Annotated in this window: 55 protein-coding genes, 1 tRNA gene, 1 pseudogene and 1 riboswitch; of the genes and pseudogenes, 29 read left to right on the forward strand and 28 right to left on the reverse strand. The window is 62.7% G+C overall.

Features of this window, described 5'->3' with window-relative positions; genetic code table 11:
• Positions 1-242, reverse strand: a pseudogene (locus ACFY9W_RS00005) (IS110 family transposase); the annotation flags it as partial.
• 260 nt (positions 243-502) lie between these two features.
• Between ACFY9W_RS00005 and ada the strand changes: the two are divergent.
• Both ada and ACFY9W_RS00015 read left to right on the forward strand, forming a co-directional pair.
• The gene (gene ada / locus ACFY9W_RS00010) at positions 503-1555 is read left to right on the forward strand and encodes a bifunctional DNA-binding transcriptional regulator/O6-methylguanine-DNA methyltransferase Ada (protein WP_391124066.1); all 1053 of its coding nucleotides are present in this window, start codon (positions 503-505) and stop codon (positions 1553-1555) included.
• Between the two features lie 56 nt (positions 1556-1611).
• Positions 1612-4014 carry a DUF3772 domain-containing protein gene (locus tag ACFY9W_RS00015; RefSeq protein ID WP_391124069.1) on the forward strand — a complete coding sequence of 801 codons (2403 nt, stop codon included), beginning with the start codon at positions 1612-1614 and terminating at the stop codon, positions 4012-4014.
• Positions 4015-4042: 28 nt separating this feature from the next.
• On the opposite strand, the gene ACFY9W_RS00020 is transcribed toward ACFY9W_RS00015, so the two are convergent.
• From ACFY9W_RS00020 to ACFY9W_RS00040, 5 genes are all read right to left on the reverse strand, one after another.
• A complete protein-coding gene (locus ACFY9W_RS00020) occupies positions 4043-5260 on the reverse strand; it encodes a DUF3422 family protein (protein WP_391124072.1) in 1218 nt (405 codons plus the stop codon).
• 177 nt (positions 5261-5437) lie between these two features.
• Positions 5438-5689: a DUF6429 family protein gene (locus tag ACFY9W_RS00025; protein WP_391124075.1), complete on the reverse strand. Its 252-nt coding sequence runs from the start codon at positions 5687-5689 to the stop codon at positions 5438-5440.
• 351 nt (positions 5690-6040) lie between these two features.
• Positions 6041-7471 (reverse strand): aldehyde dehydrogenase family protein, encoded by a 1431-nt coding sequence (locus ACFY9W_RS00030; protein ID WP_391124078.1) that lies wholly within the window; start codon positions 7469-7471, stop codon positions 6041-6043.
• A gap of 13 nt (positions 7472-7484) precedes the next feature.
• Positions 7485-8984, reverse strand: coding sequence for a cytosine permease (locus ACFY9W_RS00035; RefSeq protein WP_391124080.1), 1500 nt, complete (start codon positions 8982-8984; stop codon positions 7485-7487).
• A gap of 93 nt (positions 8985-9077) precedes the next feature.
• Positions 9078-9467: a nuclear transport factor 2 family protein gene (locus ACFY9W_RS00040; protein WP_391124083.1), complete on the reverse strand. Its 390-nt coding sequence runs from the start codon at positions 9465-9467 to the stop codon at positions 9078-9080.
• A gap of 179 nt (positions 9468-9646) precedes the next feature.
• Here ACFY9W_RS00040 and ACFY9W_RS00045 point away from each other — a divergent pair, with 179 nt between their 5' ends.
• From ACFY9W_RS00045 to ACFY9W_RS00075, 7 genes are all read left to right on the forward strand, one after another.
• On the forward strand, positions 9647-10648 hold the full coding sequence (locus tag ACFY9W_RS00045; protein ID WP_391124798.1) for a Fic family protein: 1002 nt from the start codon (positions 9647-9649) through the stop codon (positions 10646-10648).
• A 118-nt stretch (positions 10649-10766) separates the two neighbouring features.
• On the forward strand, positions 10767-11786 hold the full coding sequence (locus ACFY9W_RS00050) for a CorA family divalent cation transporter (protein WP_391124085.1): 1020 nt from the start codon (positions 10767-10769) through the stop codon (positions 11784-11786).
• A 216-nt stretch (positions 11787-12002) separates the two neighbouring features.
• Positions 12003-12623 carry an isochorismate family cysteine hydrolase YcaC gene (ycaC, locus tag ACFY9W_RS00055; protein ID WP_391124088.1) on the forward strand — a complete coding sequence of 207 codons (621 nt, stop codon included), beginning with the start codon at positions 12003-12005 and terminating at the stop codon, positions 12621-12623.
• A gap of 106 nt (positions 12624-12729) precedes the next feature.
• A complete protein-coding gene (gene ppk2, locus ACFY9W_RS00060; RefSeq protein ID WP_391124091.1) occupies positions 12730-13548 on the forward strand; it encodes a polyphosphate kinase 2 in 819 nt (272 codons plus the stop codon).
• Positions 13549-13701: 153 nt separating this feature from the next.
• Positions 13702-14208 carry a sigma-70 family RNA polymerase sigma factor gene (locus ACFY9W_RS00065; RefSeq protein WP_391124094.1) on the forward strand — a complete coding sequence of 169 codons (507 nt, stop codon included), beginning with the start codon at positions 13702-13704 and terminating at the stop codon, positions 14206-14208.
• Positions 14205-15152 carry a FecR domain-containing protein gene (locus ACFY9W_RS00070; RefSeq protein WP_391124097.1) on the forward strand — a complete coding sequence of 316 codons (948 nt, stop codon included), beginning with the start codon at positions 14205-14207 and terminating at the stop codon, positions 15150-15152. The genes ACFY9W_RS00065 and ACFY9W_RS00070 overlap by 4 nt, the downstream gene beginning before the upstream one ends.
• A gap of 218 nt (positions 15153-15370) precedes the next feature.
• Positions 15371-17773: a TonB-dependent siderophore receptor gene (locus tag ACFY9W_RS00075; RefSeq protein ID WP_391124100.1), complete on the forward strand. Its 2403-nt coding sequence runs from the start codon at positions 15371-15373 to the stop codon at positions 17771-17773.
• A gap of 377 nt (positions 17774-18150) precedes the next feature.
• On the opposite strand, the gene ychF is transcribed toward ACFY9W_RS00075, so the two are convergent.
• From ychF to ACFY9W_RS00115, 8 genes are all read right to left on the reverse strand, one after another.
• On the reverse strand, positions 18151-19251 hold the full coding sequence (ychF, locus tag ACFY9W_RS00080) for a redox-regulated ATPase YchF (protein WP_016484859.1): 1101 nt from the start codon (positions 19249-19251) through the stop codon (positions 18151-18153).
• Positions 19252-19273: 22 nt separating this feature from the next.
• Positions 19274-19858, reverse strand: coding sequence for an aminoacyl-tRNA hydrolase (gene pth, locus ACFY9W_RS00085; protein WP_012270476.1), 585 nt, complete (start codon positions 19856-19858; stop codon positions 19274-19276).
• A 79-nt stretch (positions 19859-19937) separates the two neighbouring features.
• Complete coding sequence (locus ACFY9W_RS00090; RefSeq protein ID WP_391124104.1) at positions 19938-20531, reverse strand: 50S ribosomal protein L25/general stress protein Ctc; 594 nt, start codon at positions 20529-20531, stop codon at positions 19938-19940.
• 120 nt (positions 20532-20651) lie between these two features.
• Complete coding sequence (locus ACFY9W_RS00095) at positions 20652-21593, reverse strand: ribose-phosphate pyrophosphokinase (protein ID WP_003247410.1); 942 nt, start codon at positions 21591-21593, stop codon at positions 20652-20654.
• A 48-nt stretch (positions 21594-21641) separates the two neighbouring features.
• A tRNA-Gln gene (locus ACFY9W_RS00100) sits at positions 21642-21716 on the reverse strand.
• 20 nt (positions 21717-21736) lie between these two features.
• On the reverse strand, positions 21737-22597 hold the full coding sequence (gene ispE, locus ACFY9W_RS00105) for a 4-(cytidine 5'-diphospho)-2-C-methyl-D-erythritol kinase (protein ID WP_391124109.1): 861 nt from the start codon (positions 22595-22597) through the stop codon (positions 21737-21739).
• A gap of 4 nt (positions 22598-22601) precedes the next feature.
• Positions 22602-23219: a lipoprotein insertase outer membrane protein LolB gene (gene lolB / locus ACFY9W_RS00110; protein ID WP_391124112.1), complete on the reverse strand. Its 618-nt coding sequence runs from the start codon at positions 23217-23219 to the stop codon at positions 22602-22604.
• Between the two features lie 4 nt (positions 23220-23223).
• Positions 23224-24945, reverse strand: coding sequence for a tetratricopeptide repeat protein (locus ACFY9W_RS00115; RefSeq protein ID WP_391124115.1), 1722 nt, complete (start codon positions 24943-24945; stop codon positions 23224-23226).
• Positions 24946-25394: 449 nt separating this feature from the next.
• On the opposite strand from ACFY9W_RS00115, the gene ACFY9W_RS00120 reads away from it, so the two are divergent.
• From ACFY9W_RS00120 to ACFY9W_RS00150, 7 genes are all read left to right on the forward strand, one after another.
• Positions 25395-25553 (forward strand): hypothetical protein, encoded by a 159-nt coding sequence (locus ACFY9W_RS00120; RefSeq protein WP_391124118.1) that lies wholly within the window; start codon positions 25395-25397, stop codon positions 25551-25553.
• A gap of 94 nt (positions 25554-25647) precedes the next feature.
• Positions 25648-26925, forward strand: coding sequence for a glutamyl-tRNA reductase (hemA, locus tag ACFY9W_RS00125; protein WP_391124120.1), 1278 nt, complete (start codon positions 25648-25650; stop codon positions 26923-26925).
• Positions 26922-28004, forward strand: coding sequence for a peptide chain release factor 1 (prfA, locus tag ACFY9W_RS00130; protein WP_391124122.1), 1083 nt, complete (start codon positions 26922-26924; stop codon positions 28002-28004). Before hemA ends, prfA begins: the two co-directional genes overlap by 4 nt.
• Positions 28004-28834 (forward strand): peptide chain release factor N(5)-glutamine methyltransferase, encoded by an 831-nt coding sequence (gene prmC / locus ACFY9W_RS00135; RefSeq protein ID WP_391124125.1) that lies wholly within the window; start codon positions 28004-28006, stop codon positions 28832-28834. The genes prfA and prmC overlap by 1 nt, the downstream gene beginning before the upstream one ends.
• Positions 28828-29583, forward strand: coding sequence for a molybdopterin-synthase adenylyltransferase MoeB (locus ACFY9W_RS00140; RefSeq protein ID WP_391124128.1), 756 nt, complete (start codon positions 28828-28830; stop codon positions 29581-29583). The genes prmC and ACFY9W_RS00140 overlap by 7 nt, the downstream gene beginning before the upstream one ends.
• Positions 29576-30373 carry a glutamate racemase gene (gene murI / locus ACFY9W_RS00145; RefSeq protein ID WP_391124131.1) on the forward strand — a complete coding sequence of 266 codons (798 nt, stop codon included), beginning with the start codon at positions 29576-29578 and terminating at the stop codon, positions 30371-30373. The genes ACFY9W_RS00140 and murI overlap by 8 nt, the downstream gene beginning before the upstream one ends.
• Before the next feature lie 105 nt (positions 30374-30478).
• Positions 30479-30997, forward strand: a complete 519-nt coding sequence (locus ACFY9W_RS00150) for an acyloxyacyl hydrolase (RefSeq protein ID WP_391124134.1) — start codon at positions 30479-30481, stop codon at positions 30995-30997.
• Positions 30998-31121: 124 nt separating this feature from the next.
• Here ACFY9W_RS00150 and ACFY9W_RS00155 read toward each other — a convergent pair whose 3' ends face one another.
• From ACFY9W_RS00155 to ACFY9W_RS00175, 5 genes are all read right to left on the reverse strand, one after another.
• Positions 31122-31820, reverse strand: a complete 699-nt coding sequence (locus ACFY9W_RS00155) for an SDR family NAD(P)-dependent oxidoreductase (protein ID WP_391124138.1) — start codon at positions 31818-31820, stop codon at positions 31122-31124.
• Positions 31821-31832: 12 nt separating this feature from the next.
• Positions 31833-33260, reverse strand: a complete 1428-nt coding sequence (gene phrB, locus ACFY9W_RS00160; RefSeq protein WP_391124141.1) for a deoxyribodipyrimidine photo-lyase — start codon at positions 33258-33260, stop codon at positions 31833-31835.
• Entirely contained in the window at positions 33251-34153 is a 903-nt protein-coding gene (locus ACFY9W_RS00165; protein WP_391124144.1) for a MerR family transcriptional regulator, read from the reverse strand. The genes phrB and ACFY9W_RS00165 overlap by 10 nt, the downstream gene beginning before the upstream one ends.
• A complete protein-coding gene (locus ACFY9W_RS00170; protein ID WP_391124147.1) occupies positions 34143-35111 on the reverse strand; it encodes a DUF1722 domain-containing protein in 969 nt (322 codons plus the stop codon). The genes ACFY9W_RS00165 and ACFY9W_RS00170 overlap by 11 nt, the downstream gene beginning before the upstream one ends.
• A gap of 100 nt (positions 35112-35211) precedes the next feature.
• Positions 35212-36198, reverse strand: a complete 987-nt coding sequence (locus ACFY9W_RS00175; protein ID WP_391124150.1) for an FAD-dependent oxidoreductase — start codon at positions 36196-36198, stop codon at positions 35212-35214.
• A 187-nt stretch (positions 36199-36385) separates the two neighbouring features.
• Between ACFY9W_RS00175 and ACFY9W_RS00180 the strand changes: the two genes are divergently transcribed.
• Both ACFY9W_RS00180 and hemH read left to right on the forward strand, forming a co-directional pair.
• The gene (locus ACFY9W_RS00180) at positions 36386-37291 is read left to right on the forward strand and encodes a TIGR01777 family oxidoreductase (RefSeq protein ID WP_391124153.1); all 906 of its coding nucleotides are present in this window, start codon (positions 36386-36388) and stop codon (positions 37289-37291) included.
• 13 nt (positions 37292-37304) lie between these two features.
• On the forward strand, positions 37305-38318 hold the full coding sequence (hemH, locus tag ACFY9W_RS00185) for a ferrochelatase (RefSeq protein ID WP_391124156.1): 1014 nt from the start codon (positions 37305-37307) through the stop codon (positions 38316-38318).
• 132 nt (positions 38319-38450) lie between these two features.
• Here the strand turns inward: hemH and ACFY9W_RS00190 are convergent, their stop codons facing one another.
• Both ACFY9W_RS00190 and upp read right to left on the reverse strand, forming a co-directional pair.
• The gene (locus tag ACFY9W_RS00190; protein WP_391124159.1) at positions 38451-39725 is read right to left on the reverse strand and encodes a solute carrier family 23 protein; all 1275 of its coding nucleotides are present in this window, start codon (positions 39723-39725) and stop codon (positions 38451-38453) included.
• 2 nt (positions 39726-39727) lie between these two features.
• On the reverse strand, positions 39728-40366 hold the full coding sequence (upp, locus tag ACFY9W_RS00195; RefSeq protein WP_110994785.1) for a uracil phosphoribosyltransferase: 639 nt from the start codon (positions 40364-40366) through the stop codon (positions 39728-39730).
• A gap of 160 nt (positions 40367-40526) precedes the next feature.
• On the opposite strand from upp, the gene ACFY9W_RS00200 reads away from it, so the two are divergent.
• From ACFY9W_RS00200 to ACFY9W_RS00215, 4 genes are all read left to right on the forward strand, one after another.
• Entirely contained in the window at positions 40527-41084 is a 558-nt protein-coding gene (locus tag ACFY9W_RS00200; protein WP_391124162.1) for a hypoxanthine-guanine phosphoribosyltransferase, read from the forward strand.
• Between the two features lie 2 nt (positions 41085-41086).
• Entirely contained in the window at positions 41087-41560 is a 474-nt protein-coding gene (locus tag ACFY9W_RS00205) for a WbuC family cupin fold metalloprotein (protein WP_391124165.1), read from the forward strand.
• Positions 41561-41702: 142 nt separating this feature from the next.
• Complete coding sequence (locus ACFY9W_RS00210) at positions 41703-42173, forward strand: hypothetical protein (RefSeq protein ID WP_391124168.1); 471 nt, start codon at positions 41703-41705, stop codon at positions 42171-42173.
• Positions 42174-42241: 68 nt separating this feature from the next.
• Entirely contained in the window at positions 42242-42532 is a 291-nt protein-coding gene (locus ACFY9W_RS00215; protein ID WP_391124171.1) for a PA4642 family protein, read from the forward strand.
• 177 nt (positions 42533-42709) lie between these two features.
• Here ACFY9W_RS00215 and mqo read toward each other — a convergent pair whose 3' ends face one another.
• Together mqo and ACFY9W_RS00225 are read right to left on the reverse strand one after the other, a co-directional pair.
• On the reverse strand, positions 42710-44218 hold the full coding sequence (gene mqo / locus ACFY9W_RS00220; protein ID WP_391124174.1) for a malate dehydrogenase (quinone): 1509 nt from the start codon (positions 44216-44218) through the stop codon (positions 42710-42712).
• Positions 44219-44819: 601 nt separating this feature from the next.
• Positions 44820-45053 carry a hypothetical protein gene (locus tag ACFY9W_RS00225; RefSeq protein ID WP_391124177.1) on the reverse strand — a complete coding sequence of 78 codons (234 nt, stop codon included), beginning with the start codon at positions 45051-45053 and terminating at the stop codon, positions 44820-44822.
• Between the two features lie 145 nt (positions 45054-45198).
• Here ACFY9W_RS00225 and ACFY9W_RS00230 point away from each other — a divergent pair, with 145 nt between their 5' ends.
• Positions 45199-45783: a YajG family lipoprotein gene (locus tag ACFY9W_RS00230; protein ID WP_284356255.1), complete on the forward strand. Its 585-nt coding sequence runs from the start codon at positions 45199-45201 to the stop codon at positions 45781-45783.
• A gap of 167 nt (positions 45784-45950) precedes the next feature.
• Here ACFY9W_RS00230 and ACFY9W_RS00235 read toward each other — a convergent pair whose 3' ends face one another.
• The gene (locus tag ACFY9W_RS00235) at positions 45951-46157 is read right to left on the reverse strand and encodes a hypothetical protein (RefSeq protein WP_391124181.1); all 207 of its coding nucleotides are present in this window, start codon (positions 46155-46157) and stop codon (positions 45951-45953) included.
• Positions 46158-46317: 160 nt separating this feature from the next.
• On the opposite strand from ACFY9W_RS00235, the gene ACFY9W_RS00240 reads away from it, so the two are divergent.
• The gene (locus ACFY9W_RS00240) at positions 46318-46578 is read left to right on the forward strand and encodes a hypothetical protein (RefSeq protein ID WP_391124184.1); all 261 of its coding nucleotides are present in this window, start codon (positions 46318-46320) and stop codon (positions 46576-46578) included.
• Between the two features lie 118 nt (positions 46579-46696).
• Here ACFY9W_RS00240 and ACFY9W_RS00245 read toward each other — a convergent pair whose 3' ends face one another.
• Entirely contained in the window at positions 46697-47863 is a 1167-nt protein-coding gene (locus tag ACFY9W_RS00245) for a 1-acyl-sn-glycerol-3-phosphate acyltransferase (RefSeq protein ID WP_391124186.1), read from the reverse strand.
• A gap of 126 nt (positions 47864-47989) precedes the next feature.
• On the opposite strand from ACFY9W_RS00245, the gene ACFY9W_RS00250 reads away from it, so the two are divergent.
• From ACFY9W_RS00250 to ACFY9W_RS00265, 4 genes are all read left to right on the forward strand, one after another.
• Positions 47990-48175 (forward strand): CPXCG motif-containing cysteine-rich protein, encoded by a 186-nt coding sequence (locus tag ACFY9W_RS00250; RefSeq protein ID WP_391124189.1) that lies wholly within the window; start codon positions 47990-47992, stop codon positions 48173-48175.
• A complete protein-coding gene (locus tag ACFY9W_RS00255; protein WP_391124192.1) occupies positions 48175-48435 on the forward strand; it encodes a putative signal transducing protein in 261 nt (86 codons plus the stop codon). Before ACFY9W_RS00250 ends, ACFY9W_RS00255 begins: the two co-directional genes overlap by 1 nt.
• A 15-nt stretch (positions 48436-48450) precedes the next feature.
• Positions 48451-49071 (forward strand): SOS response-associated peptidase family protein, encoded by a 621-nt coding sequence (locus ACFY9W_RS00260; RefSeq protein ID WP_391124195.1) that lies wholly within the window; start codon positions 48451-48453, stop codon positions 49069-49071.
• Positions 49072-49209: 138 nt separating this feature from the next.
• Entirely contained in the window at positions 49210-50028 is an 819-nt protein-coding gene (locus tag ACFY9W_RS00265) for a M48 family metallopeptidase (protein WP_019099796.1), read from the forward strand.
• A gap of 137 nt (positions 50029-50165) precedes the next feature.
• On the opposite strand, the gene ACFY9W_RS00270 is transcribed toward ACFY9W_RS00265, so the two are convergent.
• The 3 genes from ACFY9W_RS00270 to ACFY9W_RS00280 form a co-directional block, all read right to left on the reverse strand.
• Positions 50166-50750, reverse strand: coding sequence for a TMEM165/GDT1 family protein (locus tag ACFY9W_RS00270; protein WP_016501477.1), 585 nt, complete (start codon positions 50748-50750; stop codon positions 50166-50168).
• 88 nt (positions 50751-50838) lie between these two features.
• Positions 50839-50978: riboswitch (yybP-ykoY riboswitch) on the reverse strand.
• Between the two features lie 39 nt (positions 50979-51017).
• On the reverse strand, positions 51018-52016 hold the full coding sequence (locus ACFY9W_RS00275; protein WP_391124200.1) for a methyltransferase: 999 nt from the start codon (positions 52014-52016) through the stop codon (positions 51018-51020).
• A 53-nt stretch (positions 52017-52069) separates the two neighbouring features.
• The gene (locus ACFY9W_RS00280; protein WP_391124203.1) at positions 52070-53035 is read right to left on the reverse strand and encodes a 2-hydroxyacid dehydrogenase; all 966 of its coding nucleotides are present in this window, start codon (positions 53033-53035) and stop codon (positions 52070-52072) included.
• A gap of 293 nt (positions 53036-53328) precedes the next feature.
• Between ACFY9W_RS00280 and ACFY9W_RS00285 the strand changes: the two genes are divergently transcribed.
• Positions 53329-55011 (forward strand): long-chain-fatty-acid--CoA ligase, encoded by a 1683-nt coding sequence (locus ACFY9W_RS00285; RefSeq protein WP_391124205.1) that lies wholly within the window; start codon positions 53329-53331, stop codon positions 55009-55011.
• The last annotated feature ends 32 nt before the right edge of the window (positions 55012-55043 follow it).

Raw genomic sequence — 55043 nt, forward strand, 5'->3', positions numbered from 1 at the left:
AGTCCATCAATAACGTATACCGCGAAGCCCGCAGCATGGGCTTGCTCCGCCATTTCCATGTGATAGGTACTGGTCGCTTCGATGGCCAGCGCTGAGCCTTTGGGCAGCGTTTTGAGCCAGGCTTTGATTGCTTTAGAGGTGTTAGGGATGGCGAAGGGCTTGGTGTTCGGAGCAGCTTGAATCACCAATTCATCTTTGGCGGTGTCCACGCCAGCTTCGATTGGGGTTGCGGTCATTGCCATGAATAGCTGCTCCTTGTAGCGTAGTGTGACTTGAAGGGCACACCCTGGCGCAGGCTTGCATCTATCGTCGCTTGCAAACGAGGCATTCCTTATCGGCGCTTGGGTGTTGAAAGGAGGAGGGGTGATTTCTCCCACGGTCTGTACTGCGCGAACAGTCAGAAGCGAGTTATGACCCTCCTCCTCCCTTCAAGTCCTACCATACAAGCGGGTTTACCCGCGAAGAGGCCAGCACAGACGACAACTTATCTGGATGCTGACCCATGACTCTGTACACCACTCCCGACCAACGCTGGCAAGCCGTCGAGTCCCGCGACACCACCGCCACCGGCCACTTCGTCTACGCCGTCCGCACCACCGGCGTCTATTGCCACCCCGGCTGCAAATCCCGGATGGCCAAGCGCAGCAACGTCGAATTCTACGACACCCCTGTTGCCGCCGAAGCGGCCGGTTACCGCGCCTGCAAACGCTGTATCGCCAAGGCCAGCACCACCTGCCACAGCCAACTGGTCACCCGTGCTTGCCGCCTTATCGAAACCAGCGATCCTGCGCCCAGCCTCGACCAGCTCAGCGCGCAGCTGGCCGTCAGCCCCTTCCACCTGCACCGCTTGTTCAAGGCTGAAACCGGTGTTACCCCCAAGGCCTACGCCACCGCCTTTCGCGCCCGGCGCCTGCGTGAGCATCTGGAAGATGGCCAGCGCTCCGTCACCGACGCCATCTACGACGCTGGCTACAACTCCAACAGCCGCTTCTACGAAAGTGCCGACCAGCGATTGGGCATGCGGCCCCGGCAGTACCGCTCCGGTGGCACAGGGGCAACCATCCACTTTGCTGTTGGCCAGTGTTCGCTGGGCGCGATTCTGGTGGCCCAGAGCGAGAAGGGTATTTGCGCCATTTTGCTGGGCGACGACCCCGAAGCCCTGCTGCAAGAACTGCAAGACCAGTTTCCCAAAGCCCGCCTGATTGGCGGCGACAGCGGCTACGAGCAACGGGTTGCCGAAGTGGTGGGTTTCGTCGAGGCTCCGGCGCTGGGCCTGGCCTTGCCGCTGGATGTGCAGGGCACTGCGTTCCAGGAGCGGGTGTGGCAGGCCCTGCGCGAGGTGCCGGCAGGCACCCGGGTCAGTTACACCGACATCGCCGAGCGCATCGGCGCGCCCAAGGCAGTGCGTGCGGTGGCCATGGCCTGCGCGGCCAATCACATCGCCGTGGCCATCCCTTGTCATCGGGTAGTGCGCCGCGACGGCGACATCAGTGGCTATCGCTGGGGTGTCGAGCGCAAGCAGCAGTTGCTGAAGCGAGAAACGGCACTCTCCTGATTGCCTGAAGCCGCGTAGAATCCCCCGCCAAATCGAGTCGTAAAGAGGAAACTTCGATGAGGCGTGTCAGCCTTGCCCGCTATTGCGCAGGCCTTATGGTCCTGATGTTGGCGCTTGCCAGCCCGGCCTGGTCGGCCCCGACCACGGCATTGTCCAACCTGGCAGCTGCCGAAGCGCCAGCGCTGGATGAAAACGCCAGCATTGAACAACTGAGTGACCGGCTGGACCTGATCCGCCAGGGCGTCACCAGCGAAGCCAACGACGACCTCCTGTCGCAACTGCGCCTGGCCGCGATGCAGGTGCAACGCCAGGCGGATGCACTGAGTGCACAGCGCACCGCTGACGTAGGCAAGCTCGACGACAAGCTGAAGGTCATCGGCCCGGTCCAGCCGGACGAGGCGGCCACCCTGACCCAGCAGCGCAAAGCGCTGGAGGCCGAGAAAAAGGCCCTGGTAGCCCAGCAGGATCAGGCTACCAAGCTGACCCAGTCGGCCCGGGACCTGTCCACGCAAATCGTCAACCTGCGCCGCAGCCAGTTCAACTCGCAGATCACCAGCCGCGCGGCTTCGCCACTGAGCCCGGCGTTCTGGCAAAGCATCATCCGCCCCACCCAGGATGACGTGGCGCGCCTGCGTGACCTGCGCGGCGAGGCTGCCGATGCCATCGGCAGTGCCTTCAGCGCCGAGAACCGCTGGCTGTTCCTCGCCAGCCTGGTGGCGGCGATTCTGGTCTGGACCTTGGTGCGGCGCGTACTCGAGCGGTTGCTGGCCAGTGCCATGGTCGGCTGGTTGCCCGAGGGCCGACTGCGCCGCAGCGCCTTGGCCCTGGGCGTCAGCCTGGCAACCCTGGGCACCATTGCTGGCTCTGTGTCGCTGCTGCGCTGGGGGCTGGAGAGCAGCGCCGAGTTGGGCGCCGATATTGCCAGCCTCACCAACCACATTCTCACCCTGGTGGTGTTCAGCGCCTTCATCACCGGCCTTGGCCGCGCCATGCTGATGCTGCAGCGCCCGTCCTGGCGGCTGCCGGCGATCCATGACGAAGTCGCCAGTGCGCTGGGCTGGTTCCCCAAGGTGCTGGCATTGGCGCTGATGGTCATGATGACCATGGAGCGCATGAACAGTGTGATCGGCGCCAGCCTGGCGCTGACCGTGGCCGTCAACGGGCTGACCGCGCTGGTGGTGGCGTGCATTTTTGCCGGCGCGCTGCTGCGGTACCGTCACACCCTGCGCAAGCATGAACTGGAGCGCCCCACGGGCCTGGCCGGGCTGATCCCGTTCGTGATGGTCATCTGGTTGACGTTGATTGTGCTGGCGCTGCTCGCGGGCTACCTGACCCTTGCCTACTTCCTTACCGCGAAGCTGCTGTGGGTCAGCCTGGTGGTCACCTGTGCCTACTTGCTGACCACGTTCTTCGGCGACTTGTGCGAAACCCTGCTGTCGCCACGCCAGCCCGGCGGCCTGGCGCTGGCCGCCACCCTGGGCCTGGCACCGCGCCATCAGGCGCAGGCCAGTACCATACTGGCCGGCATCGGCCGCACCATCGTGCTGTTCCTGGCGTTGTTGCTGGTGTTGATGCCGTCGGGCACCAGCCCCAGCGAACTGCTGCTGAGCCTGGGTGACTGGGACGGCACTGGCGGCAAGCTGCTTGGCAACTTGAACATCGTGCCGCAGGACATCCTGCTGGCCCTGGCGATCTTCTTCGGTGGCTTGTTCGCCATTCGTGTGGTGAAGCGCTGGCTGAGCGATCGGCTGCTGCCGGAAACCGACATGGACGCCGGCATGCGCGCCTCGCTGGTGACCCTGGTGGGTTACCTGGGCTTCCTGTTCCTGGCCATGCTGGTGATGTCGACCTTGCGCATCAACCTCACCAGCCTGACCTGGGTGGTCAGTGCGCTTTCGGTAGGTATCGGTTTTGGCTTGCAGCAGATCGTGCAGAACTTCATCTCCGGCCTGATCCTGCTGACCGAGCGCCCGGTGAAGGTGGGCGACTGGGTCAGCCTGGCGGGCGTGGAGGGTGATATCCGCCGCATCAACGTGCGCGCCACCGAGATCCAGATGTCTGACCGTTCGACGGTGATCGTGCCCAACTCGCAGTTCATTTCGCAGAACGTGCGCAACGTGACCATGGGCAATGCGCTGGGCGTGGTCGGCATCACCCTGACACTGCCGCTGGAGACCGATGCCAACCGTGTACGTGAGCTGTTGCTGGCGGCGTACCACGAGCATGAGGCGATTCTGGATGCGCCGGCTACGTCGGTATCGTTCAAGGACCTGACCAGCAGCGGGATGGTGATTGGGGTCAGTGGTTATGTAGCGGGGCCGCGGCAGGTTTCGGGTACCCGTAGCGACTTGCTGTTCACCATTCTTGGGCGGTTGCGCGACGAGGGCATCCCGCTGTCGTCGCCGCAAAGCATGGTGCTGGTCCAGGGGGGCTCTCGCCCCGCTGACGAGTCGGTGTGAAGAGCGGGGGCGCAAAGCGCCCCCGAATTCAATGCTGCTTGGCCTGCCTGATCCGCAGCAGGATCACCAGCAACACCAACAGTACAGGCGGCGCCATGGCCAACAGCCCATCCCGCGCCGTCAACCCCAACCCCAACACATTCAGCCCGCCATACAGCAGCTTGAACAAGTTCAGCAGGTAGTAGGTGATGGCGATGATCGACAGCCCTTCCACCGCCCGCTGGATCTTCACCTGGGCGTCGGCCCGGGCATTGAGGCTGCGCAGGATCTCGGCGTTCTGTTCTTCCATCTCTACCTGTACCCGTGCCTGCAACAGGTCGCCCAGGTTCGCCACGTTCTTCGCCAATTGCTCAAGCCGCTGCTCGGTTGCTGCGCAATAGCGCACAGTGGGTTTGAACCGGCGCTCGATGAACACCCCCAGGCGCTGGCAGTCGCCCACGTGGCTTTCCCGCAGCTCGCCCAGGCGTTCGAACACCAACTGTGCATAGGCCTGGGTGGCGCCGAAGCGGTGGCGGTTTTTCACCGTGCGGCTGACTACCTGGCGTGACAGGTGGGCGATGGCCTCCAGCAGCCCTTTGGAATCATGCCCATCGCCCCCGGCACTGCGCTCGGAAAGGCTGACCAAAGTCTTGTCGAAGGTATCGAGTTCCTGGCTCAGGGCCTTGGCCGTGGTCAGGGTCAACGAGGCCATCATGCGGTACGTCTCGATCTCCAGCAGGCGACGGATCATGCGGCCCTGGCGGTAGGCATTGAGGCGGCGGTTGATGAACAGGAAGCGGTTGGTGCCATCGTCAGTCAGGCGGAAGTCGCTCCACACCACCGCATCGCCACCGCCAACGCACGAGCCGCACGGGTCCTTGAAGCCGTAATGGGCCAGGTTCAAGTCCTGTTCGTCACGTACCAGCACCTGCACGGCGTTGATTACCTGCGCCGCCTGCGGGGCAATCGCATCGGCCAGCACAGGGGGCAGGCTTTGCCATTCTGTCCCGGTGTTGCTGCACGGCACCACCAGGGTCAGGGTAAAGAACTCGGTGTGCCGTTCCCACTTGAACGGGTGGCCATCAAGGCGGGTGATGCCCTGGGCTGCTGCACAGTCCAGAGCATCCGGGCAGCAGCGTTGCAGCAGTGCAGCGCACGCGGCATCACCGCCGAGCAGGGCCAGGTGGAAGACATGCGCCGGGCCGTCGAAGTACAGCGACGGGCGGGCGTGCAGTTCGTTGTGCAAGGCGGTGCGTTGAGGGTGCATGGGTGGTCCGGCCTGGTGTTGTGATTGTGGGGGTACCAGGAAGTGGGACTTTGCGGGGGGAGGGGAAAGTCACGCGGGGCGCAGTTTTGTTCTGCTTGTGCCGGCCTTTTCGCGGTTCGGGCCTGTGCTATCCCTGTGGGAGCGGGCGTGCCCGCGAAGAGGCCAGAGAAGCCAGCATCAATCTTCGAGCTTTTCTTTGCCAGGACTCTCAGCGAAAAGCCGATCTGCGATCAGCTTGCCTCTATCCATGCCCTCAGGTGTCAACCAGACAGACTTCGCCTTGCCCTGCGGTTTGGTGATGAACCCTTGCTCATGCAGCTTGTTCATCACCTCGAAATCGAAGCCTTTCCAGGCATTACCGCCGTTGAAGCTGAAGGTCGCCAGCAAGGCAAGCACCGCGTCTTCGATCAACTGGTCGTCATAATTCATGATTTCGTCCTCGTTAGCGGCTGTAGCTGGTTGACACTGATGTCGGCACAGCAACTGCCTTGAGAGGAGAGTCTCACTATTCAGCGGTTCGGGCGAGACGATTTATCAATGTGTCGCTACCTCCAGCCGAAGCAGTGGGTTTCAGGTTGGGACAGGTCCCACATCCGAGGGGCCAAGGCGAGGGCTTCGCCCTCGATCGCCGGCAAGCCAGCTCCCACAGGGACTGCGCAAGATTTTGGATTTTGAGCAAAACCATTGCTCCCACAGGTACTGCACATAGCTTGAGGCCGATGCGGTCGAGGTGGGAGCTGGCTTGCCGGCGAATGGGCCGCAACGCGGCCCCTTGCAATATCAGCCCAAACACCGGGTCACATGCTTGACCGACTGGTAGGCCGACAACCCCCAAGGCCCCAGCTCACGGCCGATCCCGCTGCCTTTGGTGCCGCCCCACGAGGTTTCGACAAACACCGCCTGTACCGAGTTGATCCACACATGGCCAACCTCCAGCGCATCGGCCACGCGCTCGGCACGTTCCAGGTCAGCGGAGCAGACGGTAGCTACCAGCCCGAAGCGGCTGTCGTTGGCCTCGGCAACCGCCTGTTCCTCACTGGCAAACCGCCGTGCGCACAGCACCGGGCCAAAGATTTCCTCGGTCCACAGGCGGCTGTGTTTCGGCACATCGGTATACAGCGTCGGGCTGACGAACCAGCCGTCACGGTCAAGCGCCTTGCCACCGGCCAGGCACTGCAAACCTTCCTCGCGTGCGGTGGCAAAGTAACTGGCCACCTTCAGCCATTGCGCCTGGCTGGTCAGTGGGCCCATGTCGGCTTCTTCGGTCAGCGGGTTGCCCACCCGCAGGTTTTCCAGGGCTGCCTGCAAGCGCGGCAGCAGCGCATCGGCGATACCGTCCTGCACCAGCAGCCGCGAAGTGGCCGAGCACATCTGCCCGGCGTTCCAGGTGATGCCGGCGACGATCCATTCCACCGCCTGGTCCACATCGCAATCATCGAATACCACGATTGCCGACTTGCCACCCAGCTCCAGCGTCACCGGCCGGCACTGCGCCGACGCGCTGCGCATCACCTGGCTGCCTACGCTGTTGCTGCCGGTGAACGACAGCTTGTCCAGGCCATTGTGGCTGCTCAGCGCGGCACCGGTCTCGGCCTTGCCGTTGACGATGTTCAGCACGCCAGCCGGCAGGCCCAGGGCATCGGCGATCTGGCCGTAGGCCTGCTCGATCAATGGGGTGATTTCCGAAGGCTTGAGCACCACGGTGCAGCCGGCGGCCAGGGCTGGCGCGAGCTTCCAGGCGCTGGTCACCAGCGGGAAGTTCCACGGCACGATCAGGCCGACCACACCCACTGGCTCCAGGCGGGTGCGGGCGGTGAAGCCTGGCACGGCCAGCGGCACATCGCGGTTCTTCGATGGCAGCTGTTCTGCCAGCTCGGCGTAGTAGCTGAAGGTGGCGATGGCATCGTCCAGATCGATCTCGGCTTCGTGACGTGGCTTGCCGTTGTTGCGCATTTGCAACGTGATCAGCGCTTCACGGCGCTGCCCGAGCTGTTCGGCAAAGCCGCGCAGGTAAGCGGCGCGCTCGCTGGCGCTGGTGCTTTTCCAGGCGGACAGGGCGCCGCGGGCGGCGGCCACGGCCTGGTCGACCTGGGCAACGCTGGCCGCCATGAACTCGGCGAACGGTTGCCCGAGCGCAGGGTCATTGACGCTGATGCAGTCGCTGCCTTGGCCTTCGACCCAGCGGCCGGCAATGTAGTGGGAAGTGGTCATGGTCGGTTTCCAGTCAGGCCATTTCGGCAGTGGTTACCGGCGTGTGCGCAGTGCTTTTGCAGCGCACCCAACGCGGCCCTTGAGGGCCATACACGCCAGCAGGTTCAGGGAACAGGTTGAGCAGCAGCAGGTACAGCACGCCAGCCAGGCCAAGGGTGACCGGCAGGCTCAGGTCGATGCCACCGGCCAGGTCGCCCAGCGGGCCGACGAACTGCCCTGGCAGGTTGACGAAGCACAGGCCAACCGCCGCGCTGGGGATCCACGCCCCCATGCCGCGCCAGTTCCAGCCATGCAGGAACCAGTAGTGGCCGCCACGCTGGCCGCGGGTGAATACCTGCAGGTCATCGGCGTGGTAGAAGCCGCGGCGGGTGATCAGGCCGAGGATCATGATCACCATCCAGGGGCTGGTGCAGGTGATGATGAGCACTGCAAAGGTCGACACGCTCTGTACCAGGTTGAAGGTGAAGCGGCCGACGAAGATGAAGCCGATCGCCAGCACACCGATCAGCAACGTGGCGCCGGCGCGGCTGAGCAGGCGTGGGAACACGCTGGACATGTCCAGGCCGGTGCCATACAGCGCGGTGGTGCCGGTGGACATGCCGCCGATCACCGCAATCAGGCAAACCGGCAGGAAGAACCAGCTTGGTGCCACTGCCAGCAAGCCGCCCACATAGTTGTTGGCGGCGATGTAGTCCGGTGCCTGGGTCGCTACCAGGGTGGCGGTGCACAGGCCGAACAGGAACGGAATCAGCGTTGCACCCTGGGCAGCAATCACCGCCAGCATGATGCGCGCCTTGGGTGTTTCACGCGGGATGTAGCGCGACCAGTCGCCCAGGAAGGCGCCAAAGGACACCGGGTTGCTCATGGCCAGGATCGCCGCGCCGACGAACGCCGCCCAGAAGCCCGCCTGGCCCAGGTTGACGCTACCGGCATAGCCGGCGTCGAATGGCCCGGCAAAGGCGACGATGCCCAGCAGGAACAGCAGGCTCGAAGCCCACACGGCAATCTTGTTGACCCACAGCATGAAGCGGAAGCCAAAGATGCACACCACCAGCACCAGCACGGCGAACAGGCCGTAGGCCAGGCCCAGGGTGAGGTCGGTTTCCGGCAGGCCAGCCAGGCGCTTGGCACCGCCGACCAGGGCATCCCCCGAGCTCCATACCGACAGCGAGAAGAACGCCACCGCCGTGAGCAGCGACAGGAACGAGCCGACGATACGCCCGTGCACGCCAAAGTGTGCGCCCGACGACACCGCGTTGTTGGTGCCGTTCAGCGCCCCGAACAGGCCCATCGGCGCAAGAATCAGCGCGCCCACGCCGACGCCGAGCAAAATCGCCCACACGCCTGCCTGGAACGACAGCCCGAACAGCACCGGGAAACTGCCCAGCACGGCCGTGGCGAAGGTATTGGCACCGCCGAAAATCAGGCGGAACAGGTCCAGTGGGGAGGCGTCGCGTTGATCGGCGGGGATCTGTTCTACGCCGTTGGTCTCGATACCGGTCGAGTGGCTCATGGTGATGCTCCAGCGCGGTTGTTGTAGCCGGCGCAGTGCGCGGGCCTTCTTGTGGGTGCGATGGCAGGGCGGCAGGGCCGCGTAAAAAGGTGATCAGGCCGGCGAGACGACCGACAGGTGCTCATGGCAGGCCAGCCACTGGTCGCCATCGCGGCGGAAGACGATGGTCTCGCGCTCGCTCAATTGCAGTTCTTCACCGGCGATACGAATGTGTGTGGCCACATCGTGCATGAAGATCGCCACATCACCTTGCAGGCTCACCTGAGCGTTGCCCGACTCACAGGCGAGCACGGCAAAACCCTCGGCCTGCCACTGGGCCCAGAGGTCTTCGTAGGCGCGGCGCGACAGCAGTGGTTGCGGCAAGGTGTGGAAGAGGAAGGTGGCGTCTTCGCTGAAGCAGGCGAAATAGCGGGCGGTATCGTTGCTGGCAAACGCGGCAACGAGGTCGGCGGCGGCTTGCCGCACCTGGAGTGTCTGGTCCACGGGAGTGGCCTCACGGTTTTTGTGATTATGGTGAAGCGATTCTGGAGGTGGTTGGCAAGGCAACAAATCGCTGGAGGCAAATAATCAGTTCAGGAATTTGTGAAGTGATCTTCGTGCTTCCTTTACCCTCGCGCGATCTGTGGATTAAGGTGGCGGCTGATTCCCGGGGACCGCAGGCAATGAGTATCTACCAACCACCATTTACGGTGACACCCCACATTCTGGCTCTGGTTGCCGAAATCAGTGAGCAAGTGGGGTTTTTGGCTGCCCATCGAGATGCTGCGCTGACCCCACAGTTGCGCCGAGGTAACCGCATTCGCACCATCCAGGCATCGCTTGCGATAGAGAACAACACGCTCAGCGTAGAGCAGGTAACTGCCTTGCTGGATGGCAAGCGGGTTTTGGGTCTGCCGCGGGAGATTCAGGAGGTGCGCAACGCATTCGCAACCTATGATGCGATGCCTGGCTGGTGTGCCGATTCCCAGAGCGATCTGCTTTCAGCCCACGGAATGCTGATGCGTGGACTGATTGATGACTCAGGGTGCTACCGGCGGGGTGGCGTGGGCATCTATAGGGGCTCGCGCCTGCTGCATATGGCGCCACCTGCCAGCCGGGTAGCAACCTTGATGCAGGATTTATTGCATTGGCTCTCCAACAATAATTGGCACCCTCTGATCAGCAGTTGTGTATTCCACTACGAATTTGAGTTCATCCACCCGTTTGCTGACGGTAATGGACGGATGGGTCGGTTGTGGCAGACGTTGCTGCTCAGTCAGTGGCGGCCGGTATTGGCGTATCTGCCGGTCGAAACAGTTATCCGTGAGCAGCAGGACGCCTACTACGCTGCTCTGGCCGCGGCCGACCAGGCGGCAGAAGCTACCCCGTTTGTCGATTACATGCTCACAGCTTTGCTGCGGGCGCTTACCGATGCGGCAGAAAATGACCAAGTAACCGACCAAGTAACCGACCAAGTAACCGACCAAGTAGCGCGCCTGTTGAGCGTGATGCCGGCTGGTGCCGCGTTCAAGACCAGCGAACTGATGCATCAATTAGGCCTCTCTCATCACGCCACCTTCCGCAAGAGTTACTTGAGCCCCGCGCTTGCTGCCGGATTGATCGAGATGACGGACCCACAGTCACCTCGAAGCCCCAAACAGCAATATCGGCGGGTTGTCAGGTAAGCGCGCTGCGAACCCGCACGGGTTGTGTTGGCAGTGCCGGTGAAGTCAGCTGTCATCTGACTGCAACGAATATTCAGCAACATTTCTGCCATCTCCCCGTGCCTCATTGCGAGTTCGAATGGGCCATCCCGCGCTGCACCTGCCACAGGACCACGACCTGTTCGGCCTGCTCTACGCCTTCGCCTTTCGCCCCGGCCAGCCCGGGCGTGAAATCGACTCGGCGCAGTTGCTGCGCATGCTCGGCCAGCCGCTGGAGCCGGGCGAGTTCCTTTGGGTGCACCTGAACCTGGCCCACGCGGCCTGCGAGCGCTGGCTGCGCACCCACCTGCAATTGCCCGATGCCTTCTTCGAAACCCTGCGCGAAGGCTCACGCTCGACCCGTATCGAGCACGCCGACTCGGCACTGCTGGCAGTGGTCAACGATGTAGTGTTCAACTTCGGCCTGGTGTCGTCGGACATTTCCACGCTGTGGGCCTGTGCCAGCAGCCAGTTGCTGGTCAGCGCGCGATTACAGCCGTTGCACTCGGTGGACAAGCTGCGCTCGTCGGTCAAGCATGGCGAGCGCTTTCATTCTTCCATTGAACTGTTGGTCCACCTGCTGCGCGACCAGGGCGATGTGCTGACCCAGATCGTGCGTGAAACCACCACCAGCGTCGACCGTATCGAAGACCAGTTGTTGTCTCAGCGCCTGAGCGACAACCGTGCCGAGCTGGGCAGCATGCGACGGGTGCTGGTGCGCTTGCAGCGGCTGCTGGCACTGGAACCGGGCGCCTTGCTGCGCCTGCTCAACCGGCCGCCCGAGTGGTTGCAGGAACAGGACATACGCCAACTGCGCGCGGCCACCGAGGAGTTCACCCTGGTCATCAGCGACCTCACCGCCCTGGGCGAGCGGATCAAGCTGTTGCAGGAAGAGATTGCCGCCAAGCTCAACGAGCAGACCAACCGCACCCTGTTCACCCTGACCGTGGTCACCGTGCTGGCGCTGCCGATCAACATCATCGCCGGTTTCTTCGGCATGAACGTCGGCGGCGTGCCCTTGGCAGAAAACCCCCATGGTTTCTGGGTACTGGTGGCCTTGGTGGCGACCTTCACTGTGCTGGTCGGGCGCTGGGCGTTTCGCAAACGGCAAGAGTACTGACTTCATTTTTGTGTTGGCTGTACCGGCCTCATCGCCGGCAAGCCAGCTCCCACAGGTTCACCACAGGCCCGAGGACTTGAGCTGTACCTGTGGGAGCTGGCTTGCCGGCGATGAGGCCAGTGCAACCAACTAGAGGCAAACCGACTGGCGGTCCCGCTCGCCCCACATCCTTGCCTACGCTGATACTCCCAACCCGCTGAAGCAAGGAGATCCGCCATGGCCTTCCAATACAAGCGTCTGGACAAGAACAACGCCGCCGTACTGCTGGTCGACCACCAGACTGGCCTGCTCTCGCTGGTAAGGGACATCGACCCCGACCGTTTCAAGAACAATGTCCTGGCCCTGTCTGACCTGGCCAGGTACTTCAAGCTGCCGACCATCCTCACCACCAGCTTCGAGACCGGCCCCAACGGCCCGCTGGTGCCAGAGTTGAAAGAGCAGTTCCCGGACGCCCCCTACATTGCCCGCCCCGGCAACATCAACGCCTGGGACAACGAAGACTTCGTCAAGGCGGTAAAAGCCACCGGCAAGAAGCAGCTGTTGATTGCCGGGGTAGTGACTGAAGTGTGCGTGGCGTTCCCGGCACTGTCGGCACTGGAGGAGGGCTTCGAGGTGTTCGTCGTGACCGACGCCTCCGGCACCTTCAACGAACTGACCCGCGACTCCGCATGGCGGCGCATGGAGGCTGCCGGTGCGCAACTGATGACCTGGTTCGGCGTGGCGTGTGAGCTGCACCGTGACTGGCGCAATGACATCGAAGGGCTGGGGACCCTGTTCTCCAACCATATCCCGGACTACCGCAACCTGATGACCAGCTACAACAAGCTGGCCAAATAGCGATTTCATCGAGGCTGCGGTGCAGCCCCAGCCCAATTGGCAAGCGAACCGGCAAACTGTCATGAATCAACCATACTGACTCTTCATTCGCCTTCAGGAGAGTGTCATGTCGAAGCCGTCCAGGAAGAAACCCACCCAGGAGCAGCCCGAAAAGCTGGGCGGCAAGGCTTACGAGAAAGCGCTCAAGCACCTGCATGTCGAGCTGGTGAAGCTGCAGGAGTGGGTGGTGGCCAAGGGCCTGAAGGTCTGTATTGTTTTCGAAGGCCGCGATGGCGCCGGCAAGGGTGGCACCATCAAGGCCATTACCGAGCGCGTCAGCCCACGCGTGTTCCGTGTGGTGGCGCTGCCCGCACCGACCGAGCGGGAAAAGACCCAGATGTACCTGCAGCGTTACCTGGGCCACCTGCCAGCGGCGGGCGAAGTGGTGATCTTCGATCGCAGCTGGTACAACCGGGCAGGGGTCGAGCGGGTCATGGGCTTTTGCTCTGGCGAGCAAGCGGACAAGTTCCTGACCGGTGTGCCGGTGTTCGAAAAGGTCATGGTCGAATCGGGCATCATCCTGCTCAAATACTGGCTCGAAGTCAGCGCCGAAGAGCAGACACGTCGCCTGCAGGACCGTATCAACGACGGCCGCAAACTGTGGAAGCTGTCGCCGATGGACCTCAAGTCGTACACCCGCTGGGATGACTACACCCAGGCGCGTGACGACATGTTCCAGGCCTCGGATACCGCCTGGGCGCCCTGGTTCATGGCGCACTCCAACGACAAGCGTCGTGCCCGGCTGAACATCATCAGCCATCTGCTCAGCCGCATTCCCTACAAGGACGTTACCCGTGACCAGCTGGTGAAGCTGCCCAAGCGCGGCAAGATCGGCAAGTACAAGGCCGTGGCCTACCCGTTCAAGGTGGTCGAAGAACGCTTCTGATCCCCTCCCTATTCGAAAACTGGCAGTATCTGTGGGAGCGGGCGTGCCCGCGAAGAGGCCGGCACAGGGGGCCGCTTGCGAATACCGGCTGTAGCGCTTCTCATGCGCTATCTATAAAATGCGACAAATTCTCATTAACATCTGGTCCTGCCCGTGTCAGCACCCAACACCAGCAAGCTGGGCTTCTTCTTCAGCGACCACCACCGCTGGCTACTGCGGCACGTGCAACGGCAGCTGAGCAACCGCCCGGATGCCGAGGACACGGCAGCCGAAACGTTCTGCCAACTGCTTGCCGCCCGGGTCGACCCGGCGACCATCGAGCAGCCGCGTGCCTACCTCTCTACCATTGCCCGGCGGCTGATCTCCGACCGCCACCGCCGCCGACGCCTTGAGCAGGCTTACCTTGACCGGTTGATGCTGCTGCCGGAGGCATTGGCACCCTCGCCGGAAGAAACCCACCTGCTGCTGGAGGCGTTGCACGCCATCGACCGTAGCCTGGCCGGGCTACCGCTGGTGGTGAAGAAGGCCTTTCTCATGAGCCAGCTCGATGGCCTGACCTACGCGGAAATAGGCCGGCGCCTGGAGGTGTGCGAACGTACGGTTGGCCGCTACATGACCCAGGCCCTGCGCCAGTGCTACCTGAGCGGGGCGCAACCATGAGCCGGCATGGACTCGGCCCGGCCGCCGAACAGGCCATTGCCTGGATGGTGCGCTTGCGTTCCGGGCGTGACGATGCCCGGCAACAGGCACAGTTCCAGCAGTGGCTGGGGCATGACCCGGCCAATGCCATGGCCTGGGAGCAGTTGCAGCGTGGCCTTGGTGGCCACTTTGAGGTGGTGCGCCGCGCCCCCGGAGCCTTGCGCGACACCTTGCTACAGCCGGAAGTGGGCAGGCGTGACGTGCTACGGGCACTGGGCGGTTTTTCCCTGCTGGCTGGCAGCCTGTGGTTTGCCGCCCGTACCGACACCGGCCAGGCATTGACAGCCGATTTGCATACCGGCACTGGCGAGCGTCGTAGCTTTACCTTGGCTGACGGCAGCCGGCTGACCCTGAACGCAGGCAGTGCAGTCGACCTCGCCTTCTCCGACAGCCGCCGCCTGTTGCGCCTGCACAGGGGAGGGTTGGTGGTGCAGGTGGCGGCAGACCGGGCACGGCCGTTTATCGTGCGTAGCGACCAAGGTGATGTACGTGCCCTGGGCACGCGTTTTCTGGTCGAGCAACTGGCCGGCACAACCCGCGTGGTGGTGCTGGAGCATGCCGTGCGCGTATCTCTGCCCAATGGTTCCGGGCTGGAGCTGGGGGAGGGCCAGGCGGCGTTGCTGCATGCGCAGCACATCGAGCCATTGGCGGCTGGCCAAGCCTACCGTGCCGACTGGGTGCAGGGCCATCTCAGCGTGCTGGACGAACCTTTGGCGTCGGTTATCGAGGCCCTGCGCCCCTATCGCCCGGGGCTTATCCGTGTCAGCCCGCAGGTGCGCAACCTGCGGGTGCAGGGGGTATTCCCGCTGGATGACAGCGAGCGCACCTTGGCTGCCCTTGAAGAGACGATGCCGATCCGCGTGGAACGCTACGGCGCGTGGATGACCCTGATCGAAGCACGTTGATGGGGGACATACAGCACATTGTGGGAGCGGGCGCGCCCGCGAACACGGGCGAAGCCCGTGCCATCCACCGCGGCGCCTGTTTCGCGGGCACGCCCGCTCCCACAGGCTCTGCATGTGTTGAGTATTGTTTTCGAATGAAATTCTTTATCATGTGTGTCCGGTTTTTTTCGATCGTCCCACCTCTCTCCTGACAACAGTAAAAATTCAGGAGTATCCACGTGTTCAAACCCTGGCCCCTCGCCCTTGCCATCACCTTGGCCGCCGCCCCCACGGCCTTTGTTCGGGCAGAAGGTTTCGCACAGCAACAGCTGCAGCGTTTCAACCTCCCCGCCGCCAGCCTGGCGCAAACCCTCAACGCCATCGCCCGTCAGGGCGGGCAGGTGATGTCGCTGGACCCTGCCTTGGTCGTCGGCAAACAGGCACCCGCCATCCAGGGTGAGATGAGCACGCTGCAAGCCGTGCAACAGGCGCTGGCGGGCAGCGGGCTGCAGCTGATCGTCACCGGCAGCGGCACCTTCAGCGTGGTGCCGGCGGTCGACGCCAAGGGTGCGCTGGAGCTGGGGGCCACCAATATCAACAGTGTCGGGCTTGGTGAAACCACCGAGGGCTCTGGTTCCTACACCACCGGTGCCGTGACCATAGGCAAGACGCCTCAGTCGCTACGACGTACCCCCCAGTCGGTGACCGTGGTCACACGTAAGCTGATGGACGACAAGAACCTGGTGTCGCTGGACCAGGTGATGGCCCAGACCCCCGGCATCACCCGCGCCAACCGCGGCTATGGCAACCACCACTTCAGCTCCCGGGGGTTCGACATCACCGACGACAGCTACATGGTCGACGGGGTGGCGGGGCAGGCCTATGCCTACACCGGCTGGATGATCCCCGACATGGCGGTGTTCGACCGCGTCGAGGTACTGCGTGGTGCTTCAGGCCTGCTGGTGGGGGCGGGCAACCCGGGGGGCGCGGTGAACCTGGTGCGCAAGCGGCCGACCAGCGAGCCGCGTTTCTCCGTGACCACTCGCGCAGGCTCCTGGGACAATTACCGCCTGGACCTGGATGCCAGCGGCAGGTTGAACCCTGAAGGCTCCTTGCGCGGCCGCGTGGTAGCGTCCTACGAGGACCGTGGTTACTTCACCGATGTCAGCAAGTCCAAGCGGCCGTTGCTGTACGGTATTGTCGAAGGCGACCTCAGCGATGCCACCACCGTTGCCCTGGGTTTGCGCCGGCAGACTTCGCGCATCGACGGCTACAGCGTGCTGGGCCTGCCGACCAACCCCGACGGCAGCAACCCGCACCTCAAGCGTTCCACCTTCCTGGGCCAGGACTGGGCCACACTGCAAACCCGGACTGATGAAGTGTTCGCGGACCTGAATCACCGTTTCAACGACAACTGGACTGGCAAGCTGGCGTTGTCGCACGCTGAAAGTAGCTACAACCGCAGTGCCATCGAGTGGAGCGCGGAAGATACGCTGGAGTACGGCAGCCCCACCGGGCCCATGATCAACGACACCAGCTTTCACAAGTTCGATGTCACCGCCAACGCCGTGGACGGCCACCTGGATGGTGAATTCGAAGCCTTTGGCCTGAGCCATCAGCTGTCGCTGGGGGCCAACTGGTCCAGGCGCAAGATGAATGACAAGGACGCCACGGTCAGGCTGGACACACCCATCCCGCTCAACGTGTTCGACCCGGACCACAGTATCGTCCCCGAGCCTTCCCGACAGGGCTGGGACTACAAGGACGACACCTTCGATACCCGTTACGGTACCTACCTCAATGCCCGCCTGCACATGACAGAGGACCTGAGCCTGGTACTGGGTGGGCGCTTGAGCTGGTACAAGACCGAGTCCTGGAGTGACGACCTGAAAAGCACCAATGAACAGGCGCACGAGTTCACGCCCTTTGTCGGTGCCATCTATGACCTGAACAGCAACTGGTCGCTGTACGCCAGCTATGCCGACATCTTCATGCCCCAGGCCGGCTATCGCAGTGCCGGTGGCAAGATGCTCGACCCCGCCATCGGCTCCAATTACGAAACAGGCATCAAGGGCGAGTTGTTCGACAAGCGCCTGAACCTGTCCTTTGCGCTGTTCTACATCGAGCAGAAGGACGTTGCCGCCCGCGACTACGAGAACGATGGCAACTGCCCGACCGACGTGGCCGGCCGTTGCTACGTGAACAGCGACGGCATCAGCCGCAGCAAGGGCTTTGAGGCGGAGGCCAGCGGCGAGCTGTTGCCGGGCCTGCAAGTGGCGGCGGGCTACACCTTCAACACCACCCAGTCGGAGACTGGCGGGCCGATCTCGGCGCAAACGCCCAAGCACCTGTTGCGGGTCAACACCAACTACACCCTGCCAGGGCAGTGGAACCGCTTCAGTGTCGGTGGTGGTGTGTCGGCGCAGTCTCACTATTACGACGCCTACAACGGCGTGAGCAACAGTGGCCGGGCGGTGTTCGATGCCCGGGCGGCGTACAAGCTCGACCAGCACTGGACGGTGGGCGTGGATGTAGAGAACCTGCTGGACCGCAAGTACTTCGACTCGACCGGCTACTGGACTCGCGGCACCACGTACGGCACGCCGCGTAGCTACATGCTGAGCTTGCGTGGGGACTTCTGATTGATTCACCTGTTGCCTGTACCGGCCTCATCGCCGGCAAGCCAGCTCCCACAGGTACTGCACAAGCCTTGAGGCCAGCGCAGCACCTGTGGGAGATTGCCCAGCCCATTGGGCTGCGCTGTCGCGCAGAAAACTGATGCCGGGCGCACCGCGTACCCTGTGGGAGCGGGCGTGCCCGCGAAGAATCCAACGCGGTGCATGGCACCGGCTGCGCCGGTGTTCGCGGGCTTGCCCGCTCCCACAGGGTCCCTGCTAAATCAGTAAGTTATGTGCAGTTCTTTGGGAGCTTGCCGGCGATGAGGCCGGCACAGGCAGCAAAAAACAAAACCCCTTGAAGCGCAAGCCTCAAGGGGTTTGTGGTTACAGCAGGCTACCGCTTAGACGTTGAAGCGGAAGTGCATCACATCGCCGTCTTTGACGATGTAATCCTTGCCTTCCAGGCGCCATTTACCGGCTTCCTTGGCGCCGCCTTCACCCTTGAACTGGATGAAGTCGTCATAGGCCACCACTTCGGCGCGGATGAAGCCTTTTTCGAAGTCGGTGTGGATCACGCCCGCGGCTTGTGGTGCGGTGGCACCCACGCGTACGGTCCACGCACGTACTTCCTGCACGCCGGCAGTGAAGTAGGTTTGCAGGTTCAGCAGCTCGTAACCGGCGCGGATCACGCGGTTCAGGCCAGGCTCTTCCAGGCCCAGGGCCTCGAGGAACATGTCCTTCTCTTCGCCATCGTCCAGCTCGGCGATTTCAGCTTCGATCTTGTTGCACACCGGCACCACGACCGCGCCTTCTTCTTCGGCGATGGCCTTGACCACGTCCAGGTGCGGGTTGTTGTCGAAACCGTCTTCGGCAACGTTGGCGATGTACATCACCGGCTTGCTGGTCAGCAGGTGGAAGCCACGGATGACGGCTTTTTCGTCGTCAGCCATGTTCTTCATCAGGCTGCGCGCAGGCTTGCCTTCGGTGAAGTGCGGGATCAGCTTTTCCAGGATGGCCTTTTGCGCCAGGGCTTCCTTGTCGCCACCCTTGGCGTTGCGGGCAACCTTCTGCAGTTGCTTTTCGCAGCTGTCGAGGTCGGCGAAGATCAGTTCGAGGTCGATGATCTCGATGTCACGCTTGGGGTCGACGCTGTTGGAAACGTGGATCACGTTCTCGTCTTCGAAGCAGCGCACCACGTGGGCAATGGCGTCGGTCTCGCGGATGTTGGCGAGGAATTTGTTGCCCAGGCCTTCGCCTTTCGATGCGCCCGCCACCAGGCCGGCGATGTCGACGAATTCCATGGTGGTCGGCAGGATACGGTTTGGCTTGACGATTTCAGCCAGCGCAGCCAAACGAGCATCGGGCATCGGCACGATGCCGCTGTTTGGCTCGATGGTGCAGAAAGGGAAGTTCTCCGCCGCGATGCCAGACTTGGTCAGGGCGTTGAACAGGGTGGACTTGCCGACGTTGGGCAGGCCGACGATGCCGCAATTGAAACCCATGGGTATTCCCCTCTCTAGGAAATCAGGCCTTCTGGCTGTGCAGCTCGCGCATCGCCTTGGCGAAGTCGCCGGCAAGCACGTCCGGCAGCACGCCGAGGGCAAAATCGATGCTGGCGTCGAGCTTCTCCTGCTCGGCGCGCGGCGCGCGGCCCAGGACGAAGTTGGAGACCAGTTTGGCGTCGCCCGGGTGGCCAATGCCAAGCCGCAGGCGGTGGAAGTCGTTCTGGTTGCCGAGCTGCGCGATGATGTCGCGCAGGCCGTTGTGCCCACCATGGCCGCCGCCGCGCTTGAGCTTGGCAACACCCGGAGGCAGGTCGAGTTCGTCGTGCGCCACCAGGATTGCTTCCGGCTTGATGCGGAAGAAATTGGCCAGAGCCGCCACGGACTGGCCGCTACGGTTCATGTAGGTGGTGGGGATCAACAAACGAACGTCGTTGCCCTGATGGCTGAACTTAGCCGTCAGGCCGAAATATTTTTTGTCAGCGGTCAGCGAAACACGCTGGGCGCTGGCAATGCGTTCAACGAAAAGAGCCCCTGCGTTATGCCGGGTCTGTTCGTATTCGGGGCCGGGGTTACCCAGGCCGACGATCAACTGGATGGCGGTCACGTCAGGGGCTCTTCCTTGGAGTTGGTGGGTTACAGGGCGCGCGGCACTGTAACCCGATCAACGCCGGCGTGCGAGTGGATTACTCGGCAGCGCCTTCTGCTTCTGGAGCAACGCGTGGAGCGTGAACGTTGGCAACAGCTTTGTCATCACCGTGGGCCAGAGCTACGAACTCTACGCCTTTCGGAGCTTTCAGGTCCGACAGGTGGATGATGGTGCCGATTTCAGCGTTGGCCAGGTCGACTTCGATGAACTCAGGCAGGTCTTTGGCTTCGCAGGAAACTTCGATCTGCGATTCAACGTGCGAGATCTCGCCGCCTTTCTTGACCGGGGCTTCTTCGTTGATGAAGTGCACTGGAACAACGGCAGTCAGCTTCTGGCCAGCAACGACGCGAACGAAGTCGGCGTGCATGATGAAGCCTTTGGCCGGGTGGCGCTGCATGGCCTTGACGATGACGTTTTGCTTGGCGCCGTCGACGTTCAGTTCGATAACGTGGCTGAAGGCAGCTTCGTTTTCGAACAGTTTGGCGATTTCCTTGGCCACGATGGTCAGGGATTGGGCTTCTTTATCGCCACCGTAAACTACGGCAGGGATGCTGGCGGAGTGACGCAGGCGGCGGCTCGCACCTTTCCCCAGGTCAGTACGCGCTTGGGCGTTCAGGATGAAATCAGTCATTTTACTTCTCCAAAATAGCCTCCCGAATGGCGTTTGCGACCAGCGCCAGACGGGGATGGCAAAAAAGCCCCGCCCCAACACAGGTTGGGGCGGGGCGCTTCATATCAACACGTGTTCCGCTTAGCGGAACATCGCGCTGATCGATTCTTCGTTGCTGATGCGGCGTACCGCTTCAGCGACAACCGGTGCGATATCCAGCTGGCGGATACGGTCACAGGCTTGAGCAGCGGCGGACAGCGGAACGGTGTTGGTCACCACCAGCTCGTCCAGTACCGACTTCTCGATGTTCTCGATCGCGCGGCCCGACAGGACAGGGTGCGTGCAGTAGGCGTAAACCTTGGCAGCGCCGTGTTCTTTCAGGGCCTTGGCCGCGTGGCACAGGGTGCCGGCGGTGTCGACCATGTCGTCTACCAGGATGCAGGTGCGCCCTTCGACGTCGCCGATGATGTGCATAACCTCGGAGTGGTTAGCCTTTTCGCGGCGTTTATCGATGATACCCAGGTCGACGCCCAGGGACTTGGCGACTGCACGTGCACGCACGACGCCACCGATGTCCGGGGAGACAATCATCAGGTTCTCGAAACGCTGGTCTTCGATGTCGTCGACCAGTACGGGCGAGCCGTAGATGTTGTCGACGGGGATATCGAAGAAGCCTTGGATCTGGTCAGCGTGCAGGTCGACGGTGAGAACACGGTCGATACCTACGACAGTGAGCATGTCAGCGACAACTTTGGCGCTGATGGCTACACGTGCCGAACGCGGACGGCGGTCCTGGCGGGCATATCCGAAGTAAGGAATCACGGCGGTGATTCGGGATGCTGAGGAGCGGCGGAAGGCGTCGGCCATCACTACCAGTTCCATCAGGTTATCGTTGGTCGGGGCACAAGTCGGCTGAATAATGAAGACGTCTTTACCGCGGACATTTTCATTGATCTCAGTGCTGATCTCGCCGTCGGAGAATTTACCGACAGAGACGTCACCGAGAGGGATATGCAGCTGACGTACGACACGCCGAGCCAGATCGGGGTTAGCGTTCCCCGTAAAGACCATCATCTTGGACACGCGCAGTACCTGAAGGCTGAGGGTATACCTGGATGAGTATAAGGAAAATGGCAGGGGCGGCTGGATTCGAACCAACGCATGGCAGGATCAAAACCTGCTGCCTTACCGCTTGGCGACGCCCCTGTATCTGTTGCTGCGAACGCTTATGCGCTCGACTTCTTGACCAGACTTTGCAGCTTGCGATGCAACATCGAAATATTGCTTCCTTTCGCCACAAACCCTGTTTGGGTCGCTGAAAGAAGGGCCAGAACTTTATCAGCTTCGGCTTTGCTTGGGAAGGCCCCAAACACACAACTTCCAGTGCCGGTTAGTCGAGCCTCAGTGAATTTTCCCAGTGAATTCAACGCATTGCGAACTTCCGGGTAATTCTGCTCTACCACCGGTTGGCAGTCATTTCGACTGTTTCCCTTGGGAACGGGGCGCATCTTAAGGGGGAGTGAATCACGTGTCAACTGTGGATGTGAAAAAATTTCTACTGTGCTGACAGACACTTGCGGCACCAGCACGACATACCAAGGCTCTTCCGGGTCGACCGGGGTCAGCAGCTCGCCCACACCCTGGGCAAACGCCGCATGCCCGCGCACGAACACCGGTACGTCGGCACCCAGGCCAAGGCCCAGTGTGGCCAGGCGGTCTTCGTCCCAGTCCAGCTGCCACAGGTGGGCGAGGGCCAGCAGTGTAGTGGCGGCATCCGAGCTGCCGCCGCCGATACCGCCGCCCATGGGCAGCACCTTGGTCAGCCAGATGTCGGCGCCCAGCGGGCTGCCGGACTGCTCCTGCAGCTTGCGCGCGGCACGCACGATCAGGTTGCTGTCGTGCGGTACGGCTTCTATCTCGGTGTGCAGGCGGATAACACCATCGTCACGTACGGCGAAACTCAGTTCGTCGCCATGGTCGAGAAACTGGAACACGGTTTCCAGCTCATGGTAACCGTCTGCGCGGCGGCCGATGATGTGCAGCCACAGGTTGAGCTTGGCCGGGGCGGGCAGGGTGAGCGTATGCATGAAATCAGTGCCCCAGCTGGCGTGGTTGCCAGTCCTTGACCACCAGGGTCACGTCCAGGTCCTTGCCGTGCAGCTTCAGGCGTTCGGGCAACCAGTAGCCGTTCTGTTCGGTATAACTCAGGTACTGTACCTGCCAGCCATCCTGATCAAGGCTGGCCAGGCGGCTGTCGCCGTCCAGGGTCAGCTTGCTCTTGCTGTCGGGGGCGGGCAGGCCGCGGACCCACCACACCAGGTGCGACACGGGCAGCTGCCAGCCGAGTTGTTCTTTCAGCAGCGCTTCCGGGCTGCTGGCCTCGAAACGACCCTGGTTGGCCACTTCCAGCACCACGCCGCCGGGGCGCCCGGTCAGGCGAGCGGCGCCACGGCCCAGCGGGCCGGCCAGGCGAATGTCGTAGTAATCCTGGCGTTGCAGCCAGAACAGCGTGCCGCTGCCGGAGTCGCGGGGCGCGCGGATACCGACTTTGCCGTTGATCTGCCAGCCGTCAAGGCTGCTCAGCTGCTCTTTATGGGCGCGCCACTGTTGCGGGTCGCCGTGGCCTTGCAGGGCCTCGCGGCTACCGAAGCCGGCGCAGCCGGCCAGAAGGGCGATCAGGGTGAAGCTAATGCAATGGCGCAGGAACATGGCGTTAAAGGGTCTCGGATCCGGTCAGGCGCAGAACGGTCTTGCGCAGGATGGGGCTGTCGGCCTGGGCTGCAAAGCCTTTGGCCCATACCTGGCGGGCTTCGCGGCGCTTGCCGTTGGCCCACAGCACTTCGCCCAGATGGGCAGCCACTTCGTGGTCGGGGAAGTTGGCAAAGGCTTGGCGAAGGTAGGTTTCAGCCTCGTCGAGGTTGCCCAGGCGATAGTTGACCCAACCCAGGCTGTCGAGCACTGCCGGGTCGTCCGGAGTCAGCTGGTGGGCCTTGTCGATCAGTGCCTTGGCTTCGTCGTAGCGGGTGGTGCGGTCGGCCAGGGTGTAGCCCAAGGCGTTCAAGGCCATGGCGTTCTCAGGCTCGCGGGCGATGATGGCGCGCAGGTCTTTTTCCATTTGCGCCAGGTCGTCGCGTTTTTCGGACAGCATGGCGCGGGTGTACAGCAGATTGAGGTCGTCCGGGTAGCGCTGGATGGCTTGCTGCAGCACCTGGCTGGCCTGGGCGTCCTTGTTGTTGTTGCTGTAGCTTTCCGATTCGATCAGGTACAGCTGGATGGCAATGTCCGGCTGGGCTTCGCGGGCCTCGGCGAGCAGGCGTGAGGCGTCGGTACCACGGCCGTTGGCAATCAGGATGTCGGCCTGGCGCAGTTGTGCCGGCAGGTAGTCTGGGCCGGGGCCGACCAGGGCATACTCGCGCAGGGCGCCTGCGGGGTCGTGGCGTTCTTCGCGGATGCGGCCCAGGTTCAGGTGTGCGGCGTCGACGTTGCTGTCACGCTCGATCAGCTCTTGCAGGTAGCCTTCGGCTTCATCCCAGTCCTTGTTCTCCAGGCACACCAGGGCCAGGGAGTAGCGCAGTTCGTCGTCGTCGGGGTATTGCTGGACCAAGCTCAGGAACTCGCCCTTGGCGTCGGCGATGCGATCCTGTTCGACCAGGGTGCGGGCGTAGGTCAGGCGCAGGCGCTTGTCGTCCGGGTTGTCGCGGATCGCCCCGCGTAACAGGGGCAGTGCTTCCGGGCCGCGGTCCAGGGCCTGCAGCAGGCGGGCGCGCAGCAGGATCGGGGCAATTTCGCCGTTTTGCGCCGGGTGTGACTCGAGCAGCTCCAGCGCCTCTTCGGCCTTGCCGTCCTGGTTCAGCAGCAGGGCCTTGCCGAACACAAGCTGGCCGTTGTCGGGGTATTTCACCAGCAGGCGCTCGAAGCTTTGCAGCAGGCCGTCGCGGGTGCTCTGGTCGGTTTCGGCGGCGGACAGGGCGAGGAAGTCGAAATGGGTGTCGCCTTGGCCCTGCAGCACCTTTTCCATGTAGGCCATGGAGTCGTCATAACGGCCGGCGCGGGCCAGCTGGATGGCGGCGGCGCGCTGGGCGTCGAGGTTCTGCGGGTCGTTGCGGGCCCAGACCAGCGCATTGTCCAGCGACGGTTCGTCGGCACCGAGGTATTCGGCAATGCGGTAGGCGCGCTCGGAAACCCCGGGGTCCTGGGTTTTCGCCGCCTGGTCGGTGTAGTTGGCCAGGGCGATGTCGAAGCGGTTGCGCTGGCCGGCCAGCTCTGCGACCAGCAGGCTATAGAGAGTGTCCTGCTTGAACGAGCCATACACCACGGGCTTCTGGGCCTCGCTTTTTCCGGCCTCGGGGACAAGAGGCTCGGCCTTTTGCGGGGCCAGGCTCTGGCAGCCCTGGAGCAGGGCGAAGGCAAGCAGCAATGCGTATGGTTTGTTCATAGAAGGCTTTAGAAGGACTCACCGGCGGTCGGAGCATGATGACACAAGCGCGGGGGCAAACCCACCTGCGAAGGTATGAAGCTGCGCTTCGCTTATGCAGACCGCGCGGCGCCCGCGTGGTTCGCAGCAGAGCCTGCCAGTTAAAAACTGTTACCTGTGTGCGTGAACTGATTTGTAACTCATGTGGGTGAGTCATGCCCACATCCAATAAGCAGTACTCGTCTGTTTTGAATCAGCGAACAGTCCATTTGCGATGGCGACGCTGACTCACCTTTTCGCCCTTACGGCGAGTCACTTTTTGTCAAACGCGACAAAAAGTAACCAAAAAACGCTGCGCTCCCATCATCCGGCCCCTGCGCTGCGCTCCGGGGTTCCCTCGCTACGGGCTTGCTCCCGGGAGTACGCGCTGCAGGCCCCATCCATGGGGCCTCAGCGCTTGACGGGCATCCATGCCCGTCACCTCCCTCCGCAATCCCTTCGCTCGGCCTCCTGAAGTCGCGAAGATCAAGATCAAGATCAAGATCAAGATCAAGATCAAGATCAAGAGCCAGATCAAAAGCGGGGGGGCGGTGGAACTGGCACTGATGCTGGCCTGGATGCGGCGATAGCCGTAGCGCTATCAGCGCAATAGCGAACGGTGGTTGTCCAAAAACCTGCGAAAGAGGACAATTATCGGCTTCCCGTCACAACCAGCGACCTTGCATGGCCTTTCTTGCACTTGGTATCAACCATAAGACTGCCTCGGTAGACGTACGCGAGCGCGTGGCGTTTACCCCAGAGCAGCTGGTAGACGCCCTGCAGCAGCTCTGCCGACTGACGTCCAGCCGCGAAGCGGCGATCCTGTCGACCTGCAACCGTAGCGAGCTCTATATAGAGCAGGACCACCTGTCCGCCGACGCCGTGCTGCAATGGCTGGCCGACTATCACCGCCTTAGCCTGGACGAATTGCGCGCCAGCGCCTACGTGCACGAAGAGCACGATGCCGTGAAGCACATGATGCGCGTGGCGTCGGGCCTGGACTCGCTGGTGCTCGGCGAGCCGCAGATCCTCGGCCAGATGAAGTCCGCCTACGCCGTGGCGCGTGAGGCCGGCACCGTCGGGCCGCTGCTCGGGCGCCTGTTCCAGGCCACTTTCAGCGCTGCCAAGCAGGTGCGCACCGACACCGCCATTGGTGAAAACCCGGTGTCGGTGGCGTTCGCCGCGGTCAGCCTGGCCAAGCAGATCTTCGCCGACCTTGGCCGCAGCCAGGCGCTGCTGATCGGTGCCGGCGAAACCATCACCCTGGTCGCCCGCCACCTGCACGAACAGGGCGTGCGTCGTATCGTCGTGGCCAACCGTACCTTGGAGCGGGCCAGTATCCTGGCCGAGCAGTTTGGCGCGCATGCAGTGCTGCTGGCCGACATTCCCCAGGAACTGGCCAACAGCGACATCGTCATCAGCTCTACCGCCAGCCAGTTGCCGATCCTGGGCAAGGGCGCGGTCGAGAGTGCGCTCAAGCAACGTCGGCACAAACCGATCTTCATGGTCGATATCGCCGTGCCACGCGACATCGAACCGGAAGTCGGCGAGCTGGACGATGTCTACCTGTACACTGTCGACGATCTGCACGACGTGGTGGCGGAAAACCTCAAAAGCCGCCAGGGCGCCGCCCAGGCCGCGGAAGAGCTGGTGTCGGTGGGCGCCGAAGACTTCATGCTGCGCCTGCGCGAGCTGGCGGCGGTGGACGTGCTCAAGGCCTATCGCCAGCAAAGCGAACGCCTGCGCGACGAAGAACTGCAAAAGGCCCAGCGCCTGCTAGCCAACGGCGGTAACCCCGAAGACGTACTGGCCGCCTTGGCCCGGGGCCTGACCAACAAACTCCTGCATGCGCCTAGCGTGCAGCTGAAAAAGCTCTCGGCCGAGGGCCGCCTCGATGCGCTGGCCATGGCCCAGGAACTCTTTGCCCTCAACGAGGGCTCGACGGACAAATCCCCGCAATGAAAGCGTCGCTGCTGAACAAACTGGATATCCTCCAGGATCGCTTCGAAGAACTCACCGCCCTGCTTGGTGATGCCGAGGTCATTTCCGACCAGACACGCTTTCGCGCGTACTCCCGTGAATACGCCGAGGTCGAGCCCGTTTACGCTGCTTATAAAGAGTGGTGCAAAGTGCAGGACGACCTTGAAGGCGCCCAGGCGCTGCTCAAGGACAGTGACCCGGACCTGCGCGAAATGGCCGTGGAAGAAGTGCGTGAGGCCAAGGAACAGCTGCTGACGCTGGAGGCGCAGCTGCAACGCATGCTGCTGCCCAAAGACCCCAACGACGGTCGCAACGTGTTCCTCGAGATCCGCGCCGGTACAGGTGGCGACGAGGCGGCTATCTTCTCTGGCGACCTGTTCCGCATGTACTCGCGCTACGCCGAAAAACGCGGCTGGCGCCTGGAAATCCTGTCGGAGAACGAGGGCGAGCACGGCGGCTACAAGGAAATCATCGCCCGCGTCGAGGGTGAGAACGTGTACGGCAAGCTCAAGTTCGAGTCCGGCGCACACCGCGTGCAGCGCGTGCCCGAGACTGAGTCCCAAGGCCGCGTGCACACCTCCGCATGTACGGTGGCGGTGCTGCCCGAGCCGGACGAGCAGGCAGCCATCGAAATCAACCCGGCCGACCTGCGCGTGGATACCTACCGCGCATCCGGTGCCGGTGGCCAGCACGTGAACAAGACCGACTCGGCCATCCGCATTACCCACTTGCCCACCGGCATCGTGGTCGAGTGCCAGGAAGAGCGTTCGCAGCATAAGAACCGTGCCCGTGCCATGTCCTGGCTGTCGGCCAAGCTCAATGACATGCAGACCAGCGCTGCGCAGAATGCCATCGCCAGCGAGCGAAAGCTGCTGGTGGGCTCCGGTGACCGCTCCGAGCGCATTCGCACGTACAATTATCCACAGGGCCGGGTGACCGACCACCGTATCAACCTGACCCTGTACTCGCTGGACGACATCCTCAGCGGTGGCGTGGAGGCGGTGATCGAACCGCTGCTGGCCGAATACCAGGCCGATCAACTGGCCGCCCTGGGGGACTGATGACCATCATTGCCAGCTTGCTGCGTAACGCGCAGTTGCCCGAATCGCCCACCGAGCGCCTGGATGCCGAGCTGCTGCTGGCTGCTGCCATTGGCAAGTCGCGCAGTTACCTGCACACCTGGCCCGAGCGTATTGTCAGCAGCGAAGATGCCGAGACCTACGCCGGGTACCTGCAACGCCGTCGTGGCGGAGAGCCGGTTGCCTATATCCTGGGGCAGCAGGGGTTCTGGACGATCGACCTGGAAGTGGCGCCGCATACCCTGATCCCGCGGCCGGACACCGAACTGTTGGTCGAGACTGCTCTCGAACTTCAAGCCGCCTCGCCAGCCAAGGTCCTTGACCTGGGTACCGGTACCGGCGCGATTGCCCTGGCCCTGGCCAGCGATCGCCCGGCCTGGCAGGTGACTGCGGTTGACCGGGTGGAAGAAGCCGCAGCCCTGGCCGAGCGCAATCGCCAGCGCCTGGGCCTGACTAACGCCCAGGTACGGGTAAGCCACTGGTTCGACAGCCTGGCCGGCGAGCGTTTCGACCTGATCGTCAGCAACCCGCCCTACATCGCCGCCGCAGACCCGCACCTGGTAGCGGGTGACGTGCGCTTCGAGCCCAGCAGCGCGCTGGTGGCCGGCGCCGATGGCCTGGACGACCTGCGCGTGATCGCGGCCCAGGCCCCAGCGCACTTGTTGCCAGGTGGGTGGTTGTTGCTGGAACATGGCTACGATCAGGCTGCAGCGGTACGTGCCTTGCTGGCTGAGCATGGTTTTATCGAGGTCGCCAGCCGCACGGACCTGGGCGGCCATGAACGTATTACCCTGGGGCGCCTGCCATGCTGAGTGATGAGGAACTGCTGCGTTACAGCCGGCAGGTATTGCTGGCCCAGATCGACATCGACGGCCAACTGCGGCTCAAGCAAAGCAAGGCACTGATTGTCGGCCTCGGCGGCTTGGGCTCCCCGGTAGCACTGTACCTGGCTGCCGCCGGGGTAGGTGAGCTGCACCTCGCCGACTTCGACACCGTCGACCTGACCAACCTGCAACGCCAGGTAATCCACGACAGTGCAAGCGTTGGCATGAGCAAGGTCGACTCGGCCTTGCAGCGCCTGGAGGCGATCAACCCGAAAATCAGCCTGGTTGCCCACCGCCGGGCACTGGACGAAGACTCGCTGGCTGCCGCTGTGGCCGCGGTCGACCTAGTGCTGGATTGCTCTGACAATTTCTCCACGCGCGAGGCGGTAAACGCCGCGTGCGTCGCGGCTGGCAAGCCGCTGGTAAGTGGCGCGGCGATCCGCCTGGAAGGGCAGTTGTCAGTGTTCGACCCTCGGCGCGACTACAGCCCCTGCTACCACTGTTTGTATGGGCATGGCAGTGAAGATGAACTGACCTGCAGCGAAGCCGGGGTTATCGGGCCGCTGGTGGGCCTGGTGGGTAGCTTGCAGGCGCTGGAGGCGATGAAGCTGCTGGCCGGGTTTGGCGAGCCGCTGGTGGGCCGGCTGTTGTTGATCGATGCCCTTGGTACCCGCATCCGCGAACTGCGCGTCAAGCGCGACCCGGCCTGCGCAGTCTGCGGCAAGCGCGATGGCTGAGCGCTCGGCGCCGGTCGGCGTGATGGACTCGGGGGTCGGCGGTTTGTCGGTGCTCGCCGAGATCCAGCGTTTGCTGCCCAACGAGACGCTGCTGTATGTGGCCGATTGCGGCCATGTGCCCTACGGTGAGAAGTCGCCGGACTACATCCGTGAACGCTGCCGGCGCATAGCCGCGTTCTTCCAGGAGCAAGGCGCCAAGGCCATGGTGCTGGCGTGCAACACTGCCACGGTGGCGGCGGTGGCCGACTTGCGCGAGTTGTACCCGACCTGGCCGCTGGTGGGCATGGAGCCCGCCGTGAAGCCCGCAGCGGCGGCTACCCGCTCGGGCGTGGTCGGTGTGCTGGCCACTACCGGTACCCTGCAGAGCGCCAAGTTCGCAGCTTTGCTCGACCGTTTTGCCAACGACGTGCAGGTCATCACCCAGCCTTGCCCGGGGCTGGTCGAACTGATCGAGACCGGCGACGTCGCCAGCGTGGCGCTGCGCCAGATGCTGCTTGGCTATGTGCAGCCGCTACTGGCCGCCGGCTGCGACACACTGATCCTCGGTTGCACCCATTACCCCTTCCTGCGCCCGTTGCTGGCCGAGCTGGTGCCAGCGGATGTGGCAATCATCGACACGGGCGCGGCCGTGGCGCGCCAACTGCAGCGGCTGCTGGGTGCCAATGATCTGCTGGCCGAAGGCCCGGCCGGCGAGGCCCGCTTCTGGACCAGCGCTGACCCAGAATCCCTGAGAAAAATCCTACCTGTGCTGTGGCATAAGTCCGGCGATGTGCAAAGCTTTGCGTTGTGAAAAAAACGTGAAATAAGCTGAACTATCGTTCCACATCTGCTTTCTACCGCTTTGCCTGACATGAGGCGGACACTAATAACAGCATCAGGAAGAAGGATGTTTCTCATGAAGAAACTGCTCGGCTTGGCGGCGGCTGCCGCCTTTACCTTGGGGCAAGCGCTGTCGGCACAGGCTGCCGACGTTTCGTTTTCGGTGGGGCAGACCGGTGACTCGACCATGGTCTATCGGCTGGGGCTGCAATCGAACTGGGACGCGAGCTGGTGGCAGACCAGCGTCGGCCGGCTGACCGGCTACTGGGATGGGGCCTACACCTATTGGGATGGCGACAAGACGGCCAGCAACCATAGCCTGTCCTTTGCGCCGGTATTCGTCTATGAATTTGCCGGGCAGTCGGTGAAGCCCTACATCGAAGCAGGGATCGGCGTTGCGGCGTTTTCCAGCACCGAACTGGAAAGCAACGAACTAGGCTCGGCGTTTCAGTTCGAAGACCGCATCGGCTTTGGTTTGCGCTTTGCTGGCGGGCATGAGATCGGCGTGAGGGCGATTCACTATTCCAACGCCGGTATCAAAGAGCCCAACGATGGGGTGGAGAGCTATAGCCTGCATTACCGCATGGCGCTTTGATTCTTCCTGTGCCGGCCTCTTCGCGGGCAAGCCCGCTCCCACAGGTACAGCACAGGTCTTGAGTCCTGTGGTGATCCTGTGGGAGCGGGCTTGCCCGCGAAGAGGCCGGTGCAGGTTTCAGTGCCTAGGGCCTCAAAGGCCACAGGCTGCTGAGGTCCAGAGTCTCAAGTACCAGTTCCGGCTCCCTTTGTGGCCACCGCAGCAGCAGCTCTTCAGCCGCACTCTGCGGCGTCCACTCCTCCGGTATCGCCTGGGCAGGCGTAACGGGTGTCTTCAAGGATTGTGGCCCCACCACTGTAAGCTGAACCCCATGAGCAGCCAGCGCCTTGCGCTGCTCGCGCATCCATTGTGGCGTGTTGTTCCAGCCTGCCGTCACCTGCGTCGGCGCGTACAGCTGCAACGCTGAGTAGCGGTTGAAAACCGCCATCACCTGTGGCGAATCGCCCTTCGCCAGCAACGGCAATGCATGGCTCACGCAATGCTCTGCGGCCACTTGGTTGCTGGTGACGATGGCCTCGATCAGCTCGCTGTCGGGTACATCATCGGCCAGGTAGTCACTGGTGCCCGCATTGATGACCAGGCCATTCAGCGAGCACCATGCATGGCATATCTGCTGGCAGGCGGCCACCGCCTGTTGTTCGTCATGCAGCTGCCAAGGCAAGCGCAACAGCTGGCTGCCATAGCGCGCGCTCAAGGCATCGAGCACTTCATCATCCTTGCCACTTGCCGCCACGCGATGCCCCTGTTCCAGCATCCGCTCCACCAAAGCCAAGCCAAGTCCATTGCTTGCGCCCGTAACCCAAAACCTGCGTGAGTTAGTCAAGACGTTTTTCCCCTAATGCTGCTGGCGTGGCAGGCCCTTGAAAGCCTCCAATGCACGCAAGCGACTACTACTAAGTTCTACTATTGGACTGTGATACAAATTATTAGCAAAAAGGTCCGTCGACTTCATCGGTTGATGGATGGTTTTTTCATCGAGCCCCTCCAGTTCAGGTAACCATTGGCGAATGAAGCGCCCTTGCGGGTCGAAGCGTTGCGACTGCGAAATCGGGTTGAAGATACGGAAATAGGGCACTGCATCGGTGCCGGTGGACGCGCTCCACTGCCAGCCGCCATTGTTGGCGGCAAGGTCACCGTCTATCAGGTGGCGCATGAAATGCCGCTCACCCTTGCGCCAATCGATCAGCAGGTTCTTGCTGAGGAACATGGCCACCACCATGCGCAGGCGGTTATGCATCCACCCGGTGTGCAGCAACTGGCGCATGGCAGCGTCAATGATCGGGAACCCGGTGCGGCCCTGTTCCCAGGCTTGCAGGTCTGCCGGCGCATCACGCCAGGGCAACGCTTCAGTCTGGGCGCGGAAGGCTCGGTGGCGTGAAACCTGCGGGTAGCCGGTCAGGATGTGTTTGTAGAATTCGCGCCAGAGCAACTCGTTGACCCAGGTCTGCACGCCGACGCTGCCACTGTCGAACTCGCCCCGGTTGCTGGCCAATGCGCCGTGCAGGCACTGACGCGGCGAGATCACGCCCGCAGCCAGGTAGGTGGAGAGCTGGCTGGTACCCGGCTTGGCCGGCAGGTCGCGCAGTTGCTGGTAGTCATCGATGGTTTCGTCTAGAAAGCGCGATAACCGTGCTTGCGCCTCAGCCTCACCGGCCGGCCAGTGGTCGCTCAGGGCACGCTCAGGCTTTTCGAACCCGTCCACATGCTGGGGGATGGGGTCGCTGCTGATTGGCAGCGGTGCCTGGGGTTTCACTCGGTGGGCCATGGCTGGCAGGCTGCGGTGCAGGTGCTCCAGGCAGGTTTTCTTGAACTGGCTGAAGACCTGGAAGTAGTCGCCACTGCGCGTGAGGATGGTGCCGGGGCGGAAGAACAGCTGGTCGAGATGGCTGTGTGCCTGGATGCCCGATTTCTCCAACAGGGCGCGGGTGGCATCGTCGCGGCGTTGTTCGTTGACGCCGTACTCTTCGTTCCAGTGAGCGCTTGCCACCTGGTGCTGGCGGCATACCTCAAGCACGGCCTGTGGGGCCTGGTCCCAGGTATCGATGGTGCGGATCAGCAGGGGAATGTTCAGGTCTTGCAGCGACTTTCGCAAATCACGCAGGTTGCGCAGCCAGAAGTCGACTTTGCAGGCTGCGTCGTCGTGGGCCTGCCATTGGCCGGGGCTGAGTAGCCACAGAGCGATGGTCGGGCCGCGCTCGCTGGCGGCGCTCAGTGCAGTGTTGTCATTGATGCGCAGGTCGCTGCGCAGCCAGGTCAGGTGCATGGTGCAGTGGTCTCTACAGGCTGGCGGTCATGGGCTTGAAGCAAACGCAATGCCGCCTGAGGGGTGTCGAACAGGGCGAGGTTGGGCAGTTCCAGGGCACGCAACTGGGCTTCATGCAGCGCCAGCGTCGGGCCACCGGCCAGGGTTTTCACGGGCAGGTTGAGCAGGGTGCGCTGCAGTGCCTTGCCATCAATGCGTGGACCCAGGTGCAGCAGCACGGCGCGGGGGTTGAGCGTGGTTACAGCGCGTTGCAGGTGCTGGCCGGTGACCGGGTGTTCCAGCACCTCGACCGGGAAGCCATTGCTGGTCAACAGCCAGGCGCATAGCCATAGGCCCGGGCTGAAGGCACGCTCGCTGTCTACCACCAGTAGCACAGCGGGGCCCTGCAGCAGCTGGTTATCGTGGTAGACCCGTGCGCCAAGCTTGCTGCGCAGCCAACTGTGGAAAAACACCTGCTCCAGCTGCGCATTGAAGTAGTTGCGCCAGCGCAGGTCGAGCAGGTCGAGCAGTGGCATGAGCAATTGCTCGCACAGCGTGACGGCCGGGTACAGGGCCATGGCCTGGTTGAGCTGTTGGTCGAGTGCACGTTGCGACAGGTTGGCGATGGCTTCTGTCAACAATGACTGCCTGGCCTGCCAGTCGCCACTTGGAGGCGTTGTGCTGGTGGGTTGATCGATCAGCTCGCGTACTTGGCCGACCGATGCCCCCCGTTGCAGCCAGCCAAGGATGGTCTCGACCCGCTCGACCTGTTCCAAGGGGTACAGGCGATGCCCTTTTTCAGTGCGCTGCGGCTTGAGCAAGCCATATCGGCGCTCCCAGGCGCGCAAGGTGACCGGGTTGACGCCAGTGCGGCGGGCCAGTTCGCCGATGGGCAGCAAGCTCTCAGACCGCATTGCGCAGGCCCAGGCTTTCGGGGTGCGGCTGCAGGTAGGCTTGCTGCTGCAGGTAGGGGTCAGGGTGTTTGCGCAAATGGTGCTTGATCAGGGTCAGCGGAACGACCAGCGGCACCACGCCTTGCTGGTACTGGCTGATGACTGTCTGCAACTCGGCCTTGTCCTGTTGCGTCAGGCTGTCCTTGAAATAGCCGCTCAGGTGCTGCAGCACATTGCAATGGGTGCCGCGGCTGGCGCACCGGCGCAGGGCCTGCATCAGCTCGCTGAAGTAGCGCGGTCCGACACTCTGCGGGTCGTCATCCCGGCTCATGCTGCCCAGCAGTCGGCCCAGGGTGCGATAGGCCTGAGGGTTGTTGGCCATCACCAGGTATTTGTAACGCGAATGGAAGCGCACCAGGGCGCCACGGCTAAGGCCTTCGGCCAGCAGGCGCTGCCAGTCGGCGTAGGCGTACACACGGCTGATGAAGTTTTCCCGCAATACCGGGTCATGCAGGCGGCCTTCCTCTTCCACTGGCAGGTCCGGGCGTTGTGCGCAGAAGGCCTGAGCGTATACGCCGCGCCCACCCTGGAAAGCCGGGTGGCCGTTGTCCTGGTACACCTTCACCCGCTCAAGGCCGCAAGACGGTGACTTCTGCATGAAGATGTAGCCGCAGATGTCGTCGAGTTCGCGGGCCATCTGCTCGCCATAGCTGTGCAAAGGGCCGGTAAGGTCCATGCCAGGGTTGCGAGTGCCAACCACTTCCGGCCGTTCGGGGTTACCGACCAGGCGGATCGGGTCGCGCGGTACGCCCAGGCCGATGGCCACCTCCGGGCAGACGGGCAGCCAGTCGAAATGAGCATCCAGTTGCGTACGGCACAGGTCCGAGGCCTTGTGGCCGCCGTTGTAACGCACGCTGTGCCCGGTCAGGCAGGCGCTGATAGCGATACGCGGCTTGCTGTGGATTGAGGGGTCGTGCATGGCTGCCTCCGGTAAACCTGTACGCTACTCAAATCTTGTACAAGTTTATTCCAGCACAGCCCAGAAGTTATGCAAACTAGAATTTGTGTATAGCGCTACATCACTCCAAGTGTTCGAGCAGCCGTCGCGCTGCTTCCTGGCCGCTAAGCCAGGCACCCTCGACGCGCCCCGACAGGCACCAGTCGCCGCAGGCGTACAAGCCTTGGTCGGCATCGGCCAGCGCGCCCCATTCGTGATTGCTGCTGGGGCGTGCGTAGAGCCAGCGGTGGGCCAGGGCGAAGGAGGGGGCGGGTACTACGCAGCCGACCAGTTCGGCAAATTCGCCCCGCAGATGTTCGATCACTTCTTCCTTGGACAGGTCTATGTGCTGCCGGCTCCAGTCAGACGTGGCGTGCAGTACCCAGGTATCGAGATGCTCGTCACGGCCGGGTTTGCTGCGGTTGCGCGCCAGCCAGTCGAGCGGGTTGTCCTGCACGAAGCAGCCTTGCATCGGGGTGTCCAAAGGTGCCTGGAAGGCCAGGGCGACAGCCCAGACAGGTTCCATTTGCACGCCCGCAGCCACGGCGGCCAGTTTTGGGGTAGAGGCCAGCAGTGGCGTGGCCTGTGGTGCCGGCACGGCGATCACCACGCGGCTGTAGGGCCCATGGCTGCAGCCTTCGGTGTCCTGCAGGTGCCAGAACTGCTTGCCGCGAAATACTTCGGCGATGCGGCAGCCGAAGTTCACCGTTACATCCTTGAGCAGGCCGCGGGTGATGGCGCTCATGCGGGGCACGCCTACCCAACGCGTCTGCTCGTCGGGGGAGGGAGTGAGCTCGCCATCACGGTAGTTGTACAGCTGCGGTTTCCACTGCTCGGCCCAGCCAGCAGCAACCCATTGTTGAACCTGCTCGACGAAGCGCCGGTCACGGGCGGTGAAGTACTGCGCGCCAAGGTCGAGTGCACCGGCCTCGCTGCGCTTGCTGGCCATGCGCCCGCCACTGCCGTGGCCTTTATCGAACAAATGCACGGATTGCCCGGCCTTCTGCAAGGCTTGGGCAGCTGACAAGCCGGCGATACCGGCCCCGATGATGGCGATAGGTACTGTCATGATGGCCTCTTCAAACCTTGCTGTAAGCAGACTACGCTGTCAGGCAAACCTGTACAATCAAGAAAATCTGTATAAGGTTATTCCGCTTTGGCGGGCAGGTTGGCCTATGTTTATCCGAGAGCGTCGGGTCAAAAAAGTGCCTTGATGTTAAAAATAGACCACCTCAGCATTCTGCGAGGACACAGCCATGCATATATTGCTGACCGGCGGCACCGGATTGATTGGCAAACACCTCTGCCAGTACTGGCTTGGCCAGGGCCATCGCCTGACGGTGTGGAGCCGACGACCTGAGCAAGTGCCCAGAATCTGTGGCAGCGGCGTGCGTGGGATCGCCCGTCTGGAACAGCTGGAGGCGGACGATCACCTGGATGCGGTGGTCAACCTGGCCGGTGCGCCGATTGCCGACCGGCCCTGGACGGCGGCCCGGCGCAACCTGCTCTGGGCCAGCCGCGTTACCCTGACCGAGCAGTTGTTGAGCTGGCTGGGCACCCGGGAGCAACGCCCTGAAGTGCTGATTTCCGGCTCGGCGGTGGGCTGGTACGGTGATGGTGGCGAGCGCGAGCTGACCGAGGCGTCACCGCCGGTGCGCGAAGACTTCGCCAGCCAGTTGTGCATCGCCTGGGAGGAAACCGCCCTGCGCTCCCAGGCACAGGGCTTGCGCGTGGTGCTGGTGCGCACCGGGTTGGTACTGGCCAGCGATGGCGGCTTTTTGTCGCGCCTGCGCGTACCCTTCAAGCTGGGGCTGGGCGGGCCTTTGGGCGATGGTCGGCAGTGGATGCCGTGGGTCCATATAGACGACCAGGTCGCCCTGATTGATTTTCTCTTGCAGCACAAGGATGCCAGCGGTCCTTATAATGCCTGCGCCCCGGAGCCTGTGCGTAACCGCGAGTTTGCCAGGCGGCTGGGGCGTGCCCTGCATCGGCCGGCGCTGCTGCCGTTGCCGGCATTGCTGCTCAAGGCCGGCCTGGGTGAGATGTCGACCTTGCTGCTGGGCGGCCAGCGGGCACGCCCGGTACGGTTGCTGGCAGCTGGCTTCACCTTCCGCTTCAACGATCTGCAATCGGCCCTGGACAATCTGTCCAGCCGCCTCTGACATAGGACGCTGCATGACCGATCACGCTCTGCTGCTGGTCAACCTGGGTTCCCCGGCCTCCACCTCGGTGGCCGATGTGCGCCGCTACCTCAACCAGTTCCTCATGGACCCGTACGTGATCGACCTGCCTTGGCCGGTGCGGCGCCTGCTGGTGTCGTTGATCCTGATCAAGCGCCCGGAGCAGTCGGCACATGCCTATGGCTCGATCTGGTGGGAGGAGGGCTCGCCGCTGGTGGTGCTGACCCGTCGGCTGCAGGCAGCAATGGTCGAGCACTGGCCCCATGGCCCGGTAGAGATTGCCATGCGTTATGGCCAGCCAGCCTTGCCCGACGTGCTGGAACGCCTGGCGAGCCAAGGCGTGCGCAAGGTGACCTTGGCGCCGCTTTATCCACAGTTCGCCGACAGCACGGTGACCACCGTGATCGAGCTGGCCAGGCAGACGGTCAGCGAGCGCCAGTTGCCGTTGCAGATGCGCGTGCTGCAGCCGTTCTACGATCACCCGGCCTACATCGAGGCGCTGGCCGCCAGCGCCCGGCCGTACCTGGAGCAGGATTACGACCACCTGCTGCTGAGCTTCCACGGTTTGCCGGAGCGGCACCTGAAGAAGCTGGACCCGACCGGCAAGCACGACTTCCAGGCAACTGACTGCTGCAAGGATGCCAGCGCAGAGATGCGTGCGGTGTGCTACCGCGGGCAGTGCCTGGCCACGGCCAAGGCTTTTGCGCAGAACATGGGCATCCCGGATGGCAAGTGGTCGGTGTCGTTCCAGTCGCGGCTGGGGCGGGCCAAGTGGATTGAGCCTTATACCGAGGCACGGCTGGACGAGCTGGCCAAGGCAGGGGTGAAGAAGCTGCTGGTGATGTGCCCGGCGTTTGTGGCCGATTGCATCGAGACGCTGGAGGAAATCGGCATGCGTGGCAGCGAGCAGTTTATCGAGGCTGGCGGCAAGGAACTGGTACTGGTGCCGTGCCTGAATGATCACCCTGAGTGGGTGAGGGTGTTGGCCGGGATGTGTGAAAAGGCCTGATTTTCCGGTCTGCTGTACCGGCCCTATCGCCGGCAAGCCAGCTCCCACAGGAGAATCACAGTATCTGAAATCTGTGGTCTACCTGTGGGAGCTGGCTTGCCGGCGATAGGGCCAGATCAGGCTAAAGCTGGATCAAGGCAACTGGTCATCCAGCTTCTTGTGCTTCCAGCCATCATTGCCCGGCAGAATCAGGTTCAGGGCAATCGCTACGATCGCGCACAGGGCAATGCCCTTCAGGCCCCAGTCATCCGGGCCGTCACCGCTGCCAATCAGCACACCGCCGATACCAAACACCAGGGTTACCGACACGATCACCAGGTTGCGCGCTTCGGCCAGATCGATCTTGTGGCGGATCATGGTGTTCATGCCCACCGCCGCGATCGAGCCGAACAGCAGGCACAGGATGCCGCCCATCACCGGCACCGGGATACTTTGCAGCAACGCGCCGAACTTGCCGATGAATGCCAGGGTAATGGCAAACACCGCCGCCCAGGTCATGATCTTCGGGTTGTAGTTCTTGGTCAGCATCACCGCACCGGTCACTTCGGCGTAGGTGGTGTTGGGCGGGCCGCCGAACAGGCCGGCTGCCGTGGTTGCAAGGCCGTCACCCAGCAAGGTGCGGTGCAGGCCAGGCTTTTTCAGGTAGTCACGGCCGGTCACGCTACCGACCGCGATCACCCCGCCGATGTGCTCGATCGCCGGCGCCAGGGCGACGGGGACGATGAACAGGATGGCCTGCCAGTTGAACGCCGGCGCGGTGAAGTTGGGGATTTCCAGCCACGGCGCAGCGGCGATCCTGGCAGTATCCACGACGCCAAAAGCAAACGACAGCGCAAAGCCCACCAGCACACCGGAGATGATCGGTACCAGGCGGAAAATGCCTTTGCCGAACACAGCAACGATCAATGTGGTCAGCAAGGCCGGCATGGAGATCAGCATGGCGGTCTTGTAGGGCATCAGCGCCGCGCCGTCCCCACCTTTGCCCATCGCCATGTTGGCAGCGATTGGTGCCATGGCCAGGCCGATGGAGATGATCACCGGGCCGATCACCACCGGCGGCAGCATGCGGTCGATGAAGCCGGTGCCCTTGATCTTCACCATCAGGCCCATGAACGTATACACGAAGCCTGCGGCCATCACGCCGCCCATGGTCTCGGCCAGGCCGAACTGGCCCTTGGCGAGGATGATCGGGGTGATGAAGGCAAAGCTGGAGGCCAGGAACACCGGTACCTGGCGGCCGGTAACCAGCTGGAACAGCAACGTGCCGATGCCGGCAGTGAACAGCGCGACGTTCGGGTCGAGGCCGGTGATCAATGGCATCAGCACCAGCGCGCCGAATGCCACGAAGAGCATCTGCGCGCCCGAAACGACCTGGCGCCAGAGCGGGTCGTTGAAGCCGTCCTGCATGGTCAGGCGTCCTTTTGCTTGGTGCCGAAGATCTTGTCACCGGCATCGCCCAGGCCCGGCACGATGTAGCCGTGCTCGTTCAGGCGCTGGTCGATCGACGCGGTGTAGATCTTCACGTCCGGGTGGGCTTTTTCCACTACTTCAATGCCTTCTGGCGCGGCGACCAGGACCATGGCGCGAATTTCTTTGCAGCCGGCCTTTTTCAGCAGGTCGATGGTGGCGACCATCGAACCACCGGTGGCCAGCATCGGGTCGATGATCAGGGCCAGGCGCTGGTTGATGTCCGGTGCCAGCTTTTCCAGGTAGGTGTGGGCTTCGAGGGTTTCTTCGTTGCGGGCAACGCCGACGGCGCTGACCTTGGCACCCGGGATCAGGCTGAGCACGCCGTCGAGCATGCCGATACCGGCGCGCAGGATAGGCACCACGGTAATCTTCTTGCCGGCGATTTTTTCAACTTGTACCTTGCCACACCAGCCGTCGATCTCGTAGGTTTCGAGTGGCAGGTCCTGGGTGGCTTCATACGTCAGAAGCGCGCCGACTTCCTGGGCGAGTTCGCGAAAATTCTTGGTGCTGATATCAGCACGGCGCATCAGGCCGAGCTTGTGGCGGATCAGCGGATGGCGGATCTCACGAGTGGGCATAGGGGGCTCCGAAAGGCGGGCAAAAAAACCGCGCTAGATTAATCTATTCAGCCTGTGCTGTCGTCTGGTCATTCTGGACGTTAGTCCATAAATGCTTGATCTGGGACGAGCGGATGCGTACCTTTGCCCGCTTTTCCAAAATGCCCCCCCGGAGAGCGCCATGTCCGCCGATCTCGAGCACATCCGTCAAGTCATGCTTGAAGCTGACTGCCTGTACAACGAAGCTGAAGTCGAAGCGGCCATCGCCAACGTCGGCGTGCAGATCTGCAAAGACCTGCACGACAAGAACCCGGTGGTGTTCTGCGTGATGAATGGCGGCCTGATCTTCGCCGGCAAACTGCTGACTCACCTGCAGTTCCCGCTGGAAGCCTCGTACCTGCATGCCACCCGCTACCGCAACCAGACCAGCGGCGGTGAGCTGTTCTGGAAGGCCAAGCCTGAAGTGTCGTTCATCGACCGTGACGTGTTGATCGTTGACGACATCCTCGACGAAGGCCACACCCTCAGCGCCATCATCGAGTTCTGCAAGCATGCCGGCGCACGCTCGGTGCACACGGCGGTCCTGATCGACAAGGACCACGACCGCAAGGCCAGCCCGGACCTCAAGGCCAACTACGTGGGCCTGCCATGCGTCGATCGCTACATCTTCGGTTACGGCATGGACTACAAGGGCTACTGGCGCAACGCCAACGGCATCTTCGCCGTGAAGGGGATGTGACCATGCGCCAGCCTGCGTTCATCGACCAATCGCTGTTCGCTGGGCTGGCCGAAAAGGCTGCTGCCAACCCGCGCGGGCGGCAGCATCACACCTTCCATGAGATGGAAGAGCCTTGCCACCGCATGGCGGTCGGGTTGCAGCCAAGCACTTATATTCCGCCGCACCGGCACTTGAGCGCCGACAAGGCCGAGACCTTATTGGCACTCAAGGGGGGCTTTGGCCTGCTGATCTTCGATGAGCAGGGCGGGGTGACCGGCAAGCGGGTGTTGCAGGCAGGCGGCGACTGCCTGGGCGTGGATCTTGCCCCTGGTACCTACCATGGCCTGGTGGTACTGGAGCCGGACAGCATCCTGTTCGAGTGCAAGGCCGGGCCGTACCGGCCGGTGGGCGAAGGCGAACATGCACACTGGGCGCCGCGCGAGGGTGAAGCCGGCGTGGCCGAGTACCAGGCCTGGATGCTCGCGCAGTTCGATTGATGTTGCCCTTACCGGCCTCATCGCCGGCAAGCCAGCTCCCACAAGGATAGCGCCGTACCTGTGGGAGCTGGCTTGCCGGCGATGAGGCCGGCACAGCCCAGACACAGCGTGCTAGAGTGGCCCTTCATACAAGGAGCCTCACATGCGTGCGATTCTTCCCCTCTTGCTGGCAGTCAGCCTGCCACTCGCCGCCGCACCGCTGCACAGCCAGTTCCTGCCACCTGACGATCTCTCCCTGCGCCAGGAAGCGCCCACCGGGCAGCAATTGCTGCAGGTAACCGACTATTCGGTGGTGGTCGGCGCCCAGCGCCAGTCCGATCAGCAGCCGATCCCGATCACTTCGTCGTTGCAGGTGCGCCTGAAGGGCAAGCCGCTGAGCAAGGGCGCGACCATTGCCCAGGTGCTGCTGACCTTCGACGGTGAAGCGGCCAAGAGCTTGAAAAAGCCTGTGTATGACGAGAAAACCCGCACCCTGAGCCTGAATTACCCGGTCAGCGATTACCGGGTGATCATGGACTTGCTGCGCAATGAAACGCTGTATGTGCAGTTTCTGACCTACGCCAACGGCCACATCTGGGCCGACCTGCACACCGGGACCGTACGTACGCGTTGAGGCACGCAGGCTGCGGGGGGTAAACTGCCGGCCTTCGAAATTCCGTGATGGCCCAGTTGGAGTCGGCAATGCGTAAAGACAAGAAACAGGTAATCGGCGACGAAATCAGCGACGACTACATCAAGTCGTTCCTTCAGTTCGAACCGGCCGATGGCGTGACCTCGCCGTCGCTGCACAAGCTGGTCAAGGCCTACCGTGGCCTGCGCGTCGACGACTTCGAGCGCTTTGTCGGCTTCTTCGTCGAAGCTGGCCTGGACCTGGATGGCAAGGACGAGCACGGTCAGACCTTCGTCGAGCAGATCGCCGACCAGCGCAATGCGCCGGAGTACGTCGAGATCATCGACAACGCCCGTGGCTGATTATTAGCCTGTACCGGCCTCTTCGCGGGCATGCCCGCTCCCACAGGTTTCGCGTTGCCCCAGGCTTTGCGCTATCCCTGTGGGAGCGGGCGAGCCCGCGAAGAGGCCGGCACAGGCTGACAAAGAACCAGGCACAAAAAAAACGCCCCGAGGGGCGTTTTTTCGTTACCGGGCGGTTCAGGCGTAATGCTTGGCCGCCGGGCTGCTTTCCACCAGGTCCAGCGCCACGTCGTTGTCGGCGCTGATCTTGTGGTACAGGGCGGCATCGGTGGCCAGGGTCTTCTCGCGAGCCGGGAAGATTTCCTTGAGCTTGGCAGCCCAGGCACCTTTGGCCTGCTCGGGGAAGCAGCGTTCGATCAGTTCCAGCATGATCGACACGGTTACCGACGCACCCGGCGAAGCGCCGAGCAATGCAGCCAGGCTGCCATCCTGGGCCGAGACCAACTCGGTACCAAATTGCAGCACGCCGCCTTTTTTCGGGTCTTTCTTGATGATCTGCACGCGCTGACCAGCCACTTCCAGGCGCCAGTCTTCGGCTTTGGCCTGCGGGTAGAAGCGACGCAGGGCTTCCAGGCGCTGCTCCATCGACTGCATCACTTCGCTGACCAGGTACTTGGTCAGGTCCATGTTGTCGCGGGCCACGGCCAGCATCGGGCCGATGTTGCCCATGCGCACCGACAGCGGCAGGTCCATCAACGAACCGTGCTTGAGGAACTTGGTGGTGAAGCCTGCGTATGGGCCGAACAGCAGCGAAGTCTTGCCGTCAACAACGCGGGTGTCCAGGTGCGGAACCGACATCGGCGGGGCGCCCACGGCGGCCTGGCTGTAGACCTTGGCCTGGTGCTGTTTGACGATTTCCGGGTTGTCGCAACGCAGCCACTGGCCACTGACAGGGAAACCACCGAAGCCTTTGCTTTCCGGGATGCCGGACGCTTGCAGCAGCGGCAGGGCCGCGCCACCGGCGCCGAGGAAGACGAAACGGGCGTCCACTTCGCGGCTGCCGCCGCTGTTGACGTCCTTGATGCTCACGGTCCAGCCGCTGCCATTACGGCGCAGGCCGACAACCTTCTTGCTGTACTTCACCTGCGCGTCCGGCGAGTCGCCCAGCAGCTTGAGCAGCTTGTTGGTCAGGGCGCCGAAGTTGACGTCAGTGCCTTTGGCTACGCGGGTAGCTGCAATGTGCTGGTCCGCCGGGCGGCCTGGCATCATCAGCGGCATCCAGTCGTTCATCACCGCCTTGTCTTCGGTGTATTCCATGTCGGCGAAGGCGTGGTGCTGCTTGAGCAGCTCGAAGCGCTTCTTGAGGAAGGAAACACCCTTGTCACCCTCGACGTAGCTCAGGTGCGGGACAGGGTTGATGAATGCACGCGCCGAGCCAAAGTTGCCCTTCTTGCTCAGGTAGGCCCAGAACTGACGAGAAACCTCGAACTGGGTGTTGATGTGCACGGCCTTCTTGATGTCGATGCTGCCATCGGCGGCCTGAGGCGTATAGTTAAGCTCGCACAGGCCAGCGTGGCCGGTACCTGCGTTGTTCCAGGGGTTGGAGCTTTCCGCGGCTCCGGAGTCCATCGCCTCCACGACCTCAAGCTTCAGGGTCGGGTCGAGCTCCTTGAGCAGTACGGCCAGGGTGGCACTCATGATGCCTGCGCCTACCAGTACCACATCAACCGATTCGTTCTGCGCCATTTAACGCGTCTCCACAATCTACAGCTACCTAATTGACAGCATAGGACCTGGGTTCGCCAGGGTCGCCATGTCCGACTTTTCGCAGTTCTTGCAACTTCCGCGGACACCGCCAATCAGTCTTCGGGTTCGGGTATTGAACGCCGTTTGCCACGGGTGCGGCAATTCGACTTATGGTCAAGGTGTCGTGCGTGCGTTATGGAACGGTTCAGACACTCATGCGAGATGAGCGTATTTGCCGCCTGTTCAGGGCTGTTCGGGACACATCTGCCGCTTTTGCACATGCCAGACTGTTCATTTGCTCGCCACACTCTTGTGAAGTTGTGAAAACCGTTTTTTCACGCTCTTTTGGAGACGTGAACCTCAAAAGGGGACTGCGCGATGGCAACCCGCAGGTTCATGCAGTGTGAAGGGCCGGAAAAGCAGGCACGACAGCCGATGCAAGACCTGAGTGGAAGGCTCTCTGTGGGCTAGGCAGTGAAGTTGCCGGGGTCAATCGGCGAGTGCGGGGCCCGATCAGGAGACGTCCTTATAATCGGGGGGAGATTATAGCGATGTCGCGGGCAGAAATGTCGCCATTCGTGGCTTTTTATTGCAGCGTTTGTCAGGCCGTGAGGATGCGCTGGTGCCAGCGACGGCTTGCGCGTGTGCAAGCCCGGGCGTCGGCGGGTAGCTCGCGGCCCAGCCAGGCCAGCTGGATTTCACTCACCTGGACCCAGCCACTGCCACCAGGTGCCTGGCTACATTGCTTGAACGCCAGGCATTTGCCCTGGGCATCGAGGCGGGCGTAGGCGTTGTGGCGCGGGCGTCGGAAGAGCAGGGTCCAGAGCGAAGCCATGGCGGCGAGTCCTGTGCGTTAGGGCTTGGCGCAAGGATAAGGGCGTGGCCATGAAACGATTGTGACAAGCGGTTCGGGCCGATGACTGGTCTGTGCCTGGCTAGGTATACTGTGGGCCTTTGCCGCATTTTCTGGAGAAACGCGCATGTTGCAACGTCTGTTGTTCGGTTTGATTGCCGTGGCCAGCCTTAGCCTGGTCGGTTGTGCCCACAGCCCGCAACAACTAAACCCGCAACCCACGCTCAAGGCCCAGCTCGCGCCGGTCGGCCACGGCCAGCCGGTCGTGGTCCGGGTGGTTGACGGGCGGGCTTCGCAATCGCTGGGCACCCGTGGTGGCATGTACCCCGAGACCAGCACCATCAGTGTCAGCGGTAACGACGTGGTACCCAAGCTGCAAGCCCAGGCCGAAGCTGCGGTGCGCCTGCTTGGCTTCACCCCGACGCCAAACGCCTATAACGCACCTCAGCTGACAGTGACCCTGGCGGAGCTGAAGTATCAGTCGCCAAAAGACAACCTGTACGTGACCGAGGCCACCATCGGCGCCACCTTCCGTGCCGACGTGCGCAATGGCGGGCGCAGCTACAGCGGCCGTTACGGCGCTTCGCTGGACCAGCGTTTCGGCATGGCGCCGAACCAGGACACCAACACCCAGCTGGTGGGCGATGTGCTGAGCGATGCCCTGACCCGCCTGTTCAAGGACCCGACCATCGGGCAGGTGCTGGGGCAGTAAGCCTTTCGCTGCAAAAGAAAACCCGCTGCCTGTCTTCAGTCAGCGGGTTTTTTGTTGCCTGTGCCGGCCTCTTCGCGGGCTCGCCCGCTCCCACAGGGATATCACCATGCTCGGGTCCAGTGACATTCTGTGGGAGCGGGCAAGCCCGCGAAGAGGCCGGTATAGGTTCAGGCAGCTTCTATGTGGAAATCCAGCAAGCTTAAGCCGGTCCCGGCATCCACCTCTGGCAAATCCTCATGTACATGCCCACCCAGCGCGCAGTAGACCAGCCATTGGCGGTCTTGCACGTTGATGGCAAAACCATCGATCAGCGCCTGCTGTTCATCGCTCTGGGCAACGAGGTAGAGGCGGTCCTGGTTTTCGGCGTGCAGCATGAACAAGCTCCGTATCATGAAAAGGCCGACAGGGTGGCCTGTTCTGATGACGAGCGGATGACAGATGAAATTTAATGACACTTTGTCGCCCAGGCCGGGCGCCAGGGTGTGACTTGGGTAGAATGCGGGCCTTTGCTGCTGCTCACACCGAGGTCGCGTGATGTCCTTGCAAGTGCTCTGGGGGTTTCTGGCCGCCCATCCCGCCAAGTGGATCAACCTGCTGGCGTTGCTGCTGACCTGCCCAGGCGGGCTGCTGCTGCACAGTGCGCGGCGGCGCGATACCGAGACCCGCGAATACATGGCGGTGGACGAGGGCGTGGTGGATGCGTTCGACCTTCGAGTGCCGCGCTACTTCTATATTCTCGGTTTTTCGTGTCTGGCGATGGCGTTGCTGCTGTCCTGGTTCAGCACCTGGGTTTGAGACCCTGGGGCCGCTTTGCGGCCCTTTCGCGACACAAGGCCGCTCCCACAGGATATTGCGTAACCCTTGTGGGAGCGGCCTTGCGTCGCGATGGGGCGCGAAGCGGCCCCAAAATCCATCAGGCTACAGGTGCCTGCTGCCTGACCTGGTACTGGTTACGCACCGGCGTCGCATACTGCAACACCAGGTAAGGCCGCTGCTCTTCAGGGCAGGCATCCAGGCGGCGCTGCCATTCTTCCTTGGCCTTGGCCAACTCATCGGCCGGGAACACCTTCTCGGCACTCGGCACGTGCAGGGCATCGTCCTTGCCATCCCACATCGCATACGCCAGGTAATGCACCGGGAACAGCCGGTACCCGCCCAGGATCTGCCGGTCAATTTCCACAGCCAGCTGTTTGGTGTCCTCGTAGTACTCGGTCACCGGTGGGGCAAAGCTGATGTGCACCCGGCCCTTGTAGCCGGTAATGCCCTTGGCGATGCTGTTGTCATCCTCGCCCGGCGCCTTCTTGTAGGTGCCGGTGGTGGCGCGGATGTAGAGCTCGCGGGCCTTGGCCTGGTCGCACGGGTCGTATTCGTAGCTGATCGACACCGGTGTCAGGTTCAGGCTCTGTATCACTGTACCGAAAGGCTCGTCCTTGCGGCTCATGTGGAACATCTTGAGGATCGCCGAATCGGTACGGTCGTCACCATCCTTGGCGCGGCCTTCGGCCTGGGCGATCCAGATCGAGGTGGCGTCGTTGCGGATCGAGTGGCTGATATAGGCCGAGAGCAACTGGTAGGCGGCCAGCTTCTCGCGGCGCCCACTGATCGAACGGTGCACGATGAAGCTCTTGTTCAGGCGCATCATGTCGCTGACAAAGGGCTTTTGCAGCAGGTTGTCACCAATGGCGATACGCGGCGTGGGCAAGCCGGCGTGGTACACCGCATAGTTGACGAAGGCCGGGTCCATGACGATGTCACGGTGGTTGGCCAGGAACAGGTAGGCGGTGCCGGCCTTGAGCTGCTCCACGCCCGAATAGGTAACGCCGTCGGTGGCGCGGTCGATGGTCTGGTCGACGTAGTACTCGACTTTGTCCTGCAAGGTCGAGACGCAGGTGACGCCGGCGAACTCCTTGCGCAAGCGGCGGGCAATCAGCGGCTTGAGCAACCAGCCAAGAGCGCCGGCCGCCCGCGGGAAGCGGAAGTGGGTGAGGATATCGAGGAATGCCGGGTCGCTGAGCAGGCGTGCCAGAACGGCAGGGACCTCAGCGTCGTCGTACGGTCGGATGGCATCGAATTCGCCCATCATGCTCTCTTGTTGGAAACGGCTAGGGTAATAAGGTAGGGGCGGGCTCCGAAAATACGGCTCGGACACACACAGGCCCTGTAAACAGACCGGCAATTATACGCATAAGTCACCCCGGAGGCCGCGATGCTGGAACTCGACTTCTACGATTGCCCTTATTGCGGCGAACGCGTGGAGACCACCGTCGATCTGTCTGGTGGTGACCAGATCTACACCGAGGACTGCCAGGTGTGTTGTCAGCCCGTGGTGTTCAATCTACAGGTCCATGGTGACGAATGGCTGCTTGAAGTACGACGCGAGGATGATGCCTGATGCAGCGAATCTACGAGCCGGAAAGCCTGTTGGAGGCTGAAATGCTGACTGGCATGCTCGCCAGCGAAGGGATCGTCGCGCACCTGGTTGGCCGTGATCTGGTCGGTGCGGCTGGTGAACTACCCCTGCACGGCCTGCTCGGGCTTGCAGTGGCAGATGAGCAGGCCGAATACGCACGGCAGCTGATCGATGCGTACAATGATGCCCAGCCACTGGTTGGCGACGAACCGGAGAGTTTCCCCGGTACCTTGATCTGCTAGGTTCTTAATTCGCCCATGTGTGGACGTTACGCCCTGTTTCGCTGGCCCCAGGCCCTTGCCAGCCTGCCTGGTTTCCCCGAAGGCCAGCCGGCCCAATGGAACATTGCGCCAGGTGCCACGGTGCTGATCCAGCGCCAGCTCGACGGCCAGCAGCAACTGGCCAAGGCGCGCTGGGGCCTTACCCCGGCCTGGCTTACCGACCTGTCCCGCACGCCCGCGCATGCCCGCGCTGAAACCCTGGCCGAGCAACCCATGTTCCGCGAGGCGTTTCGCCAGCGCCGCTGCCTGATGCCGGCCAACGGTTTTTACGAATGGCGCGGCAGCGTGCGAAAGCGCCCGTACTGGTTGACCCCGGGGGAGGGCTCTTCGTTGTACTTTGCTGCGCTGTGGGAGGCCTACCCGGTACAGGATCAGGTGTGGCTGAGCTGTGCGGTGGTGACACAGGCGGCCATGAATCAGCGTCGGCCGCTGATACTGGACGAGGCGGGGCAGGCAGCCTGGCTGGACCCGGATACGCCGATTACCCGCTTGCACGAGTTGCTGGCCAGCCCGCCGGCAACGTTGCGCGAGCGGGCCTTGGCCAACTTCGTCAATGACCCGAAACTGGATGCGCCGGAGTGCCTGACCCCGGCTTGATGCATCCGCTGCACCAGCCTGTGGGAGCGGGCGTGCCCGCGAAGAGGCCGGTACAGGCGAATAAAATCTTCCCTACGGCTATAGCGGGCACTGGCGACACGGCCTAGGATACGGCGCATGTAAAAAGGGAGTGTTTTCATGCGTAAGTCTTTTGTCGTCAGCCTGTTGAGTGCTGGCATCCTGCTGGCCGGCTGCCAGGCGGTGAACACCACCAGCGGCGGTGCTGTCGGCGTGCAGCGCCAGCAGTACATGTTCAGCATGCTTTCGACCGACGAGGTCAACCAGATGTACGCCCAGTCGTACCAGCAGACCTTGGGCGAAGCGTCGAGCAAGGGTGTGCTGGACAAGTCCAGCGCCGATGCCAAACGCGTGCAGGTCATCGCCAACCGCCTGATCGCCCAGGCGCCCAAGTTCCGCCCGGATGCCGCGCAGTGGAACTGGGAAGTCAACGTGATCAAGAGCGATGAGCTGAACGCCAACTGCGGCCCGGGCGGCAAGATCATCGTGTACACCGGGCTGATCGATCAGCTCAAGCTCACCGATGCGGAAATTGCCGCAGTGGTGGGGCATGAAATTGCCCACGCCCTGCGAGAGCACAGCCGTGAGGCGATGTCCAAGGCTTATGGCGTGCAAATGGCCCGCCAGGGGGCCGGTGCCCTCTTGGGCCTGGGCGAGGGCAGCATGGCCATGGCCGATGCCGTGGTGAACTACTCCATGACCCTGCCCAACAGCCGGGCCAACGAGAACGAAGCCGACCTGATCGGCCTGGAGCTGTCGGCACGTGCGGGTTATGACCCGAATGCCGCGATCACCTTGTGGAACAAGATGAGCAAGGCTTCCGAAGGTGCGCCGCCAGAGTTCATGAGCACTCACCCGGCGTCCGAAAGCCGCATTGCTTCGTTGCAGGCGGCGATTCCGAAGGTGATGCCGCTGTACCAGGCTGCGGCCAAGCAGTAAGGCCGCAAGGGGCTGCTTTGCAGCCCAATCGCCGGCAAGCCAGCTCCCACAGGTATTGCACATAACTTGAAACCGATGCGGTCGGGGTGGGAGCTGGCTTGCCGGCGATTGGGCCGCAGAGCGGCCCCCTTTGGCATTTACCCCACCCAGCCACTGGCCTTCATCGCCGTGTAAACGGCCACGATCGCCAGCACGAAGAACGCCGTGGCCGCCAGGCGACGGATCAGCGTCAGTGGCAGTTTGTCTGCCGCGAAGTTACCCGCCAGCACCACCGGCACGTTGGCAATCAGCATGCCCAGGGTGGTACCGATAATGACCATGATCAGGTGCGGATACTGCGCAGCCAGCATGACCGTGGCCACCTGGGTCTTGTCACCGATTTCGGCCAGGAAGAACGCAATCAGCGTGGTCAGGAACGGCCCGAAACGGCGTGCCGGGTTCTCGTCGTCATCCATCTTGTCCGGGACCAGGGTCCACAGCGCAGTGGCGGTAAAGCTCGCCGCCAGGATCCAGTGCAGTGCCGAGTCGCTGAAAAAGCTGCCAAACCACGCGCCCACGGCACCGGCCGCAGCATGGTTGGCCAGGGTAGCGGCAATGATGCCGGCAATGATCGGCCAGGGCTTGCGGAAGCGGGCAGCGAGAATGAGCGCGAGCAGTTGCGTCTTGTCGCCGATTTCGGCGAGCGCAACGATAGCGGTGGGGACCAACAGAGATTCCAGCATCAGGATTCCTACGGGGGCGGGTCGACACGGCTATGACACGTACAGCCTCCCCGCCCCGGGTAAGGTGTGCGTGTCATAGGTCTTGTCAAACCCTGGATCCGTCTACGCGGATCTCTCCATGCAGGCTGGCATGATGGGTCGCACGCGCCATGGTCTGTGGACCAAGTATGTTGACGCGTACCGGGCGAGCAGTGCGCTCGCGGGAGACTACTCCCCTAGGACGGTGCGGATTCTGCCTAGGCAAAACGCTTTCGGCAAGCGCTGTTTTTATCCGCGCATTGCCTGGTAAATCCGAAAACCGTCAGCCTCGTCGCGTACCTGGCAGTTGCCCAGCGCCCCTTCGATCAGCGGTTGATAGCGCAGGAAGCTGTTGGCAACCAGGCGCATTTCGCCACCTTTTCGCAGATGAACGGCGGATTTTTTCAGCAAGTTTTCCGAAGCCTGGTAGTTGGTGTGCACCCCGGTGTGGAATGGCGGGTTGCTCAGGATCAGGCTCAGCTCGGTCGGTGCAGCGTCGATACCATCACCGCTGATCACGTCGCCTTCCAGGCCGTTGGCGGCCAGTGTCAGGCGGCTGGCCGCCACGGCGAAGGCGTCCACGTCCAGCAGGGTTACCCGGCTTTGCGGGTAACGGCGCTTGACCGTGGCGCCCAATATCCCGGCGCCACAGCCGAAGTCCAGCACATGCCCGCTCGGCAGGCCGTCGAGGTGCTTGAGCAGCAGGGCGGTACCCCGGTCCAGCCGCCCGTGGCTGAATACGCCGGGCAGGCTGACCACCTGCAACGGGCCGTCTTCCAGGGCTAGCTCGAAGTGTTCGGCCAGGCTTTGCAGCGGCTTGGCTTCGGGCGCCTGCTCGATGGTCACTTGCCACAGCTGGCAGTGCCGGGCGCTGTCGAGCTTGCGCGGTTTGCCAAAGGCTTGCAGCTGTTTGGCCGCCCCTTCGATACCGCCGCGCTTTTCGCCCACCAGGTACAGCTCGCGGCCGGCCAGGCGCGATGCCAGGGCATTGAGCAGGTAGGCCGCCAGTTCGCGGGACTTGGGCAGGAACAGCACGGCGCTGTCGAAGGCCGCTGCAGGCGGCTCTACCCCATAATGACTGCGGCCGGCAAAGCGGCTGTCGAGCATGGCCTGATCGCCTGCATGCCAAGTCCAGGCCTGGGCCTGCGGCAATTGGGTGAGCAGGCCATCGGCGGGGGCACCAGCGATCAGCAGCGGCCCCTGGAACAGCTCTGCCTGGCGGAGCAACACTTCACTGCGCGGGTCCATGGACGACGCCTCCTGGAAAAAGTGGCGCAGTGTAGCAGAGGCGGGCGACGGGCTCAGCTGACTACGCGGCGTGGCTGCCCGGCAAAGAAGGCCTGGGCGTTCTCGCTGAGCTGGCCGACGATACGCTGGCGCGATTCCACCGCACCCCAGGCGCTGTGCGGGGTGATGATCAGGCGCGGGATGCCGGGTTCGAGCAGCGGGTTGCCATTGACCGGCGGTTCCACGCTCAGCACGTCGGTGGCTGCACCGCCCAGGTGGCCACTGCGCAGCGCATCGGCCAGCGCCTGTTCGTCGATCAGGCCGCCGCGAGCGGTATTGACCACCAGCGCATTGGGCTTGAGCAGCGCCAGTTCGCGGGCACCGAGCATGTGCCGGGTGTGCTCGTTCAGCGGGCAATGCAGGGTCAAGGCGTCGACTTGTGGCAATAGCTCGTCCAGCGGCAGCCGGTCGTCACGTTCCGGGCGCCCAGGGATCTGCCCGCTCAGCACACGCATGCCAAAAGCCTCGGCCAGCCTTGCTACCGCGCCGCCCAGTTCGCCGTGGCCAAGCAGGCCGAGGGTTTTGCCTTCCAGCTCGACGATGGGGAAGTCCAGCAGGCAGAACTGGCTGGCCTTGGCCCACTGGCCGTCGGCCACTGCCTGGTTGTAGTCGCACAGGCGGGTTGCCAGGGCCAGCAACAGGGCGAGGGTGTGCTGCGCGACGGACGGCGTGCCGTAGCCCTGGCAGTTGCAGACGGTGATGCCTTGGGCGCGCGCCGCCGCCAGGTCGACGTTATTGGTACCGGTGGCAGCTACCAGGATCAGCTTGAGTTGCGGGTTGGCCGCCAGGGTTGCGGCGTCAAGCATGACCTTGTTGCTGATCACCGCGACCGCGCCCTGCAGGCGTTCTGCGACCTGGTCGGGGCCGGTGGCGGCGAACAGCTCGAAATCATCGAATTGCTGTTCGAGGGGCGAGAGGTCGAGGTCGCCAAGGTCCAGGGACTGGTGATCGAGAAACACGGCGCGACGCGGGCTGGGCATGGGGTTCTCCGGTGGCAGGGCGGGAAATGGTGATGGGCCATTCGCGGGCACGCTCGCTCCCACAGGGTTGGTGCAGTACCTGTGGGAGCGGGCGTGCCCGCGAAAGGGCCGTTGGCTCCAGCACGGATCCTGAAGCCTTCAGCGCAGTGTCTAGCCCGTGGTTACCGCCCGTCAACGCCCCCCACTCATACCTTCGCCAGCCAAATCATTCCTTCGGCTGATTTAGCCGTCACATTGGCGAACTACAGTAGTTACCAGACTTGTCCGGCCCGCTTTTCAGAAAAGGGATACCCATGTTGCAGACCCGCATCATCAAGCCCGCCGAGGGCGCCTACGCCTACCCATTGCTGATCAAGCGCCTGCTGATGTCTGGCAGCCGCTATGAGAAAACCCGCGAAATCGTCTACCGCGATCAACTGCGGCTGACGTATCCACAGCTCAACGAGCGCATTGCGCGCCTGGCCAACGTACTGACCGAGGCCGGGGTAAAGGCCGGCGATACCGTGGCGGTAATGGACTGGGACAGCCACCGCTACCTGGAATGCATGTTCGCCATTCCCATGATCGGTGCGGTGGTGCATACCATCAACGTGCGCCTTTCGCCTGAGCAGATCCTCTACACCATGAACCACGCCGAAGACCGCGTGGTACTGGTCAACAGCGACTTCGTCGGCCTCTACCAGGGTATTGCCGGGCAGCTGACCACCGTCGACAAGACCCTGCTGCTGACCGATGGCCCGGACAAGACCGCCGAGCTACCCAACCTGGTGGGTGAATACGAGCAATTGCTGGCCGCTGCCAGCCCGCACTACGATTTCCCCGACTTCGACGAAAACTCGGTGGCCACCACCTTCTACACCACCGGCACCACCGGCAACCCCAAGGGCGTGTATTTCACCCACCGGCAACTGGTGCTGCACACCCTGGCCGAGGCCTCGGTCACTGGCAGTATCGACAGCGTACGCCTGCTGGGCAGCAACGACGTGTACATGCCCATTACCCCGATGTTCCACGTGCATGCCTGGGGCATTCCCTACGCTGCCACCATGCTTGGCATGAAGCAGGTGTACCCGGGGCGCTACGAACCAGACATGCTGGTCAAGCTGTGGCGTGAGGAGAAAGTCACCTTCTCCCATTGCGTGCCGACCATCTTGCAGATGCTGCTCAATTGCCCGACCTCGCAGGGCCAGGACTTTGGCGGCTGGAAGATCATCATCGGTGGCAGCGCGCTCAACCGTTCGCTGTACCAGGCTGCCCTGGCGCGAGGCATCCAGCTGACCGCCGCCTATGGCATGTCCGAAACCTGCCCGCTGATTTCCGCGGCGCACCTGAACGACGAACTGCAGGCCGGCAGCGAGGATGAACGTATCACCTACCGGATCAAGGCCGGCGTGCCGGTGCCGCTGGTTGAGGCGGCGATTGTCGATGGTGACGGCAACTTCCTGCCGGCCGATGGCGAAACCCAGGGCGAGCTGGTGCTGCGTGCGCCGTGGCTGACCATGGGCTATTTCAAGGAGCCGGAAAAGAGCGAGGAACTGTGGCAGGGCGGCTGGTTGCACACCGGTGACGTCGCCACTCTCGACGGCATGGGCTATATCGACATCCGCGATCGCATCAAGGATGTGATCAAGACCGGTGGCGAGTGGATCTCTTCTCTCGACCTGGAAGACCTGATCAGCCGTCACCCGGCCGTGCGCGAAGTCGCTGTGGTAGGGGTGGCCGACCCGCAATGGGGTGAGCGCCCGTTTGCCCTGCTGGTGGTACGCGACGGCCAGGCCATCGACGCCAAGGCACTCAAGGAACACCTCAAGCCGTTCGTCGAACTGGGGCACATCAACAAGTGGGCGATTCCTAGCCAGATCGCCGTTGTTACTGAAGTTCCCAAGACCAGTGTCGGCAAGCTCGACAAGAAACGCATCCGTCAGGACATCGTCCAGTGGCAGGCCAGCAACAGCGCGTTCCTTTCAACGCTGTAACCGCCGTGCGGGTCGCGAACGCCAGAACGCGA

Source organism: Pseudomonas sp. NPDC008258, from assembly GCF_042956345.1.
Taxonomy (GTDB): domain Bacteria; phylum Pseudomonadota; class Gammaproteobacteria; order Pseudomonadales; family Pseudomonadaceae; genus Aquipseudomonas.

Coding starts and splice junctions, on each gene's coding strand:
- ada (WP_391124066.1), top strand. CDS start 503: ATGACTCTGTACACCACTCCCGACCAACGCTGGCAAGCCGTCGAGTCC.
- ACFY9W_RS00015 (WP_391124069.1), top strand. CDS start 1,612: ATGAGGCGTGTCAGCCTTGCCCGCTATTGCGCAGGCCTTATGGTCCTG.
- ACFY9W_RS00020 (WP_391124072.1), bottom strand. CDS start 5,260: ATGCACCCTCAACGCACCGCCTTGCACAACGAACTGCACGCCCGCCCG.
- ACFY9W_RS00025 (WP_391124075.1), bottom strand. CDS start 5,689: ATGAATTATGACGACCAGTTGATCGAAGACGCGGTGCTTGCCTTGCTG.
- ACFY9W_RS00030 (WP_391124078.1), bottom strand. CDS start 7,471: ATGACCACTTCCCACTACATTGCCGGCCGCTGGGTCGAAGGCCAAGGC.
- ACFY9W_RS00035 (WP_391124080.1), bottom strand. CDS start 8,984: ATGAGCCACTCGACCGGTATCGAGACCAACGGCGTAGAACAGATCCCC.
- ACFY9W_RS00045 (WP_391124798.1), top strand. CDS start 9,647: ATGAGTATCTACCAACCACCATTTACGGTGACACCCCACATTCTGGCT.
- ACFY9W_RS00050 (WP_391124085.1), top strand. CDS start 10,767: ATGGGCCATCCCGCGCTGCACCTGCCACAGGACCACGACCTGTTCGGC.
- ycaC (WP_391124088.1), top strand. CDS start 12,003: ATGGCCTTCCAATACAAGCGTCTGGACAAGAACAACGCCGCCGTACTG.
- ppk2 (WP_391124091.1), top strand. CDS start 12,730: ATGTCGAAGCCGTCCAGGAAGAAACCCACCCAGGAGCAGCCCGAAAAG.
- ACFY9W_RS00070 (WP_391124097.1), top strand. CDS start 14,205: ATGAGCCGGCATGGACTCGGCCCGGCCGCCGAACAGGCCATTGCCTGG.
- ychF (WP_016484859.1), bottom strand. CDS start 19,251: ATGGGTTTCAATTGCGGCATCGTCGGCCTGCCCAACGTCGGCAAGTCC.
- ACFY9W_RS00090 (WP_391124104.1), bottom strand. CDS start 20,531: ATGACTGATTTCATCCTGAACGCCCAAGCGCGTACTGACCTGGGGAAA.
- ispE (WP_391124109.1), bottom strand. CDS start 22,597: ATGCATACGCTCACCCTGCCCGCCCCGGCCAAGCTCAACCTGTGGCTG.
- lolB (WP_391124112.1), bottom strand. CDS start 23,219: ATGTTCCTGCGCCATTGCATTAGCTTCACCCTGATCGCCCTTCTGGCC.
- ACFY9W_RS00115 (WP_391124115.1), bottom strand. CDS start 24,945: ATGAACAAACCATACGCATTGCTGCTTGCCTTCGCCCTGCTCCAGGGC.
- ACFY9W_RS00120 (WP_391124118.1), top strand. CDS start 25,395: ATGCCCGTCACCTCCCTCCGCAATCCCTTCGCTCGGCCTCCTGAAGTC.
- hemA (WP_391124120.1), top strand. CDS start 25,648: ATGGCCTTTCTTGCACTTGGTATCAACCATAAGACTGCCTCGGTAGAC.
- prfA (WP_391124122.1), top strand. CDS start 26,922: ATGAAAGCGTCGCTGCTGAACAAACTGGATATCCTCCAGGATCGCTTC.
- prmC (WP_391124125.1), top strand. CDS start 28,004: ATGACCATCATTGCCAGCTTGCTGCGTAACGCGCAGTTGCCCGAATCG.
- ACFY9W_RS00140 (WP_391124128.1), top strand. CDS start 28,828: ATGCTGAGTGATGAGGAACTGCTGCGTTACAGCCGGCAGGTATTGCTG.
- murI (WP_391124131.1), top strand. CDS start 29,576: ATGGCTGAGCGCTCGGCGCCGGTCGGCGTGATGGACTCGGGGGTCGGC.
- ACFY9W_RS00150 (WP_391124134.1), top strand. CDS start 30,479: ATGAAGAAACTGCTCGGCTTGGCGGCGGCTGCCGCCTTTACCTTGGGG.
- phrB (WP_391124141.1), bottom strand. CDS start 33,260: ATGCACCTGACCTGGCTGCGCAGCGACCTGCGCATCAATGACAACACT.
- ACFY9W_RS00165 (WP_391124144.1), bottom strand. CDS start 34,153: ATGCGGTCTGAGAGCTTGCTGCCCATCGGCGAACTGGCCCGCCGCACT.
- ACFY9W_RS00170 (WP_391124147.1), bottom strand. CDS start 35,111: ATGCACGACCCCTCAATCCACAGCAAGCCGCGTATCGCTATCAGCGCC.
- ACFY9W_RS00175 (WP_391124150.1), bottom strand. CDS start 36,198: ATGACAGTACCTATCGCCATCATCGGGGCCGGTATCGCCGGCTTGTCA.
- ACFY9W_RS00180 (WP_391124153.1), top strand. CDS start 36,386: ATGCATATATTGCTGACCGGCGGCACCGGATTGATTGGCAAACACCTC.
- hemH (WP_391124156.1), top strand. CDS start 37,305: ATGACCGATCACGCTCTGCTGCTGGTCAACCTGGGTTCCCCGGCCTCC.
- ACFY9W_RS00190 (WP_391124159.1), bottom strand. CDS start 39,725: ATGCAGGACGGCTTCAACGACCCGCTCTGGCGCCAGGTCGTTTCGGGC.
- upp (WP_110994785.1), bottom strand. CDS start 40,366: ATGCCCACTCGTGAGATCCGCCATCCGCTGATCCGCCACAAGCTCGGC.
- ACFY9W_RS00200 (WP_391124162.1), top strand. CDS start 40,527: ATGTCCGCCGATCTCGAGCACATCCGTCAAGTCATGCTTGAAGCTGAC.
- ACFY9W_RS00205 (WP_391124165.1), top strand. CDS start 41,087: ATGCGCCAGCCTGCGTTCATCGACCAATCGCTGTTCGCTGGGCTGGCC.
- ACFY9W_RS00210 (WP_391124168.1), top strand. CDS start 41,703: ATGCGTGCGATTCTTCCCCTCTTGCTGGCAGTCAGCCTGCCACTCGCC.
- ACFY9W_RS00215 (WP_391124171.1), top strand. CDS start 42,242: ATGCGTAAAGACAAGAAACAGGTAATCGGCGACGAAATCAGCGACGAC.
- mqo (WP_391124174.1), bottom strand. CDS start 44,218: ATGGCGCAGAACGAATCGGTTGATGTGGTACTGGTAGGCGCAGGCATC.
- ACFY9W_RS00225 (WP_391124177.1), bottom strand. CDS start 45,053: ATGGCTTCGCTCTGGACCCTGCTCTTCCGACGCCCGCGCCACAACGCC.
- ACFY9W_RS00230 (WP_284356255.1), top strand. CDS start 45,199: ATGTTGCAACGTCTGTTGTTCGGTTTGATTGCCGTGGCCAGCCTTAGC.
- ACFY9W_RS00235 (WP_391124181.1), bottom strand. CDS start 46,157: ATGCTGCACGCCGAAAACCAGGACCGCCTCTACCTCGTTGCCCAGAGC.
- ACFY9W_RS00240 (WP_391124184.1), top strand. CDS start 46,318: ATGTCCTTGCAAGTGCTCTGGGGGTTTCTGGCCGCCCATCCCGCCAAG.
- ACFY9W_RS00245 (WP_391124186.1), bottom strand. CDS start 47,863: ATGGGCGAATTCGATGCCATCCGACCGTACGACGACGCTGAGGTCCCT.
- ACFY9W_RS00250 (WP_391124189.1), top strand. CDS start 47,990: ATGCTGGAACTCGACTTCTACGATTGCCCTTATTGCGGCGAACGCGTG.
- ACFY9W_RS00255 (WP_391124192.1), top strand. CDS start 48,175: ATGCAGCGAATCTACGAGCCGGAAAGCCTGTTGGAGGCTGAAATGCTG.
- ACFY9W_RS00260 (WP_391124195.1), top strand. CDS start 48,451: ATGTGTGGACGTTACGCCCTGTTTCGCTGGCCCCAGGCCCTTGCCAGC.
- ACFY9W_RS00265 (WP_019099796.1), top strand. CDS start 49,210: ATGCGTAAGTCTTTTGTCGTCAGCCTGTTGAGTGCTGGCATCCTGCTG.
- ACFY9W_RS00270 (WP_016501477.1), bottom strand. CDS start 50,750: ATGCTGGAATCTCTGTTGGTCCCCACCGCTATCGTTGCGCTCGCCGAA.
- ACFY9W_RS00275 (WP_391124200.1), bottom strand. CDS start 52,016: ATGGACCCGCGCAGTGAAGTGTTGCTCCGCCAGGCAGAGCTGTTCCAG.
- ACFY9W_RS00280 (WP_391124203.1), bottom strand. CDS start 53,035: ATGCCCAGCCCGCGTCGCGCCGTGTTTCTCGATCACCAGTCCCTGGAC.
- ACFY9W_RS00285 (WP_391124205.1), top strand. CDS start 53,329: ATGTTGCAGACCCGCATCATCAAGCCCGCCGAGGGCGCCTACGCCTAC.